Origin of the sequence: Bacteroides muris (ex Fokt et al. 2023) (assembly GCF_024704895.1) — a bacterium.
GTDB classification, from domain to species: Bacteria; Bacteroidota; Bacteroidia; order Bacteroidales; family Bacteroidaceae; genus Bacteroides; species Bacteroides muris.
This window is the reverse complement of sequence record NZ_JAMZEE010000026.1, coordinates 1-57,671: the sequence shown is the minus strand read 5'-3', so window position 1 is coordinate 57,671 and position 57,671 is coordinate 1. Positions and strand designations below refer to the sequence as shown.

Below are 57,671 nucleotides of genomic sequence, written 5' to 3'. Positions count from 1 at the left end.
GTTGGAGCAATGTCTGCTCCTGCATTTCTGACTGCTTCGGCCAGAAGGTGCAATGAAGATAGTGGTTCCATCGGATTTGGTAATTTATAATTAGTAATTTGTTGTCGGTGATTTGCAATGACTCATAATTCGAAGTTCACAACTTTTCTGAGCAGTGCTTTTGGGTCATGGCAGAGGAAACAGGCACGTACGAGGTCTTTCCCCGAAGTGTCCACTCCTTTTCCGGGTTGTGTATTTTCGGTGTCATACATGCAGTGGACGTAATTCATGGCCCAGCGCACCGCCTCCGTGCTGTCTTTTCCGATAGGGCAGGGTACAAAAGCCTTTACACCTCGTCCGGTAGGGCTGATGAACACCAGTACCGGTGCGAGGTAAGGGTCTTTGAACAGTAGTTGCTTTAGGCGTCCGGCTTCGTCAGGCGAGTCGAGATGGTCTACGTCCACCACCACCAGTCCGGAGGGTAGCTTCAGGCAGTCGCTCCGTCGTCGGGTGAATACACCGCAGGGGGTGATGTAGGGTAAGGTTTGCTGTTTCAGCATCCGGCAGTTGTTATCATCGCCTTGTAGGGCAGCTTCGCGGATGGCTTGTGTTAGGGTGATCAGCCGTTTGTTGGCTGTGATGAGTTGGTAAACTTCGTTCAGTTCTAAAGTACGCAGGGGGGTAAGCGTGGCGCTTTTCACGGTTTTCCCGGTCGCTCCGTCCTTCATCGGCGAGATGGGTGGCATGAAAAGCGACATATTAAAAGATTTTGGCATATTATATGTTTAAATGGTTGGCTCAAAGGTATTCATTCTCTTTCGTTGAATCTTTCCCACATGTAAGAAAGATTTTAAAGGAACAAAGTAAATAATAACAATATATAACATAGTATTCTATCTAATTACTTAAAATTTATCTAAATGGGCAAAAATTTTATTCACCCTTCATTGGGCTTTTTTATCGAGCGAACGAGAAAACAGAGTGGAGTCACTATTGAAACTCTTTGCAAGGATTTGCATATTTCTCCATCCACGTACATAGACTTAAAAAAAAGGGTGTAACGCCCCACTTAGTACATACGAAACTCTTCTGCGATACTATATCGATGAACTGGAGGAACTGGATGATGACGAAATCAGGAAATTGGCTGGGGAATGGGTGGAGAAATGGCTGGAGGCTAGGAAGAAGGGGGAGTGATGATTGGATTGGTTGATTATTACTGATAATTAAAGGAATCTATATAAATGATTAATTTTACAGTAGGTCCGGTGCAATCTTCTGATGCTGTACGGGCCATAGGTGCCGAACAGGTGCCATATTTTAGAACAGCAGAGTTCTCAGAAATGATGCTTGAGAATGAGCGTCTTGTTAAGAAGTTTGCTAATGCGACTAAAGATAGTAAGGTTGTTTTCATGACATGTTCTGGCTCTGGTGGTATGGAGGCTGCCATCATAAATTGCCTTACGCCACAGGATAAGGCTCTTGTAATCAATGGTGGTAGCTTTGGTGAGCGTTTTGTGGAATTGCTTACCCTTCATAAAATTCCCTTTACGGAAATTAAGCTTAAGTATGGTAGAGCTTTGAAGCCTGAACATCTTGCTGAATATGAGAGCAAGGGTTACACTACTTTCCTTATGCAGAAGCACGAAACTTCTACGGGGGTACATTACGATATCAATCTTGTTTCTGATTTTTGCAAACGTAATAATTGTTTCTTGATTGTTGATACAATCTCTACCTTCCTTTGCGATTCATTTGATATGGCGGCAATGGATGCAGGGGTGATGATTACTGGAAGTCAGAAGGCTCTTGCTTGCGCTCCGGGTATTGCAGTTATGATTCTTGCTCCTTCGGCTATTAAACGTATAGAAAAGGTCCAATGTTGCTGTCAGTATCTTGATTTGAAGCTTGCTCTTAAAAATATGGAGAGAGGGCAGACTCCTTGGACTCCTGCTGTTGGTATCCTTCGTCAAATTAATGTCCGTTTAAAAGAAATTGAATCTGCAGGTGGTGCGGAGGTGGAGATTGCGCGTTGTGCAGAATTGGCTAAGTATTTTCGTGATAAGCTTGTTGAGAATAATCTTCCTTTTGAAATTGTCAGTGAAAGCCTTAGTAATGCTGTCACTCCGCTCCATCCCATAACTCAATCTGCTTTTAAAATTTTCCTTAAGATGAAGGATGAGTATGGAATGTGGATATGTCCTAATGGTGGAAATATGAAGGATACAATTTTTCGTATAGGTCATATTGGTCATCTTCAGAAGGAGGATTACGACAAACTGATTGCTGCATTTATTGATTTAAGAGAAAAGCGATTTATCTAAGGTTATGAAGAAGGTTATTACTTACGGAACATACGATTTGTTTCATCAGGGGCATTATAACCTCTTAAAACGTGCGAAAGCTTTAGGTGATTACCTCATTGTGGGTGTTACCACAGATAGTTTCGACTTGGAGAGAGGCAAGATGAACACGTGCAATAACGTGATGGAACGTATTGAAGCGGTTAAATCCACAGGTCTTGCAGATCAGATTGTGATAGAAGAATATCGTGGGCAGAAGATTGATGATATACAGAAATATGGAGTGGATATTTTTGCAATCGGTTCAGATTGGGAAGGCTATTTTGACTATCTCAACGAGTTCTGTAAAGTGATTTATCTTCCTCGTACTCAAGGGATATCATCTACTTTGCTTCGCCAGAAATATCCTATTGTCAATATTGGCATTATTGGTACTGGCAGTATTGCTTCACGTTTTGTTCCAGAGTCGAAAAATGTGAATAGTGCGTCCGTTTCTGTTGCATACAATCCTAATCAAGAAGAATGTGTTTCGTTCTGTGAAAAATTCTTGATTCCTATAGTTGCTCGTGATTTAGAAGAGTTGTATGAAAATTGCGATGCCGTTTATATTGCATCTCCACACTATACTCATTATGAATATGCAAAGTCTGCTTTGAACGCGGGAAAGCCTGTTCTTTGTGAAACTCCATTTGTATTTAGTAAGAAGCAGGCAGAAGAACTCTACTCGATTGCAGAGAAAAAAGGTTTATTGCTTCAGATTGCACTCAAAACTGCTTATTGTCCTGCTTTCGGGCACTTATTCTCTCTGCTCAAATCCGGTGTGATTGGTGAGATCGTTGAGGTAAATGCTTCTGTAACCACTCTTACAGACGAAAATTCAGCAAAGCTTGACAGTAAACATTTTGGCGGTAGTATGAGCGAGAATGCTTGTTTTCCTCTGCTGCCTATCTTTAAGTTTTTGGGGACAAAGTTCCGAAACATTAATTTTTATTCAAAGATGAAGAATGATGTGGATATGTTCACTAAGGCTGTTTTTCGTTATGATCATGCTGTTGCTTCATTTCAAGTAGGCTTGGGCGTTAAGACAGAAGGTTCTTTGACTATTGCAGGAACCAAGGGGTATGTGTATGTACCAGCTCCATGGTGGAAGACTGATTACTTTGAGGTTCGTTATGAAGACCAAAATTATAATAAGAAGTATTTTTATCCATATGTAGGTGAAGGTTTACGTTATGAAATAAAAGACTTTGTAGTCGCAATCTTAACGGATGGTTATTACTTTAGTAAGGTGTCGAAGGAAGAGAACCTTATGATGGCAGAGGTTCAGGAAATATACATATTGGGGAAGAACGTGTACAAGTTGTAGTATTGTTATTGACAAGTTAGGGCAGTTAATTTGTAATCAAGTAAATGGGGATTTATTATTTTTTATTGTGGATAGGTGTTATAGGAACATTTCTGAGTCAGGATAGCAGATTGAAGAGAACGGGGTTTTATATTATTTTCATATATATTCTTGCACTTTTCGTAATGGTAGTATTTAGGTATGACGTAGGAACTGATTACTTGGAATATACGGATTATTATTATCGAATTCATTCTTTGTTTGAATTGACGAGTGAAGATTTTTTTGTGGAACCTGGTTATGTGCTGTTATCCTCCTTGTTGCGTTCTATTGGTGCTCCATTTGAACTCCTTTCATTTATTCTTTTTTTGATAATAGTTTGTAATCTAAAAAGAGCCATTGCTTTTTTTTCAGATAATATACCTTTGTCAGTCGTATTATATGTATTTCTATTCTTTTTATCTTTCCATTTTAACTTGATTCGTCATGGGGTGATGGTGAGCTTTGTTTGGAAAGGGTATTCCTGGTGGTTTGTCGGTAAAAAGAAAAGAGCATTTATTTCTCTTGTTTGTGGTGCCATGTTTCATGCGTTAAGTCTTTGCTTCTTATCATTATTGTTTATCCATTTAAGAAAATATCCCATCTATATATATGCAGGTGTTTTGGTGTTTTCTTTTATTATATCTGCTCATCCCGATTGGCTCCTTTCTCTATTTGATACGTTGCTTTCTTCTATAATAGGTACTGACAATAGATTGTTTTTTTATTTAAATGGGGGACATTCAGGAGTTTTGAATGAGACAGGGGTTACGATAGGAATGTTCTTTAATCTCACTCTTTTTTGTGTTTCTTATTTTCTACTTATAGACAAAAAAAGTATATTTCTCTATAATATCTTATTTATAGGTATTACTTTTTTTTTATTATTCAATTCTTTTGGTGCTATTTCAGAACGTATAGCAAGCACATGTTATGTAGCAAATATTTTTATTCTCCCATCTGTTTTAAATCTGATGTATGTTAATAAATGGCGTTTTTTGTGTTTAGCTGTTATTCTTTTGTATGGAATTTTAATGTTCAACAAAGAAGTGTCAAAGGAATCAGCTAATTATATACCTTTTACTACGATTTTTTCAATGTAACCTAATTGAAGGATTTTGCAAAATGTTTCGTTCTTACTTTTCACGAGTGCTTAAAGAATCATTCCTTTTATTGTCACTCTATAACACTTATTATCGCCTGAGAAACAAGAAACGGTTTTGGAAAGAGATTAACCGTCGTCAGGCATTGAGCATGTTTGATTATAAGGAATTAGTAAAACCTATACCTTATTATCCAATAGAGGCTATTAAGGATTCTAATTTTTATGGTCAGGCTTATGCTTTGAAACAATACTCAGGTGTAAATAAGTTTGGATGGTCAATAGAACATGGACTTTATGTAGATGATTATGTGCCTATGGCCGCGTGGTGTAAAACGACCAAACGTATCATGACTTTCAGCAACATACGAGTGAAGGGGCTTGGAAGTTTACATAAACCCGTGATTGCTATTGGCCCTTACATACATTATGCTGAATGTATGTTGAATAGTGAAGAGATGAATTCCTTGAAAAAGGAATTAGGCAAAACTCTTCTTTTCTTTCCTACACATACATGCTGTGAGGGTGGCTTAGAATATGAAATACATTGTATGATTGATGAATTGCTAGAACTTAAAGAGAAGCTTGGATTTGATACTGTAATTGTGAATATGTATTATTTAGATGAAAATAAAAACGGTTTTGGTGATTTATATAATAAAGCTGGATTTAAAGTGACCACTGCTGGTCATCAGTTGGATATAAACTTCTTGAATCGTCTGAAAACGATTATCTTATTATCTGATTATACTTGTTCAAATAGTATTGGTACTCATACAGGATATTGCGTATATCTCGGCAAACCTCATCTTGTAATTAATCCTGTACAAACCTTGGAAGAAGTGAATCCTTTATGGCGTGATTTATGGGAAACTTTTGAAAAAGATTCATCACAAGCACAAGTGGATAAACGACTTCTTGCCTCCAAATATTGGGGATTTGATTGTGTTAAAAGTAGGGAAGAAATGAGGGCTCTATTAATAAATAATGGATGTTGAATATCTTAAATAGGTAAAGTTGAAACGGATAATAATAGATAAAATATTATCAAATAAAATCTTGGTAAAGAACTATTTTTTTGTTTCTATACTTAATGTATTAGCTTTGTTTTTACCATTAATTACTTATCCTTACATTATTAGTAAACTGGGTGATGAATTATATGGCTACATTGTATTTTCGTTTACGGTAATTACATATATTGAAATGGTGGCTGCGTGGGGATTTGATATCTCTGCGGTGAAAGATGTAGCCCAATATCAACATGTCAAGCACAGATTGAATGAGATTGTATCATCGGTGCTTTACATTCGCTTTATATTTTGTATGTTTTTGCTGTTGCTATTAGTGGGAGCATTAATGTTATTTGATGTAAAGATGAAAATGCTTTATATCCTTTTTTCAGGACATTGCATAGCTTCTGTATTATTCCCGGGTTGGTTTTTTCAAGGAATACAAGAACTGAAGTATGTTACCTATTTTCAGTTGATTTGTAAACTTGTTTTTGTGATATTGATGGTTGTATTCATTCATTCGAAAGCCGACTATCTGTATTATCCTATTTTGTTCAGTCTTGGTAGCTTGTTTGGCACTGCTTATGGATTGTATGTGATGTTTGAGAAATATAAGGTTAGGCTGATAGGGGTAAAAATGCGCAATGTGGTGTATCGTTTCAAACGCTCTACTTCCATTTTTTATTCACGTATTGCTGATATGATAATAGAACGAAGCAATGCTATTTTGCTTGGTAATTTTATTGGTATGCAGGAAGTGGCATATTATGACTTAGCTAATAAGATAGTTCGTTTAGGTTCTTTTCCTATAATGATTCTTAATCAAGTTCTCTATCCTAAAGTGGCATCTGAACGTAATTTTCGATTAATGCGTAAGGTTATGGCAATATCTTTTTGGGTTGCTATACTGATATGGGGGCTGTGTGTGCTGCTGGCACCTTGGGGAGTTGAACTTCTGGGCAAAGGGTTGATGGAACCCTCTGTTGAAATAGTATATATTCTTTCTCCGCTGATAGTTACCAATTCTATCATTTATTTGCAAGGTAGTCCCATCTTGGTTGCAGCTGGCTATTTTAAAGCATTTAACATAACCATGTGGTGCTCTTTGGGGGTTTACGTTGCATGCATGTTATTTGTATTTATTTTCAACTTGCATACCAATCTTTTATCAATTTTGATTATACAGCTTATAACTAATATTTCATTATTAGTGGCAAGAGCATATTACATTAGAAAATTTAAAATATTAAGATAATGCTGAAAGATGACCGTGAAAAAGGTAAGAATGTGAATGAGCAAGCCAGGCTTGTTATGCTTAAATTACTTAGAGAGTTAGATCGCATTTGTACAAAATATGATATTCCTTATTGGCTTGATGGAGGAACTTTGTTAGGAGCTATTCGCCATGGTGGATTTATTCCTTGGGACGATGATATTGATGTAGCGATGTTGCGTAATGATTATTATCGTTTTTTAGAAGTTGCAAAAACTGAATTACGCGATGATATCTACCTGCAAACCAGAGAAACAGATTCTGATTATCCCATGTTTTTTGCGAAATTACGTGATAAATACAGTACTTTTCATGAGCCAATGTATGAACGATTGAAATGTCATAAAGGTATATTTTTAGATATTTTCCCTTTTGATTATGTAAAACATTCATGGTGGCAATCGCATCTGAAATTATTTCTTCACGATACCAATTATTCAGTAGTAAGACATGGAGCTTTTTTGCAACGTACAGTGGGGTATTTGATGAAACGTTTTATTAGATATTCACATATTCCTCTTTATAATTGGCTCAATGACTTTTTCCATGCTGAAACAATGGAGGAAGCCGATAGCTTGGCTTGGGCCATGGAAATAAATGAGTATAAGCTTTTATCCAAAGATGTTCTTTTCCCTTTGAAACGTCACGAGTTTGAAGGAGAGATGTTTAATATCCCATGTAATTATGATACTTATTTGCGCGAATATTTTGGCGATTATATGCAATTGCCTCCTCTTAACAAACGAGTCAGTCATAATAATGGAATAGAACCTTTTACACGCTGTAATCACAAAGAAAGTTTAGAATGGAATGAATGAAAATAGGAGTATAATGAAAAAAGTAACGATTATTTTCCCCGGATGGATAAAAGCACCTAATGGGGCTGCACAGTTTGTCTTTGGGTTAAGAAGTTGCATCAATGATTTTGCGAATCAGGGAATCGGACTATCAACTTTCACACTTGACGATGTACATGGTGAAGTAAGAAATTTTTCTAACAATGATAAAATCAAGAGGAAAGCGTCACTAAAAAACAAGTTAATGAGATATGCTAAATATAGCCATCTCATGACGTATGCTATGATTTATTTTTCTGGATTACGATATTCCAAACGGATAGTAGAAGCCTTCGATGAAATACCCAATGATGAATTGCCGGATATTATTCATTTCCAAGACTTGTTTGCTTGTTATTACTATTTGAAGCGTAAAAGAAAAAACAAAAAATCTGTGTATTTGACACTGCATAGTAATGGCTCTTTATGGTCAATGTATGAAGAGTATTACCCTTTGTTTCGTTCTTGTTTTTTTGGTATTATGAAACGTAGGATAGAGGATGTTGTACTGAATAGAGTGGATAAAGTAAATTTTGTAGCCGATTTCCCACGTTGGAATTTTTGTCATCTTTACCCCCACATATCTTCGCAAAAGACTTCATTTGTCTATAATGGCATCCCTGATATTGAAGGTGGAAGTAAGTGTATATCTTCAACCAATCAGACTAGGTTAGTATGCGTAGGAACATTGTGTAATCGTAAAAATCAAATAGGCATACTTCATGCATTATCTAAATTGACCTCTGAACAACAAAAATCTTTTTCCATGACTTTTGTCGGAGATGGTCCTTCGCGTAATATTTTGGAAAAAGTAGCAGCTACACTTTCTGCTGATATTTATTTTGTGGGCAACTCAAACCAAGTAAATGACTATTTGACTAACTCGGATGCTTTTATTTTGTTTTCTAAAGACGAAGGATTGCCAATATCAATTATTGAAGCTATGCGTTGTGGTTTGCCCATTATATCTACTCGTATAGCAGGTATTCCAGAAATGATTGTTGAAGGTATTTCAGGCTATTTGGTAGATGTAGATGAACAACAACTCTCTGAGTTGTTTGAAAAGATATTGATTGACAGACCTGATTTTGTAAAAATGGGGAAAAAGTCAAGAATTATTTATGAAGAAAAATTTTCTCAAAAGGCTATGATATTATCTTATGCGAAATTATGGCAGAAGGCTTGAGAATAGCTATGGATTCTTAAATAATTCATCTTATATAAATGTCACCTAACTATTCTGTATTGATTTCGGTCTATTATAAAGAAAGGCCGATTTATTTGAAGTCTGCACTTGATAGTGTACTGAACCAAACGCTTCCTCCTTCTGAAATCATATTGATTAAGGATGGACCTCTCACTGTTGAATTAGAAAAAGTTCTATCTTCTTACGATACTAATTTGCTTAAAATTATTCCTTTGCCTAATAATTTAGGATTAAGCAAGGCACTTAATATAGGCTTAAAGCATTGTAGCTATGAGTTTGTGGCTCGTATGGATACAGATGATATTTGCTATCCATCTCGTTTTGAGAAACAAGTTCTTTTTTTGCAATCACATCCTACGATAGATATTGTGGGGGCCTATGCGACTAAAATTGACGAATGTGGAAATAATCTTGAAGAGGTTATAAAGGTTCCTGTTTCGCATGAGGATATTGTTCGTCTGGTCTGGACTTGTCCCTTGAATCATCCTACTGTGATGTATCGAAAAAATGCAATCTTATCAGTAGGTGGGTATAAACCTGATGCCGGTCCGCGTCAGGATGATTATGATTTATGGTTCAGGTGTGCAGAAAAAGGATTGCATTTTGCCAATATTTCGGAACCATTGTTGCATTATCGCTTCTTTGCTGACAGTGTGAGAAAAAACAGTATAGAAGTAGGGTGGCATAGAATGAAAATAGGTTTACGTGGCTGTAGAAGACTTCATTTGTCTTTCATTGCATATATTGGAGTTTGTATACCCTTTGTCCGTTCTTTATTGCCATATCCTTTAAATGTTTATTTTCAAGGGCTGATGAATCGCATGAATCCCCGTAAAATGAGAGAGTAAATAGGAATATCTTATATGCTATTTCTGGCAAGTAATAAATGACCTACCTTTGTCCTCGGTAAAGGCTTTGTCCCTAACTGGTAATCACGTTTCTGGTCAGTATATTTTATAGAATAATTCCATGAACATATTAATCACTGGAATCCACGGCTTTGTGGGCTCCAATCTTGTTGTTGCCCTAAAGGAACGTCATAGCCTTTACGGGCTGGATATTGTCGCTCCTGAAAAGGAGGGGGTGGTAAAGACTTTTTTCTGGAAGGATATTGAACCGGCTTCTTTTCCGATGCGGAATCTTCCTGAATTCGATGCCATTATTCATCTGGCTGGTAAAGCCCATGATACGAAAAACCGGTCCGCAGCCCAATCCTATTTTGATATTAATACGGGATTGACCCAAAAGATATTTGATTTTTTTCTGGAATCGTCTGCGAAGAAGTTCGTATTCTTCAGTTCTGTGAAAGCCGCTGCCGACAGTGTGGTGGGTGATATGCTGACCGAAGATGTGGTGCCTGCTCCGGTAGGGCCTTATGGGGAAAGTAAGATAGCTGCCGAGAATTACATCCTTAGCAAGTTGAAAGTTGAAAATGGAGAATTGAAAGCTAATCTGTATGATGACAAAAAGGTCTATATCCTGCGTCCTTGCATGATTCATGGTCCCGGCAACAAAGGCAATCTGAATCTTCTTTATAATGTGGTGAGGAAAGGCATTCCCTGGCCTTTAGGGGCTTTTGAGAACAGAAGGTCTTTTACTTCAATAGACAATCTCTGCTACGTGGTGGAAGGTCTTTTGACCAAGGAGGTGGCGAGTGGTATCTACCACATGGGAGATGACGAGGCCTTGTCCACAAATGAACTGATAACTTTGATGTGTCGGGCTTTGGAGCGTAAGCCGCATATCTGGAAGATAAACAGAGGACTGATGGAATTCTGTGCCCGGCTTGGGACTCTGCTCCATTTGCCTTTGAATGCAGAGCGTCTGCGCAAGTTGACAGAGAATTATGTGGTGAGCAATGCGAAGATAAAGGCTGCCCTGGGAATTGACAGAATGCCGGTGAGGGCAGAGGAGGGGATAGTGAGAACGATAAAATCGTTCTCAAATATAAAAGTAAACAATTAAAAATTAAAGAGGAAAATACTGCTATGTATTATCTGCTAATATTGGTTCTGCTGTTTTTGGCAGAACTTTTTTATTTTAGGATAGCTGATAAATGCAATATCATCGACAAGCCCAATGAGCGGAGTTCTCATACGAAAGTGACTTTACGCGGTGGTGGGATTATATTCTATTTCGGTGCGTTGGCCTGTTTCCTGACGAGTGGCTTTGAATATCCCTGGTTCCTGCTTGCCTTGACACTGGTGACGTTCATCAGCTTTGTGGACGATATAAAATCCACCGGACAGATGACAAGACTGCTTTTTCATTTCTCTGCCATGACCTTGATGTTTTATCAGTGGGGGCTGTTTTCCTTGTCTTGGTGGTGGATAGTCATTGCCTTGATAGTCTGTACGGGCATCATCAATGCCTACAACTTTATGGATGGCATTAACGGTATAACCGGTGGTTATTCTCTGGTTATTCTTGCTGCGTTGGCCTATATCAATAAAGAGGTAGTGACTTTTGTGGAAGCGGATTTTATCTATACCGTTATCTGTTCTGTTCTTGTCTTCTGCTTCTTTAATTTTCGTAAGAAAGCCAAGTGCTTTGCCGGTGATGTGGGTTCCGTGAGTATTGCTTTTATCCTTCTTTTCCTGATAGGCAGGCTTATCATTGAAACAGAAGATTTCAGCTGGATAGTCCTTTTGTCCGTTTACGGTGTAGACAGTGTTCTGACTATCATCCACCGTCTGATGCTTCATGAGAATGTCGGCTTGCCGCATCGCAAACATCTGTATCAGATAATGGCGAATGAACTGAAAGTTCCTCATGTAATGGTTTCTTCTTTTTACATGGCAGTGCAGGCAATCATCATCGTAGGATATATAATGTGTTTAGGTTACGGTTATTGGTATTTGGCAGGTATAATTCTTTTGCTTTGTTTTCTTTATATCTGTTTTATGAAGAAGTATTTCGGATTGCACCAGTCTACGTGAGTAATGCTGAAATGATGATTAGTAAAATAATGAAAGGCGATGGAGACTAAAATCTCCATCGCCTTTCGTCTTATTTTTGAAATATAAATCGTACCTTTGTCATACACCAATCAGGTTATAATAATAACATGGAACAGATACGTAAGCTGCCGATAGGCATACAGGCTTTTGATAAACTACGTGAAGGCGGTTTTCTTTATGTAGATAAAACTGCTATGATTTATCAAATAGCATCTACTTCTACTCCTTATTTCCTAAGCCGTCCCCGTCGGTTTGGCAAGAGTCTGCTCATTTCCACTTTCGAAGCTTACTTTCAAGGACGCAAAGACTTGTTTCAGGGCTTGGCCATCGAACAGTTGGAAACGAAGTGGGAACAGTATCCTGTTCTACATCTTGACTTGAATGCCCGGAAATATGAAACTGCTGCTGACCTGACGGCTATGCTTAATCAGTATCTGGAGAAATGGGAGCTGCTCTATGGTCAGGAGAAGAAAGACCGTAGTCCGGAAGAGCGTTTTGCTTACGTGATAGAGCGGGCATGCACTCAGACAGGAAAGCAGGTTGCTGTGCTGATTGATGAGTATGACAAGCCATTGCTTCAAGCGGTCTTGGATGAGAACTTGCTGGATGAGTATCGGAAAATATTGAAAGCGTTCTACGGTGTCTTGAAGAGCGCTGACCGTTATCTTCGTTTTGTTTTCCTGACCGGAGTGACCAAGTTTGCGCAAGTAAGTGTGTTCAGTGACTTGAACCAGCTGAATGATATAAGCATGGATAGAGCATACAATGCTTTGTGCGGCATTACACAAGATGAACTTATAAAAACATTTGGCCCGGAAATACAACGGTTAAGTGAGAATGAAGAACTGACTTTGGAGGAAACGATTTTTCGTTTGGCAAAGAAATATGACGGCTATCATTTTTGTGAAGATACTTCGGTGGGGCTTTTTAACCCTTTCAGCCTTCTGAATGTATTCCAGAAATTGAAGTTCGGCAACTTCTGGTTTCAGACGGGTACACCTACTTATTTGGTGGATTTATTAAAAAAGAGTGACTATGATCTTCGCCTTTTGCTGAATGGCGTAGAGGTTACTGCCTCTGCCTTCTCTGAATATCGTGCAGAAGCTAATAATCCTCTGCCTATGATTTATCAGAGCGGTTACTTGACTATAAAAGCTTATGATAAGGAGGTTTGCCTTTATACGCTTCAATTTCCGAATGATGAAGTATGTTATGGTTTCCTCAATTTTCTGGTTCCTTTTTATACTAAAGTTACTGATGATGAGACTGGTTTCCACATCGCTAAATTCATGCGTGAATTGAAGAGTGGAGATGTGGAGGCGTTTATGGAGCGTCTTAAGATATTCTTCTCCGGTATTCCGTACGAGTTGAGTGATGATACGGAACGCCATTATCAGGTTATTTTTCATGTAGTGTTTACTTTGCTGGGACAGTTCATCCGGTCCGAGGTTCGCAGCAGCCGCGGCCGTGCGGATGCAGTAGTTCATACCCCTACCGCTATTTATGTTTTTGAGTTCAAACTGGACGGTACAGCCGACGCAGCTCTGAAACAAATAGATGAGAAGGGGTATCTGATTCCTTACACATTGGATGGCAGGAAATTAGTGAAAGTAGGTGTGAACTTCAGTAAAGAAACACGGAATATTGATGAATATATTGTCGTGGAGGAATAAAATCGTACCTTTGTCATACACCAATCAGGTTATAATAACATGGAACAGATACGTAAACTGCCGATAGGCATACAGACTTTTGATAAACTACGTGAAGGCGGTTTTCTTTATGTAGATAAGACGGCTATGATTTATCAAATAGCATCTACTTCTACTCCTTATTTCCTGAGCCGTCCCCGTCGTTTTGGCAAGAGCCTGCTTCTTTCTACCTTTGAAGCCTACTTTCAAGGACGCAAGAATCTGTTTCAAGGTTTGGCCATTGAACAGCTGGAAAAGGAATGGGAAGAATATCCGGTTTTGCACTTGGATCTGAATGCCCGGAAATATGAAACTGCTGCTGACCTGACGGCTATGCTTAATCAGTATCTGGAGAAATGGGAGCTGCTCTATGGTCAGGAGAAGAAAGACCGTAGTCCGGAAGAGCGTTTTGCTTACGTGATAGAGCGGGCATGCACGCTGACGGGAAAGCTGATTGTTGTGCTGATTGATGAGTATGACAAGCCATTGCTTCAAGCGGTCTTGGATGAGAACTTGCTGGATGAGTATCGGAAAATATTGAAAGCGTTCTACGGTGTCTTGAAGAGCGCTGACCGTTATCTTCGTTTTGTTTTCCTGACCGGAGTGACCAAGTTTGCGCAAGTAAGTGTGTTCAGTGACTTGAATCAGCTGAATGATATCAGCATGAAGTCTCCTTACGCTGCTTTGTGTGGTATTACCAAAGAGGAGTTGGTGAAAACCTTTCTGCCGGAACTTGAGAGACTGGCTAAACGAAGAGGGATATCCTTACAAGAAGTGATTGATTTGATGGAACGTCAATATGATGGTTACCATTTTCATCCGGAAGGTGTAGGAATGTTCAATCCGTTCAGTGTATTGAATGCTTTTGATGCAGAAGAGATGGGGCACTATTGGTTTCAGACCGGCACACCTACTTACTTGGTTGACTTGCTGAAGCAGAGTGATTACGATATACGTCTATTGATAGATGGAGTGGAAGTGCTGGCTTCCGCTTTCTCTGAATATCGTGCGGAAACAAATAATCCTCTTCCGATGATTTATCAAAGTGGTTATTTGACCATAAAAGGGTATGATGATGATGTGAAGCTATACACTTTAGGCTTTCCGAATGATGAGGTACGTTACGGCTTTCTGAATTTTCTGGTACCCTATTATACCAATGTATCCAATGATGAGACTGGTTTCCACATCGCTAAATTCATGCGTGAATTGAAGAGTGGGGATGTGGAGGCGTTTATGGAGCGTCTTAAGATATTCTTCTCCGGTATTCCGTACGAGTTGAGTGATGATACGGAACGTCATTATCAAGTTATTTTTCATGTAGTGTTTACTTTGCTGGGACAGTTCATCCGGTCCGAGGTTCGCAGCAGCCGTGGTCGTGCGGACGCAGTAGTTCATACCCCTACCGCTATTTATATTTTTGAGTTCAAACTGGACGGTACAGCCGACGCAGCTCTGAAACAAATAGATGAGAAGGGGTATCTGATTCCTTATACCTTGGATGGCAGGAAATTAGTGAAAGTAGGTGTGAACTTCAGTAAAGAAACACGGAATATTGATGAATATATTGTCGTGGAGGAATAGGAACGAACAATCATATATATGGAAAAGGCGATGAAGATTTGATTCTCCATCGCCTTTTCCATATTATAGAATTTCACCTTATTTCTTCATTCTCAGCACCCGTATTCCCGTCCACTTATTATTGTCTTTCAGCATTTGGGACAAGGAGACTTTGGAGGCCACCACTTTCTTGTCGGTAGAGGAAGCGTGTACCAACAGGAGTTTGCTGTCTGCATAGAAAGCGATTCCCATGTGGGCTACATCCAGCCCCGGAGTGTTGGTGGTGATGGCTATGATATCGCCGTCTTTAATCCACGGGAGGCCATCGGCGGGAAGTTTGGCTTTGGGAAGATAGTGAACTTCCTTGCCGGACAAGGATTGCTCTATCTTCTTCATTTTGGCTATGTTATCCGGAGAATTTGCCAGCTGCTTGTAGAGTTGGGGGTGGGAAGACATGTAGGAGATTGATAACTGTTCGGTGTCGGGACTCATGGCGCCCGTTACATCCTGAAGGAAGCCGTTGCGTACGCCATTGTTTATCCAGTCGGCAATATAATGCAGGCGGGAAGTGTACCCGTCGATTTTACCGTCACGGTAACGGATTTTCTGCAGGTTATCGGCGAAAGCGCTTTCCGAAATGTCTCCGTCGGCCAATTTGGGGGTGAGTGTCTCTGCCAGCACATATTCCACCAGCGTGGTGCAGTCTACCTCATCGCAGTTGATGACGAGTTCCTCGGGACCATCTGCCTCCAGCGTATGGGCCACGTATGGCACATCCAGATACTTTATTCCATTGCTCAACATATCTTTCCCTCCCTGGGCAGAAACGGAAGTTACCAGAGTTGCCGCACAGAGGGCGCTGAACATAAATTTAGTCATTGTTTTCATTTTTCTTTCTTTTGATTATTACTGTTCTTAAACGTAAAAAGGATGCAGCAAATTTACTACATCCTTTTTATAAAAGCTTAATACGGGGGAATTAAATTCAATACTGCCGGATTAAATATTTATAAATTCTTTTGAGGCAGATTCAGAGGCCGGGGAATACGAGCCCTTCACGCAGCCACTTCTCCAGTTCTTCGGTCCATTGACGCTTGTAGGGGAAGTTGTCACGGAATCCCCAGCCATGTCCGCCGGTAGGGTAGGCATGCAGGCTGGCAGGTACTTTATGGTCGCGCAGGGCGAGGAAATAGCCGATGCCATTGATGGGTGGCACCGCATCGTCATCCGAAGAAAGCATGATGAAAGCTTGGGGGGTGCGTGCCGATACCTGTCTTTCGAGTGAGTATTTCTGTTCCAGTTCCTGAGACGGGTTTTCTCCGAGGAGATTGGTGCGTGAGCCTCCATGAGTGATGCCCGGTTGCATGGAGATGACCGGATAGAACAGTATCTGAAAATCGGGACGGGTTTTGTCACTGCTGTAGAGAGTGGCTAGCGAAGCGGCCAGATGTCCGCCTGCAGAGGCTCCCATGATGCCTACGCGCTGAGGGTTGACGCCCCATTCGGCAGCATGTTCGCGTATGAGGCGAATGGCTTGTTCGGCATCAGAAAGGGGGATTTCATTGTGGCCGTTGGGCATGCGGTACTTCAGTACTGCGTACGTAATGCCTTGTGCATTGAGCCAGGAGGCCATGTCAAGTCCTTCGTGGCGCATGGCAAGACCGCTGTAAGCGCCTCCCGGACACATGATGATGGCCATACCGTTGGGCTGGGAAGCCGGGAAGATGGTGAGGGTAGGGACGGTAATGTTGGTTACCCATTCATTGTTATAGTTCTGTTCTGTTTCGGACGGTCTGCTGTTGTTGGGGGCTTTGTCGGGCCATAAAGGCAATTCGACGGGATTTTGTGCAAATAATAGGGCCGTTGTAAATAAAGAAAAGAATAATAGAATCTTTTTCATGTTTCTTATATTTAAAGTTATTTGGTCTGAAAGGAATAAGGGGACTTTCCGTCCCCCTTATTCCTTTCACATGTTGAGCTTGTGAGATTTCAACTATTTGGTTTTCATGGAAGCTTTGATGAGATAGCATATCAGCAGGACGTATGCACCTAGTGCCAGTACTTCAGACCAGGTATTCTGTAACCATGCATCGTTCACGAGGTTGATTCCTCCGAAACGCATGGCGGCGCTTGCCACACCCATCAGTGCACCGCCGGCAATGAAACCGGAGGCCAGCAGTGTGCCTTTCTCTCCGCGTTCGGCATTGAGAGCGGCATTCTTGCTGCGGCTGGTCACGTACCAGTTGATGGCACCGCCCACTACCAACGGAACATTCAGTTCCAACGGGATGAACATGCCCAGTGCAAACGCCAGTGCGGGAATCTTGCAGAAGTTGAGGATGACGGCCAGCACTGCACCTATACCGTAGAGCAGCCAGGGCGCACCCACGCCATTCATCAGAGGTTCGATAACGGCTGCCATGGCATTGGCCTGTGGAGCGGCCAATTGTCCGCTGGTGAAACCGTACGTCTTGTTCAGGATAATCATTACACCACCTACGGTAGCGGCGGAAACGAGGGTTCCGAGGAACTTCCAGGTCTCCTGTTTGGCGGGTGTGCTGCCCAGCCAGTAACCGATTTTCAAGTCTGTGATGAAGCCTCCTGCCATGGACAGTGCCGTACATACAACACCGCCCATCACCAGTGCGGCAACCATTCCTTCGGGACCTTTCAGCCCTACGGCTACCATGACCACGGATGCCAGGATCAATGTCATCAACGTCATTCCGGATACGGGGTTTGTGCCCACAATCGCAATGGCATTGGCGGCCACAGTGGTAAATAGGAAAGCGATGCCTGCCACAAGCAGGATGGCTACAATGGTATGTGCCAGGTTGCCCTGCATCACATCGAAGTAGAAGAAGAGAACAACCAGCAGCAGTGTGATGGTGGAACCGATGGCGATAATCTTCATGGAGATGTCCCGTTGCGTGCGTTTTACGCCGGCCTCTACATTGGATTTACCACCCATTTCCTTGGCAGCCAGCCCTACGGCACTCTTGATGATGCCCCAGGACTTGATAATGCCGATGATGCCTGCCATGGCAATGCCACCGATACCGATGCTCTTGGCATAATATTTGAAGATTTCTTCCGGAGTCATGGCGCCTACGGTTGCCGTAATCTCGGGGTTCCATTGGTTCAGTACGGAGTCTCCCCAAATCATGGACATGCCGGGGATAATAATCCACCATACGGCCAGTGAGCCGGCACAGATGATGGACGCGTATTTCAGCCCTACGATATAGCCCAGACCAAGCACGGCAGCACCCGTGTTAACCTTGAACACCAGCTTGGCTTTCTCGGCCAGCATTTCGCCGAAGCCGCATACGCGGGTGGTGAAATTCTCGTTCCACCAGCCGAAGGTTGCTACGATGAAGTCATATAGACCGCCGATGATACCTGCCGTGAGCAGCGGCTTTGCCTGGCTGCCGCCCTTTTCGCCGGAGACGAGCACTTGCGTGGTGGCTGTTGCCTCGGGGAAGGGATACTTGCCGTGCATGTCGCTCACGAAATATTTGCGGAAGGGAATCAGGAAGAGAATACCCAGCACACCTCCCAGCAGGGAGCTGATAAAGACCTGTGCGAAGGTGACGGTGATTTCTTTCGGATAGGTTTCCTGAAGGATATAAAGTGCCGGAAGGGTGAAGATGGCGCCTGCCACGATGACGCCCGAGCTGGCGCCGATGGACTGGATAATGACGTTTTCGGCCAGTGCATTCTTGCGTTTGGCGGCACCCGATACGCCGACGGCAATGATGGCGATGGGGATGGCTGCTTCGAATACTTGCCCCACCTTCAGCCCCAGATAGGCTGCTGCGGCCGAAAAGAGGATGGCCATCAGAATACCCCACGTCACCGACCAGGCATTTACTTCTGAATACTTCTTGTCCGGGCTCATCAAAGGGTTGTACACTTCTCCCGGTTTCAATTCACGGAACGCATTTTCTGCTAGTCCGGTGATAGGTTCTTCTTCTTGTTTCATAGGTTTTGTAGTTTTATGTTTTTCGTTATGGAGTTCAAAGAAAGCAAAAAAAAAGGAGATTTAAAAAAATCTCCTTAATTCTGTATGGTAAAATGCTTATTTGGCATCTTTTGCCGTCATATCTCCTTCGATAAACAATCGCATTATTTCCGTTTTGGCATTGGTGCGCAGGGTAATGGATTTCTTGAAGTGGCCGGGGTATCTTCCGGTTCCATTATAGGTTACTTTCACTGTGCCCGTCTTTCCAGGCGCTATCGGTTCCTGTGAGTATTCGGGAACGGTACATCCGCAGGAAGCCACGGCCTGATGGATGACAAGCGGAGCATCGCCTACGTTTGTGAACTTAAAGGTGTAGCTGACCACCGGGCTGTTCTCGGAGAATGTGCCGAAGTTGTGGGTGGTCTGTTCGAATTTGATGTCTGCCTTTCCTTGGGCATAGGCACAACCGATGCTCATAACCAGCATCAGCATATAAAAAGCGACTTTCTTCATGTTCTTATCTTTTTTATATTTCAACGGTGCAAAGGTAACTCATTTTCATTAAAATAATGTCTATGGCGTGCGAAATTGTATTAAATCGGACTCAAAAGGCCTTTGTACGAATGATAAGCGGGGAAAAATAGGGGAAGCGGATGGCTGCTGTCCGGTTGTCGTCATTGATATGCTGCTCTTCCGGAGTGTGCCTAAAGGGTGGCAAAAGTGGGGAAATAGTCAGTAGCAAACAAGATATGGAGATTGTTTCGGCACGATGTCCGTCAATTTGCGGTAAGAGCATTTGCGTATCTCCCCAAAAATGACGAATATTGTGTCCGAATTCTATAAACCCCAATAATCATGTCTCTACAGCATCATCTTCCGAAACGAGTCTTTTCAGCGGGAGGAAAGAGCTTTCTTGCCGGACTGTTCCGTTGGAACTGCCGCGCGCCCCGGGCATTGACGGCATGGGGCATCAGTTCGGGGGGAGCCGGTTGGGGAGTGGCTTGTGGGGGTGTTGCTGTATAGAACACGGAAAGGAGAATCGAATGAATAAGGAAACCATACATATAGAGAATCTTTCCATCGGCTATCCCGGTAAGGGCGATGTGAAAGCGGTGGCAGACGGCATTTGCGCCGGAATCAACAGTGGTGAGCTCACTTGTCTGTTGGGAGCCAATGGAGTGGGGAAGTCTACATTGCTCCGTACGTTGTCCGCCTTCCAGCCGAAACTTGGCGGAAACATATTTATTGAAGGAAAAGAGATAGGGGAGTATACCGACAAGCAGCTTTCGCGCGTCATCAGCGTGGTGCTGACGGAGAAGTGCGACATACGGAATATGTCTGTCGTAGAACTGATAGGTCTGGGCCGCAGCCCCTATACCGGTTTCTGGGGAACCCTTTCGAAAGAGGACAAGGCTGTGGTGGACAAATCCATCGCTCTGGTAGGCATTCCCCATCTGGCACACCGCATGGTGCATACGCTGAGTGATGGCGAACGGCAGAAGGTGATGATAGCCAAGGCGCTCGCCCAGGAAACTCCCGTCATCTATCTGGACGAACCGACAGCTTTCCTCGACTTTCCCAGTAAAGTAGAGATGATGCAGCTGCTTCACCAGCTTAGCCGGCAGACGGACAAGACGATTTTCCTTTCTACCCACGACCTGGAACTGGCCCTGCAGATAGCGGACAAGATATGGCTGATGGACAAGGCGAACGGAGTGACCGTCGGCACGCCCGAAGACCTCTCGCTGAACGGCAGCTTGAGCAACTTCTTTGCCCGTAAGGGTATTGCCTTCGATTTGGAAACGGGACTGTTCAGGGTAGCCAATGAATATACCTCCCGGATACGCTTGGCGGGCCACGGGCAGAAGTATGCCATGGTGCGCAAGGCACTCCAGAGAAACGGCATTCTGGCAAACCGGAATGTTGAGTCGGAGATTTACATCGAAACCGGAGATTTGAGGGAAGGGGCCGACGGCTTCGTGTTCCGCCGGCCGGGCAAGGAGCCGGTAACGGTGTACTCCATTGAGGAATTGCTGCACATAGTCTTGTCAATCCATTCCCTGTGATACATCGTTCGTATCCGTACGCTTTTATTCAATGCTTACGGGAACTATCGGTTGCCGCTTCACTTTGTCGAGGGGAGCGGCATGATACGTGATGTGCTTGAAGTCTATCTGTTTCAAGTCGATGCTTCTGATTGTACTGTCGTACATGGTGCGATAGTAGATGATACCGTTTGTCATGTCTGTGGCCGATGTCCATTGGGTGGCACTGGGAATATGGGCAGGAATCTGGCCGGGAGGAAACTCGATGCCTATGGGGATATCAAAGTTATTCAATATCTGAAAACATTGGAGAACGGTTTCCTGCGCGGTATTCTGTGGCGGCGTGGAGGTCTGGTAGAAAGCGGCACGGACAAAACGGGAAGGGGGAGTCACATCTCCCGGAATTCCTAAGAAGCCGCTTCCCGAACCGAAAGGGGCCACGGTTGCATTGCCCAGCGATTTGCTTTCGGCACTGCCCGGGTATAGGTTCACGTAATTATTCAGGTTGGTCATCTGCCAGTCAAACCCGGGGGAGTTTGTCAATACTCCCAGCTTGTTTTCATAGAAACGGGGCTGTCCGTCGATGAACTCCAATACCAGTTGGCGGCCGGTCTTGTCTGCAATCCGCCAATGCACGGTGGAAGCACGCGGGTCAATGGCTATGACCGCCACCTTTTCAACGGCTTCCTTTACCTCGTCTACGGTAGAGAAGCTTCCCAACAGCCATGATACCAGCTGTAAGTCGGCTATGCTCGACGCTTTTCGCGCTGAGTCGTACTCCTCGTATTTGCCATATCCGGGAAAGTAGAAGAGACCGGCGGAGAGTCCCGCTTCATTCAGTCCCTCGGCCACGAACTCTTTTTGTTCCACTGCCAGGCCTACGTAGCCATAGCGTGAGGTGAACTCCATGCCAGACAGAGTGCCTCCGGGTGTCAGTGATTGTTGCGAATAACCGCGCGGTACGATGACGTATTGGCTGTTCAGCTCACTGCCTCCCCATTCGATGGTGCGGGCTACGACGTGCGCATTGTCTTTGGCCGTCAGGGTAATACCGGTACATGCCTCGGCTGCTTGAGGGGCGAAAGTGAGGGCTGCCATTGCTGCCAGCAGGATAGAAATTCTTTTTGCCATATTATTCAGTTTATATTGTTGGGTATCTGTTTGTATACTAAAACAACTCTGTATGGCAAAATGTTCTCTTACCGGAACCGGTACCCCAGCGTGAAGAATGCTGCGAAGTTCTTGGGGAAATATCCTCCTCCTTCTTCCGAATGACTTATCATCTGGTTTATCTGCTCATTGACTTTTACCAGTCCCACCTGCGTCTCTGCACCGATGATGAACCTTTTGTATTCGAAAGTAAGTCCCACGGCAATGCCTGCATCAAAACGGTGGTTGCCCATCTTCCCGTCTGCCATGCTGCCGAAAGTGCCTGTCTTGAACCGGTATCCTTCCTGCACGCTGCTGCTATGATTGTAAGTCTCGCCTGAAGTCTTGCCTGCCACGCCTATGGCCGCATAAGGGCCCACACTCAGCGAGGCATGATAATCCTTGCCCAGATGGAGGCGGGCCGCTGTCATGAGGGGGATTTGCAGGTACAGTTCATGCATTCTGGCATTGCCGACGTGGCCTATCTCGTCTTTACCGCCGATGGACACAAACTCCAATGCGGATTGCAGCACCCAGGTTTTGTTGAGGACATATTCTGCACCGATACCGGCCTTGTAAGCCATTTGGGTGTCACTGCCGGAGTGTTTTCCATGAAAATGGGAGGTACCGATGCCTGCTTTTGCATGAAAGGACAGCGGGCTCTGCGCCAAACCGGTCAGTGCGGCCATTGCCATACAGACGGTAATGATTATCTTCTTCTTCATGAGTAAAGTTTTGTGGCGTTTCCTGCGCTATATGTTCTATCGGCACACAAAGATAGAACTTATATTTGACGAAACCGAAAAAGCTCTGCGCCAATCGGCGTAATCCGTGGTGAATCTTTATTGTTCTAAATCTGCAAGTGCCGGTATTCGCCCGGAGTATAGCCTACGTTTTTCTTGAACACGCGGTTGAAGTGCTGCGAATACTGGTACCCCAGTTCATAGGCAATCTGGCTGACCGTCTTTCCGCTTCCTATGATCATTTCTTTGGCCAGGTCGATGATTTTGTTCTGGATATATTCCTGCGCTGTCTTTCCGGTTTCCTTCTTCACCAAATCTCCGAAATAGTTGGAGGAGAGGAACACTTTGTCTGCGAAGTATTTCACGGAAGGCAGTCCTTCGGTTTGCGGTCTGTCGCTCTGGAAATAGTCGTCTATCAATGCCTCGAATTTCATCAGGATGTCCTTGTTGGCCGCCGAGCGGGTGATGAACTGGCGTTCGTAGAAACGCATGCAGTAGTCCAGCAGTAGCTCGATGTTGCGTGCAATCAGCCCCCTGCTGTGCTTGTCGACGGGGCGTTGGATTTCCATCTTTATCTTCTTCAGGCAGTCGAGGAAGATTTCTTTCTCTTCTTCGGACAAATGCAGCGCCTCGGTAGAGGAATAGGAAAAGAAGGAGTACTGCTTTATTCCTTGTCCCAGCAAGGTGCCTTTTATCAGGTCGGGGTGGAACAGCAGGCCGGAGGCGCTGGGCTGCATGCCTTCCGGCATGTTGACCTCGGTCACCTGGCCAGGGGCGAAGCTGGTTACCGTGCCTTCCTGGTAGTCGTAAAACTGCTTGCCGTAGCGTATGTCTCCGCATTTGGTATTTTTGAGGAAAAGGGCATATACGCCATAGTTCAGCGTGAAATGTCTGGGAAAACCGGTTGCTTCGGACAAGTCGACTACGCTGACCAGCGGGTGCAGGGAGTCGAGACCGAACATCTTGTTGTATTGGTCTACTGCGTTGAGCTTGATAACTTCTTCCATAAACGTTCCTGTTAGTGCTGTACAAATGTAGAAAATAATCAGGAAAGTTCCACATCGCAGGAGGAGGAATTCGTAATATGGCTACAAATGTCCGTAATCTGTGTACAATCCATGAATCATTCGTAAAGGAGAGAGCCGGCAAGTAATGTCATGCTGTTTTACATTACTTGTTAACTCTCTTTACATTACTTGTTAGCTCTCTTTACATTACTTGTTATTTTTGTTTGTAGTATTCCTCCGCTAGTGCCAGTGTCTCCGGTTTGCCGACGTCGAACCAGCGGAATCCTTGCAGCGGATAGCCTTGTATGTGCGTCTTTGTGCAGGCGGACAGGTAGAAAGGTATGATGGAGAACTTGCCGTTCCACGGTTCGTCGCCCATCAGGCGGAAGAGGGAGGGAGAGATGACATGAATCCCTCCGAAGGCAAGTTCCCGGTACTTCGTTTCCCGGTAGTCGAAGCCTGCCGGTTTCACCTCTCCAGTAGACTTGTTTATCCAGCCGTGCAGGTGGTAGTTGTCGTCGAAAAGGAGATAGCGGGAAGTCTTGCGCTCGCTCACGAGCAGGGTAGACTCCGCATCGCCCTTCAGATGGTGGCGGTAGAGGCCTGCAAGGTCGATGTCCGTCAAGATATCCGCATTGTGCACAAGGAAAGGTTCCTGCCCGTCCAGAAAGGGACGTGCCTTTTTGATGCCTCCTCCGGTGTCGAGCAGCATGCCGCGTTCATCGCTGAGGTGAATCTCCGTGCCGAAGTTGTCGCGGGCACGGAGGAAGTCGATAATCTGCTCCCCGAAGTGGTGGATGTTGACCGTTATCTCGTTAAATCCTGCTTCCTTCAACCGCAGTATCACCCGCTCCAGCATGGGCTTTCCTGCCACGGGAACGAGGGCTTTGGGCATATGGTCTGTCAAGGGGCGCAACCGGGTGCCCAGACCGGCGGCGAAAATCATAGCTTTCATATTGGCATATTCTCACATTAGCACATTAAACTTTGGCCTTAAACGTCTGTTCAATATTCTGTTCTCTATGTATCAGATTCACTTGCACACCGAACTTCTTGTGTAGATGTTCCGCCAGGTGTTGTGCCGAGTAGACGGAGCGGTGCTGCCCGCCGGTGCAGCCGAAGCAGACAGACAGGTTGGTAAAGCCACGTTCCATGTAGCGCTTCACGGAAGCGTCGACAAGGGCGTAGACATGCTCCAGGAATACGGCTATCTCGCCGTCGTCTTCCAGAAAGCGGATAACGGGTTCGTCCAGTCCCGTGAAGGGCTTGTAGCGCTCGTACTTGCCGGGATTGTTCACGGCGCGGCAGTCAAAGACGAAACCTCCTCCGTTGCCCGTGGAATCTTCGGGAATGCCCTTTTTGTAGGCAAAGCTGGTGACTTTCACCACGAGGCGGCGCTTTTGCAGGTCGTCCGTAAACTGTTTCAGCTCGGTGAGCTGGCGCAGAATCCGACAGAGGTAGGGATATTCGGGGTAAGGCTCCTGGAGCAGCTGGCGCAGGTTCTCGATGGCGAAGGGGACACTTTGTATGAAGTGGGGCTTCTTCTCGAAGTAGCCGCGGAAGCCGTAGGCGCCCAGCACCTGCATGGTGCGGAATAACACGAAGTGGCGGAGCTGGGCATGGAAATATGCCTCGTCCACGGGCTGGTACTTGCGCAGGGCGTCGATGTATTCCTTCAGCAGCTCTTGGCGCAGGCTGTCGGGATAGTTGGCTTTGGCCTGCCATAGAAAGGAGGCTACGTCATAGTAGACCGGACCTTTGCGACCGCCCTGAAAGTCGATGAGCCAGGGCTCGCCGTCCTTTATCATGACGTTGCGGCTCTGGAAGTCGCGGTACATGAAGGTGGCGGAGCTGCTGCGGAGCAACACGTCCGCCATCTTCTGGAAGTCGTCCTCCAGGCGGTCTTCCTGAAAGTCCATCCCTGTTGCCTTGAGGAAGCAGTACTTAAAGTAGTTCAGGTCCCACAGTATGCTGCGACTGTTGAACTCCGCCTGCGGGTAGCAGTAGGAGAAGTCCATGCCGTCGGCCCCGGCAAACTGCACGGCGGGCAGCAGGCGGAGGGTCTTGCGCAGCAACTGCTTTTCATCCTCGCCGAATACGCTGGTCTTGCGTCCCTTCTCTATGGCATTGAACAGAAGCGAGTCGCCCAGGTCTTCTTGCAGGTAGTAGATGTCATCTTCGGAGCGGATGAACACTTGCGGTACGGGCAGTCCTTTCTGGCGGAAATGTTCTGCCATATAGAGGAAGGCGCGGTTCTCCTCCACGGACTCTCCGCTGACACCGATAAGTGTAGGGTTTCCGCTGAGGCGGAAGTAGCGCCGGTTGGAGCCGGAGGAGGGAAGTTCGTCAATCTGTTCCGGTTCGTGTCCGGTATGTGCGATGTAGAGTTTCTTAAGTTCTTCGGTTATCATGGTGATATGTTTTATTTTCGCAGCTAAGATAAAACTTTTGTCGGAGATATGTTTACCTTTGCAGGAGGAAAATGTGCTAATGTGTCAATTATGTCCAATCCTCTTCCCACTGCTCGATGGCAAGACCTCTGAAGAGTTCGCGTTTACCGTCAAAGTAGACGTGCAGGGTGGAGAGGAGCTGGCTCTTGCCGAAACGGCGCGGACAGCTCAGAAAATAATAACTTCCGGTCTTTACCAAACGGTGAATGACAGCTGTCTTGTCGATATGGACATATCCGTCTTTACGGATTTTCTCGAAGTTCTCTATTCCGATGGAGTAGATTCTTTGGTACATGTTCCTTGTTTTTTTTGAATACAACGTTTATACGAATAGTTTCCGAAGATATGGCTTATGAATGGGAGAGATATTCGGATTTGCGCTATCTTTGCATTCGCTAAAAGGAAATTTATGGAGAAACTTCATCCGATTATGTTTGCCGGGACGGGCAGTGACGTGGGAAAGAGCATCACTGCTGCCGCCTTCTGCCGCATCTTCAAGCAGGACGGCTATCAGCCCGCACCTTTCAAGGTACAAAATATGGCGCTCAATTCATTTGCCACTCCCGAAGGGCTGGAGATAGGCCGTGCCCAGGCTGTGCAGGCGGAAGCTGCCGGAGTGCCTTGCCACACGGACATGAATCCGTTGCTGCTGAAACCACAGTCGGACCACACCTCGCAGGTTGTCCTCGACGGGCGTCCTATCGGCAACCGCAATGCTTATGAGTATTTCTGCAAGGAAGGACGCGACGAGCTGCGCCGGGAGGTTTGTGCTGCCTACGACCGCCTTGCCGCCCGCTATAATCCCGTCGTGCTGGAAGGTGCGGGAAGCATCTCCGAAATCAATCCCGTTGTTGGGGTAGTGCCTTACTACCGTGACATTTATATCGAAGAAGAAGACTCCGTGGCGCTTGCCACAAAGTCTGTCCGTGCCGAGAAGGGAAAGGTGAACATCGCCGTCATTCTGCTGCCCGGCTCCAAGAGCACGCTTGACGATCTTTACGAATTGCGCCGTAACGGTGTGGCGGCTGCCATCATCCGTGCCCACCGTGAAGGTGCCACTGTGATGGGCATCTGCGGCGGCTATCAGATGATGGGGCAGGAGGTGCTCGACCCTGAGCATGTGGAGGGAGACATCGAACGCCTGCCCGGGCTGGGGCTGTTGCCCATCAGTACCCGCATGTCGGGAGAGAAGGTGACCCGTCAGGTGAAGTTCGGTCTGTGCAATCCCCATTCTCCATCTTCCACTCTCCATTCTCCATTAATGCAGGGCTATGAAATCCATATGGGAGTGACCCCCCCCGTGGAAGGAGCTCCCGATTCTCCCCTGAATCTTCTGGAGAACGGCTTTACCGATGGTTACTACGTGGACTCCACCTGCATGGGGACCTATATTCATGGCATTCTCGACAATCCGGAATTCATAGATTTTCTGCTTGTGCCTTTTGCAGACAAATTGTCCGAGAATGCCGGCGCTTTCGATTATCATACATTCAAAGAAGAACAATACGATAGGCTTGCCGAGCACGTGCGCCGCCCGTCAACCTGCCGCTTATCTACCAAATATTGACAAAGAACCATGATTGAAGGACACGGAGACGATTCCTATAAATACAGCCGTCCGATTACGGCCAATTTCAGCTCGAACGTTTACAGCAGGGTGAATCTCTCTGCCTTGAAGGCGCATCTGTGTGCCCGGATTGACAGCATCGGCAACTATCCCGAACCGGAGCCTTACACGCTTGAGGCCTGCCTTGCCCGCCACCACCACCTTCCTGCCGAGGCAGTGTGCGTGACGAACGGAGCTACCGAAGCCATCTATCTCACAGCACAGACTTTCCGCGGGACAAACACCGTCATTGTGCAACCCACTTTCAGTGAATATGCCGATGCCTGCCGCATGCACGGTCATCGGGTCACTTCCCTCTACCGACTTCCCATGGAGAGCGAGGGGTATCGCTTGCCGGAAGAGGTGCGTATGCTGTGGCTGTGCAATCCCAATAACCCTACCGGAACGGTCGTGGAGAAGGAATATCTGGTAACACTTATCGGTCATAATCCGCAGGTATGTTTCGTCATTGACCAGTCCTACGAGTTTTTCACCTTGCGTCCACTTTTCTCTGCTGCCGAGGCGGTGGAGTTTCCCAACGTCTTGCTGCTGCACTCCATGACCAAGCGTTATGCCGTTCCCGGTCTGCGACTGGGATATGTCACCGGCGCCCCTCACCTGCTGCACCGCCTGCGTACTAACCGTATGCCCTGGTCGGTCAACCAACTTGCCATTGAGGCAGGGCTCCATCTGCTGGAACATGATGTTCCCAATCCGCTGGATGTGGCGTCTTACTTGCAAGAGGCTGCCCGCCTGCGCAGTGCGCTCGAGGCATTGGGAGGACTGGAAGTGTGGACCACCGAAACCCATTTCATGCTGGTGTGCCTCCGTATGGGCAAGGCTTCTGCCTTGAAAGACTATCTGGCCGGGGAGCATGGTATCCTGATTCGGGACGCCTCCAACTTCGACGGGCTGAATGAGCACTTTTTCCGCATAGCCGCCCAGAGCCGGAAGGAGAATGACAGGCTTGTAAAAGCAGTAGGACAATGGCTTGAGGAGGAATAACCGATGGAAGAAGATGTGCTTATACTTTTGGGTGTCGCCTTCAACTTGAACCTGCCGCTTCTCACAGCCTGGCTGCTCGATTACTGGCTGGGCGACCCGTCATGGCTACCCCATCCGGTTGTGGCTTTCGGCAAGGCCATCTCTTTCTGTGAGCACCGGTTGAACCGAGGCGATTCGCGTTTTCTGAAAGGAGCGCTTATGACGGTGCTCCTCGTGGCTGGTGTGTATTTCGTCACGCTTCTGCTGCTCCGTTTGGCGGCACTCTTTTCTCCGGGCATGCTGCTGACGGTGCAGATACTGCTGATGTTCTATTGCTTGGCAGGTACTACACTGGTTCGTGAAGTGCGCATGGTATTCAAGGCGGTAGACCGTTCTTTGGAGGAAGGCCGAAAACAAGTGGCGCGCATCGTGGGCCGTGATACATCTGCGCTCTCGGCGCAGGAGGTACGCACTGCTGCATTGGAGACATTGGCGGAGAATCTGAGTGATGGGGTGGTTGCTCCCTTGTTCTGGTATCTGCTGTTGGGAGTTCCGGGCATGCTTGCCTATAAGATGGTGAACACGCTGGATTCCATGGTCGGCTACAAGAACGAGCGCTATTGTCGGTTCGGCTGTTTCGCCGCCCGCCTGGACGACGCTGCCAATTACATTCCCGCCCGTCTGACAGCCTTTCTGATGGTGCTGGTTTCCGGTCGTCTTTCCTTGTTTGCTTTTGTGGGCAGATATGGCAGCCAGCATGCCAGTCCCAATTCCGGTTATCCGGAAGCCGCTCTTGCCGGTATTCTGGACTGCCGTTTCGGAGGTCCGCACAACTATTTCGGCGAGGAGGTATGGAAACCTTATATCGGTTCTAATGAACGGCCTCTGAAGACGGAAGATATGCGTGTGGCTGTCCACATCAACCGGCGTGTGGAGTGGTGGATGGTGGTTGCCGTAATCGTGACATCGACCTTAGCTTCCTTTTGTTTTTAAAATGTTGTTATTTTAACTGATTCTTTGTCCGTTCCAAAAAGATATAATATCTTTACAAGACCGCATTGCATTAAAAATGTAACTTTTAAAGCAGGTAAAGTGTTATAAATGAGGATAAAGCAACTGTATATTCCTTTTCTTTATTTGGTTTGGGAGCACAATAATTGCATCGGCAACAGATAAAGCGGATTCTTGGACTAAAGAAAACCTTTTCCGTGGAGAAATCCGTATGGCCATTGCCCAGAGCGACCTTAAAAGCTGCCAGCCATAGTCTGGCACAGATAGACCAGCTTGAAATGCAGCTGATTCTGGAGATACAGCAATACCTTCTGGTTATAGATGCCCGTTATCTGATGGCCACCGGAGAGCATGAGGCAGCCTTGACCGCCTACAATGTGCCAAGCCCGATGAGTATGACAGAAGCATCGCATTGATAGACGAGGTGCCCCCTACGGTACTGAACAATTACGTCTTCACCTTTGCCACTTTGATAAACTACAAGGCGAGTACGCAATATGACAAGGGGACATTGACATGGGGCCATCGAGACCCGGCACTACCTGATACGCGAGCAGGATTCGTTGAGCAATGCCTTCTCGGCCAACCAGTTGAAGGAGGTGAAGGAGATTTATCACATTGACGAGCTGCTGTTGGAGAAGCAGAAGATTTAGGACATGAATTGCCGCATAGGATTTATACTCCTGGGCGTCTGTCTGCTGCTGATGCTGCTTTTCTATCTGAGAATAAAACGAACTTGATTCGCCATGAAATCAATGCCCATTTTATTCATTATTTGGGAGGTATCTACAAAGTACAAACCGAAGCGGAGGAAGGCCCTACTATTTCGTTCATTATTCCTTGTCGAGATGGATGCGGACGATGCCACCATAGGGCGTCAATGCGTCGAAGGCTTCTTCGGCTTTGAGGATGCCGACATAGAGTTGCGCGCAGATTAATACGCCTCCGTGTGCGAAGATGGCAACGCGTGCATAGGGCTTCTTTCTCAACTCGTCCAGAAACTGGCCGACACGCCGGTATTGCATGGTAAAAGATTCTCCGCCGGTAGCTGCCACGTTCATGTAGTCGGCATACCATTCCTGCAGGCGCGGGTCTTCATTCTGCTCGAACGGCTTCATCTCCCAGTCGCCAAAATTGATTTCCATAATTCGTTCTTCCCGTTCCGCATCGGGATAGCCGCAATAGGCGGCGAGACGTACGCAACGGGTAAGGGGGCTGGTGTAGACGTGGTCGAACGGGAGGTATGTTTTCAGTTTTTCTGCCGTCACGGCGGCTTCCGCTTCAAACGTGGGCTTCAGGGGAACATCGGTCTGCCCATAGCATACGCCCGGAGGAACATCTACCGAAGTGTGTCGGATGAGTATTACTTCCATCTTTGATTTTCAGTTGTTAATTTATAATCAGAATAAGGCTTCCCAAGTAGAAGGATAGCTCGCAGAGCAGGAAAGTGGCCCCGCAGCAGTCACCCGTATATCCTTGCAGGCGCCGTTTCATCAGCCGGTACAGCAGGAAGAAGGTGAGCAGGGGAAAGAGGGGGGCAATCCACAGTTTTATAGGCAGCAGCAGTACGAAGGGAAGCAGACCGCAGATAAATCCGGCCAGCAACTCGTGCCGGCTCATGCGGTTGTAGACGGCCTTGTTTTTGCTCTCTTCCTCTTTCCGGGCATAGGGTAGGTAGTTGACTATCTGGGAGGCACAGAACTTGGACCAGCAGTCACCGCAGAGCACGAGGATGCAGAGAAGTTCCAATGGCAGGTGATGAAGTTGGAGCAACAGCAGGAAATAACATGTCAATCCGATGACACCGTAGCTTCCGATGTGGGAATCCTTCATGATGGCAAGAGTCCGTTCGCGGGTGGTGCCGCCGCCGAAACCGTCGAGGAAGTCCGCCAGTCCGTCTTCGTGCAGGCAACCGGTGACAAGCAGGCGTGCGATGAGGGCAAGAATCCATGCCAATGACATCGGCATAATCTGTCCGGCAAGCCACAGTACTGCCGCCATCACGCCTCCCGTCAGCCAGCCTACGAGCGGCCAATAGGGAACCACATGCTTGAAACACTCTGCCGGTACTTCCTTGATTTTCCAGAAGGGCAGTCGGGTGAGCATTATGAATGCAGCTAATACATTGTTCATGTTAGAAGTATTTGGTGATGGAGGCATGTGCAAAGTTATCCATTTCGTTGAGCATCCGCACGGCCGAGTCGATAATGGGATATGCACAGATGGCCCCTGTTCCTTCTCCCAAACGCAGTCCCAGGTTCAGCAGTGGGCGGGCATGCAGAGCGTCGAGCACCAGTCGGTGGCCATACTCGTCTCCGCAGTGCCCGAAGATGGCATAATCCGTCACTTCCGGATAGAGCCTGGCGGCGGCAAGCAGGCAGTTGGTCATGATGAATCCGTCTACAAGGATAATCATCCTCAGCTCAGCAGCTTGCAGCATGGCGCCTATGGCCATCACCATCTCCAGTCCGCCAAAGTAGCGGATGATGTCCCGGGTAGAGCCGTCACCTTTGTAGTTCTCCAAGGAGTGCTTCAACACTTCGTACTTGTGGCGGATGCCCGTGCTGTCGAGTCCGCTGCCCGCGCCTACACATTGTTCCAGAGGAATGCCGGTGAAGCAGGCCATCCATAGGGAGGATGAAGAAGTGTTTCCGATACCCATTTCACCGAAGCTGAGGACATTGCTGCCTTCTTCATGGCATTGTCTCACCACCTCGGCGCCCCGCTCTAGGCACATCTCCATTTCCTCTTCCGTCATGGCGGCCTCGTGCAGATAATTTCTGGTGCTTTTGCGCACTTTCATATTGATGATGCCTTTCTCGTAGGGGAGGTCGTAGTCTACTCCTGCATCTACTATCTTCAGGGTAAAGCCGTGCTGCCGGCAGAGGAAATTGACACCTGCCCCTCCATGGAGGAAGTTACTGATTTGCTGCCAGGTGATTTCCTTTGGAGAGAGGCTGACACCTTCTTCTACAATGCCGTGGTCGGCGGCGAAGATAATGTTTTGCGGATGTTTCAAGGCGGGGGATAATGTCTGTTGCATGAGTCCGATTTGGAGTGCCAGTTCTTCTAAAGTGCCCAACGAACCTTTGGGTTTGGTCAGGTTGTTGATTTTGTCAATCAATGCAGGACGGATTGCCTTGTCCGGACGTGTGATATGAAAAGTTTTCATCAGTCTGTTGATTTTTGATTGTTTGTAGTTTTATGGATGAGTATTTTTTACGGTAAGTGGGATGCCGGCTACCATCAGTGTCACTTCGTCGGCATGGGCGGCTACATATTGGTTCATCCAGCCTTGCATGTCCGTGAACTTTCGTTGCAGTTCGTTCTCGGAAGTTCCTCCCATGCCTATTTCATTGGTCACGAAGATGAAGGTTGCGTCTTGTGCCGTGAAGCGGTCGAACTCCGCCTTTACTGCGGCAAGTGCCCGGTCGGTATCTGAATTCAGGTCGAAGAAAAAGTTGGTACACCATAGGGTGATGCAGTCTATCAGGACAACCCGTCCCTCCAGCCGGTGGCGGCTGAGTTCTTTTTCCTCTTCGATGTTTGTCCATTCCGGTCCCCGGCATTCTTGGTGCCGGATTACCCTCTGGCGGAATTCTTCGTCCCAGATGCGTGCCGTGGCAAGATAAACGGGCGTGGGAGAGAGCTCGAGTGCTAGCTTTTCCGCATAAGTGCTTTTGCCGGAACGTGCTCCTCCGGTGATGAGTATGATTCGTTTCATTGGTATTTGGTCTGTATTTTGAAAGAATATCTTTGTTTTCCCGAGCAAAAATAAGAAATATTTGACGAAACATTTGTTTTTTTACAATACTTCGGTAAATTTTTACCGAAAATTTAAAAGTCGTAAATTTGTACGTTGGTTAATAATTCGATAATTTATAACTTTGATATAGGCATGGACGAAGACCGATTTTTAGCTGGTTCGAGAACACGAAAGAGGTCATTGAAATGTTGTCAAGAACGAATGGTTAAGCATGAATAAATGTGCTAAAAAAGATGCTAATCTGCTGACAATAAAGGTAAAAAGTATTACATAATTCATTGTTCTTTAGTAAATTATAAGTCCTTCAACTCTTCTGATTATGGCTTACGAAACACTCCTTATACAATACTAATTTTATTTCTCTACAGACGATTCGATGGATGGATGCGAAATCCTGGATTATTAAAGAACCAGGTTCCAACTGAAATCTTGTTTTAGAGATGGCAAGCAGCATGCCGGAATCACCAACTGTCAGTCAACAGACCTCAGAAAGTTGGATTTTCATTTCAATGCGTCGCTCGCAGCTGTCAACTTGGCCAAAGCGGCATGTAAGAGGCTCGGAATTACCTATTTCATATCCTCTTGCAAGTCATTCATGCACAATGCTTATATGCTTGAACGATTTATTGGCGTGTTTGGAATTAACCTAGCCCCGCAAGTTATTGACAAACTTTTCAAAGAACTCATCTTATTTACTGCCAGAGCCGCTTAGGCTTGACGAATTTTTACCGAACTATTGTTTTTTAGGAAGTAATTTATTAACTTTGCCACCGTTTTTAAGGCATGACCTTGGGAATGTTTATGCGGCAGTAGCTCAGTTGGTAGAGCATCAGCTTCCCAAGCTGAGGGTCGCGGGTTCGAGCCCCGTTTGCCGCTCTTTTGGAAATCAGATAGTTATCGAAAGATTCCTATCTGATTTTTGTTTTTAGGCGGTGCTGGTTTTGCATGAAACTATGCGATTGAAGTCAACTAAGAAGTCAACCGAAAATTTTATGAGTGCAGCAATCAACGTAGTGTGCTACAAGTGGAAAACTTTAGCAAATGGAGAATCCCGGCTCAATCCGAAATCCCGGTGCATTTGTTAAATATTCAGGCGTAGAGTTTGACCAAGCGGAAGATTTTTACTTTCGAGTTGTATACCAGAAGTGGGAAAAACGGAAGAATAGCTTGCAAATGAAGGATTGGAGGCTTTGCTTGAGTGGATGAATACAATCGGAGTAGCGACAGAAATCACATCGCTTGGTGTTACCGAGGATATGCTGGAAGGTATCGCCGATGCCACATTTATTATGAACGAAGGTTTCAAAACACTTGTGCGGGAAGATGTGCTTTCCGTTCTGCATGAAAGCTTGTAGTAAATACATGAACGGCACTATTCATCAAATAAGTGGTTCAAATCCATGAAGAATAAGGAATAGGGAAAATTTCAATAGTAAGCAAAATTCGGATAAAGAGGCAATGTCACTTCACACTTGACACTGCCTCTTTTTTATATAATCTGTAATTGGGGTTATCTTCTCTGTAATTCATCTACTGTTCAGTTCATAGTTTCAACCTAATTTTGCAATATGAAAATCAGAAGAATAATTACTTGAAACAAGAATTGTCAGATATGGAAAGAAGAACATTTTTAAGAAATAGTTTGCTGACTGCTGGCGGCGTATTGCTTGGAGGGTCGGCTATCTTCCGTTTTCTGAAAGAGAGTAAACCGGAAGAAGATTTTCGTCCCACGACAGTCGAGACAATATGCCAAGGTAACGGGAAAAATGTCCTTGTACTGATGAGTGCCGGTACGCGACAAGGCGATACAGACCATCTGACCGATGCCTATATCGAACGTCTATATGCCATTTCCGTCGAGGATAAGTATCCTGAGAAAGAGATCGTGCTGCTTACGACTGCGGGAGACAATAACGAGCATACTTTCGACCAGGCTTTGGGTTATTTTCATATCATCAGCGGCGTGTTGGGAGGAAAAGAGGTCGGAACTTATCTGGCGAGCGGTTGTACGGGATGTGAGAATATAGCCCGTCGAATATCACCTGAGCATCTTGAAAAAGTCTATAAAATGGGATTGGAATTATAAACCTTAAAATAGAACAAGATATGAACAGATGTATTATTGTCATGGTCTTGCTGCTTGTGACAGCCACATCTGCACTGACAGCTTGCAGTCCTGACGATGAACCTATAACAGAGAATCCGGTGATTCCTGTTCCTAATCCCGAAGAACCGGGAAACAACTACAATTCCGGAAACGGAAATGACGATAGCGGGAATGGCAATGAAAATAATGGAGGAGAAAACGAAATGAACAGAAACATTACAGTCCGGGCAGGCGGCCGCAGCTTCGCTGCCACCCTTGAAGACAATGCCACGGCACGTGCCTTTGCCGCTCTGCTGCCGATGACGGTAACGATGAACGAGATGAACGGCAACGAGAAATACCATTACCTGTCAGAGAATTTGCCCACAGACAGTAACCGGCCGGGAACAATCCGGAACGGGGATTTGATGCTCTACGGTTCCAATTGTCTCGTCCTTTTCTATGAAACGTTCTCTTCGTCTTACAGCTACACCCGTATAGGGCGGCTCGATAATCCGTCAGGGCTGGCTTCGGCTCTCGGGCGAGGCAATGTGACCGTAACTTTTGAAACCAGTAATAACTAAAACAATATCTCAAATGAAACTTATTAAAGATACTGAGTTCGGGGGCGAACGTCCCTTGTTCGAATCTCATGACCTCCGTCTGGAGAATGTGATTATCCGTGCCGGAGAATCGGCCATCAAAGAGTGCAGCAACATCGAAGCGTTCGAATGCCGTTTCGAGGGTAATTATCCTTTTTGGCATGTGCACGGCTTTAAAATCGACCGTTGTTATTTCGATGTCGGAGGTCGCTCGGCACTGTGGTATTGCGACCACCTGAAAATGACCGACACGATTATTGATGCGCCGAAGATGTTCCGCGAGATGGACGAGATAGACATCGAGAACGTAACGATGAACGATGCCGACGAGGTATTCTGGCGTTGCAACAACATCCGCATCAAGAACCTCAAACTGCATGGGGGCACTTATCCTTTCATGTTCAGCAACAACATTTATGTGGACGGACTGGAAAGTGACAGCAAGTATGTATTCCAGTACGTGAAGAATGTGGAAATTCATAACGCCAAGATTACGACAAAGGATGCGTTCTGGGAGGTGGAGAATGTGACCATCTATGATTCGGAACTCAACGGCGAGTATCTCGGCTAGCACTCGAAGAACCTGCGTTTGGTGAACTGCCATATTACTGGCGAACAACCGCTCTGCTATGCACACGACCTGATACTTGAAAACTGTACTTTCGGACCGGATTGTGACCGGGCATTCGAGTACAGCACCTTGCTGGCTGATATTCGCGGAGCCATCACGAATATCAAGAATCCGATGTCGGGACGCATCGTGGCCGACGAGTTCGGTTCAATAACCATAGACGAGAACATCAAGGCTCCCGCCGATTGTGAAATCCGGCTCCGGGACGAACTTACCTGTTTCACAAACTGAAGTAACAATGGCAATATATGATTTTGACAAAGTAATCTCGCGGCGAGGAACAAATTCCTATAAGTGGGACAGCAGCGAACGTGAAGCGGTGTTGCCGATGTGGGTGGCAGATATGGATTTTCCGACAGCCCCCGCTATCGTTGATGCGTTGAAAAAACGAATAGAGCATGGCATTTTCGGGTACACTCGTGTATCCGAGAGCTATTACAAGGCTGTCACGGATTGGTTTTCCCGCCGCCATAACTGGACAGTCGATCGCGAATGGATAATCTATACATCGGGGGTAGTGCCTGCCGTATCGGCCATCATCAAGGCATTGACCGTACCCAGTGATAAAGTACTGGTGCAGACTCCCGTCTATAACTGCTTCTTTTCGTCCATCCGCAACAATGGGTGCGAAATGGTGTCGTCTCCATTGTGCTATGCCGACAATACTTACACGATTGATTATGCGGATTTGGAGTGTAAAGCCGCCGACCCTAAGGTGAAGATAATGCTGCTGTGCAATCCCCACAATCCGGCTGGAAGGGTGTGGAAGCGTGAAGAACTGGTGCGCATCGGTGCAATCTGTATCCGTCACGGTGTAACGGTTGTTTCGGATGAGATTCACTGCGAGTTGGTTTTTCCGGGACACTGTTATACGCCGTTCGCTTCCATTTCGGAAGATTTCCTGCGGCATTCCGTTACTTGCCTGTCGCCCAGTAAGGCGTTCAATATTGCCGGATTGCAGATTGCGAACATTGTCTGCGCCGATGCCAACCGTCGGGCGAAAATAGACCGGGCTATCAACGACAATGAGGTATGCGATGTCAATCCGTTTGGCGTAATCGCTACTCAGGCAGCTTATAATGAAGGAGAAAAATGGTTGGACCAACTTATCGAATATCTGCACGCCAATTATCTCTATATGCGGGAGTTTTGCCGTGAGCATCTGCCGGAATTTCCTGTTACGGTATTGGAAGGTACCTATCTTGTTTGGATGGATTGCCGCAAACTGGGCCTTCCGTCTGAGGAGTTGGAACGGCAATTGATGGAACAAGGAGACTTATGGCTGAACGCCGGCATTATGTATGGAATGGAAGGAGAAGGCTTTATGAGGTGGAACATCGCTTGCCCACGTACAACGCTGATAGACGGGTTGACGCGATTTAGTAACTTTATTCATCGTTAAAATTGAATAATGTTATTTCATATATCTGATTGAAAACAACCATAAAGTGGTGGTTTGACGTTTGCTGTCGAACCACCACTTATTGTTTGGTGATTTCTCCTGCCAGGTCGGAATTCATGCGGTGGCAGATTTCGGCTTGGTTCAGTCCGTGTCCCAGAAGGAACATGAGCTTAGTGACAGCACATTCGGGGGTACTGTCATAGCCGCTGATGATACCTGCCTGAAGAAGATGAAGTCCGGTTTCGTAGCGTCCCATTTCGACGGCACCGCTCTGGCATTGGGTGATGTTGACGATGACAATGCCACGTTCGCTGGCTTCTTTCAGCTGGCGGATGAACCATTCTTTCTGGGGGGCATTGCCGGAACCGAAGGTCTTGAGGACTACGGCTTTCAGACCGGGAACATGAAGCACGGAATTGATAATGCTTTCCTGAATGCCGGGAAAGAGCGTGAGAACTACGACATTGGTGTCGAAAAGGTAGTGCGGCTTCATGGGGCGCGACGGGTCGGGGCGGCGGATGAGATGCTCGTTATAGCGGATATGGATGCCCGCCTTTGCCAGTGCGGGATAGTTGAAGGAACGGAAAGCGTTGAAATTCTCGGCATTGATTTTGGTGGTACGGTTGCCCCGCATCAGCTCGTTTTCGAAAAAAATGCACACTTCAGGGACGATAGGAGTGCCGTCCGGATGCTTGGCGGCGGCTATTTCAATAGCGGTGATTAGGTTCTCTTTCCCATCGGTGCGCAGGGTGCCGATGGGAAGCTGGGAACCTGTGAGGATGACCGGCTTGGAAAGGTTCTCGAGCATGAAGCTGAGGGCGGAGGCTGTATAAGCCATGGTGTCGGTGCCGTGCAGGATGACGAAGCCGTCGAAATTGTCGTAGTTGTAGTTGATGATTTTTACAATCTTTGCCCAGAAAGAAGGTTCCATGTCAGAAGAGTCGATGGGTGGATCGAACTGATAGGAAGAGATGCGGTAGTTGAAGCGCTTCAGTTCGGGAACATGCTGCAGCAGTTGGTCGAAGTTGAAGTTCTCAAGTGCACCGGTCTCGGGATTTTCTATCATTCCGATAGTTCCACCAGTGTAAATCAATAGTACAGAAGGGTAATCGACTTTCATAGATTTCGTATTTGAGTTCTTTTTCGGGCACAAAGATAGTAAAAAAAGTGATAACTCATCATTCATCCCACCTCTTCCTTCAACTGCCTGATGGCCTTTTCCGCATCTCCCTCCTTTTCGTTAAGCAGAGTGACGAAGCGGCTGCCGATGATGGCGCCGGATGAGTGGGCGCAGGCGGCATCGAATGTCTGCTTGTTGCTGATGCCGAAGCCTACCATGCGTGGATTGCGCAGGTTCATATCCTCTATCCTCTTGAAGTAGGCTTGTTTCCGGGTGTCGAAGTCTTTCTGGGCACCGGTAGTGGCGGCGCTGGACACCAAGTAAATGAAGCCGTCGGTGTGGGCGTCTATTTCGCGGACGCGGGCTTCGCTGGTTTCGGGGGTAATGAGCATGATGACACGGATGTCATACTTCGAGGCGATGGTTTTGTAGCTCTCTTCGTAATCGCGGAAGGGGAGGTCAGGAATGATGACGCCGTCGATGCCGCACTCCACGCACTTCCGGCAGAATGCCTCGAAGCCGAACTGCATGATGGGGTTAAGGTATCCCATGAGGATGAGGGGAATGCGGACATCGCGGCGAATGTCTTGCAATTGTTCGAAAAGCAGGCGGAGAGACATGCCGTTGTGCAGGGCGCGGGTGGCGGCATTCTGGATAACAATGCCGTCGGCCATGGGATCACTGAACGGGATACCGATTTCAATCATGCTGACTCCGTTCTTTTCGAGAGTACGGATAACGTCGGCAGTACCGTCGAGAGTGGGACAGCCTGCGCAGAAGTAAATGGACAGCAGATTCTTGGGGCTGTCCTGGAAAAGTTGGTTAATTCGGTTCATCATACTATTTACAATTTTACAATTTAGCTGCGCAATATACGCTGCCTGATACATTTTTGTATTTACGATTTATGATTTGAGTTTACAATTTAGCCGCGCAATTGTATACCGCATGGCGGATTATACATTGAACATGGTAATATTTGTCAAATCGTAAATCCATTGAGTTCTTTCAGGAAGTTTGAGATGCGTTCCACATCTTTTATTCCCGGTGCCGTCTCGAAACGGCTGTTGATGTCGATACCCGCAAAATAGGGATGGCAGAACTCCCAGAGGGCTTTTACGCTGTAGGGGTTGATACCACCGCTGAGCAGGAACGGAGTGGGACCGTTGTAGCGGTGCAGGAGGTTCCAGTCGAACTGATTGCCGGAACCGCCGTACTGCGGGGTCTTGGTGTCGAAGAGGTAGTAGTCGCATAGACCATTGTAGGCAGAGACAGCAAGCAGGTCTTTGGGGCGCGAGATGGAGAAGGCCTTGATGAGGTGCAGACCTGCATTGCGTAGGGAACGGCAATACTCGGGAGCTTCATTGCCATGCAGCTGGATGTAGTCCAGATCAAAACGGTCGGTATACATCAGGATGTTTTCCTTGGTTTCGTTGACAAAGACGCCGACGCGCTTGGCGCAGGCTGGCAGATACCCGGGCATCTGGTACAGATAACGGGGAGATTTTGGGTAGAAGATGAAGCCGATCATATCTACACCTTGCAGTTCTACATTGCGGATGTTTTCTGCTTCAGTCATTCCGCATACTTTGATGAGAGGAGACATCTTATTTACGATTTTACTATTTACAATTTACTATTTACAATTTAGCTGCGCAACGTAACGCTGTATGGGAGACTTCTGTATTTGCAATTATCAACTTTCAATTATCAATTGAAAGACTGTCTCTGATGAACTCTTTCAGGGTTTCGCCGGGGTGCCCTGTTTTCATGAAGGTTTCGCCGATGAGGAAACCGCGGAAGCCGGCAGCACGCAGGCGGCAGATGGTTTCGGGGTCGGAGATGCCGCTTTCGGAAACAAGGAGTGGGGAGACCGCTCCGTGGGTGGCTTCGCGCAGTTGCCGGGCTATCCGGAAGGAATTATCCACATCGGTGACGAAAGAGTCGAGGTTGCGGTTGTTGACACCAACCATGTCGGCTTCCTTATTTATATAGGAGAGTTCCGAAGGGCTGTGGATTTCGAGCAATACCTCCAGCCCAAGTTCGTGGGCTTGGGTGGTGAGAGTGCTGCATTGCTCCGGACTAAGGCAGGCGGCAATGAGCAATACCGCGTCGGCACCTACGATGCAGGCTTGCAGAAGCTGGTACTCGTCGATGATGAAGTCTTTGCGCAGAATGGGGATGTGGACGAGCGGACGGACTGTGCGGATGTCGCGCAGCGTACCGCCAAAGAACTTCTCATCCGTCAGGATGGAGAGGGCAGCGGCGCCGGCGGCTTCGTAGGAGGCGGGTATCTCCTCTGCCCGGGCAGCCTCGTTTATCCAGCCTTTGGAGGGTGAACGTCGTTTGAATTCGGAGATGATTCCTGTAGAAGAAGCGGCAAGGGCCTGCTTCATGCTGCGGCGATGTGCCGCATTCTCCCGGATGATGTTTCCGGCTTGTTCCCGCAACTGTTCCAGAGAGACGGTTTGTTTCTGTAGTTCAATTTCTGTTTGTTTATGGGCGATGATTTCAGACAGTATATCTTTCATTGCTTCATTTATTGATTTCGATAAATTTTTTCAGTGTCGCCAGCGCCCGTCCGCTATCCAGTGATTCGCGTGCGATGGCGATGCACTCTTCAATCTCTTTCTGCGGCTCCATCACCTGGATGGCAAAGGCGGCGTTGACAATGACGCATTGCGTTTGTGCAGGTGTGGCATGCCCCGTAAGGATATTGTCGAATATGTGGGCAGCATCTTCCTTGCATGCGCCGCCGAACAGTTCTTCAGGGCGGGCATCCTTGAAGCCGAGAGCTTGCGGACGGTAGATGTGCTCGTAGTCGCGGGTCATTACCTTGAACTCGTCTGTCAGGGAGATTTCGTCGTAGCAGTCAAGGCTGTTGACCACGGCAAAGTCAATGCCGAGCTTATAGAATACATTGGTATATAGGCGCATCTGCGAGAGGTCTGCCACGCCGAGTAGTTGGTATGCCGGACAGCATGGATTCACCAACGGGCCGAGCAGATTGAACAAGGTGCGCACTCCCAGCGTCTTGCGGACAGGGCCGACAAACTTCATCGCCGGATTGAAAAGCTGGGCATGAAGGTAAGCGATGTTACACTCTTCCATGCTGCGTTTCAGTGTGTCGGGGTTGTTGGTGAAGCGTACGCCATGCTGCTCGATGACATTGCTGGCTCCGCTCACGGAAGTGGCTCCGTAGTTGCCGTGTTTGGCAACCTTGTAGCCGGCTCCCGCCACCACGAAGCAAGCGCAGGTGGAGATGTTGAAAGTGTTTTTTCCATCGCCTCCCGTACCTACAATGTCGATGGGGCGATAGGGGGCGAAGTCGATGGGGAGGCGTGTTTCCATCAGTGCTTCGCGGAAGCCGATAAGCTCATCCACAGTGATGCTCCGCATCTGGAAGGCAGTGAGCAGGGCCGCTATCTGCGCCTCAGGATACATTTCCTTGGTGATATTGAGGAGGATTTGTTTGGTTTCCTCCGATGTGAGCTCTTCGTGATTGAAGAGACGGGTGAGTATTGCTTTCATCTTGATATTTACGATTTGATGGTTGAATTTACTCCTTTTTTGGAGTTTTGTATTTATGGGTTCTCGAAACATCTTATGTTTTCGTCCGAAACGCCTCATGTTAGCAATAGTGAAGTGTGGCATTTCAGACACTGAAGTGCCTTATTGCGAAAGCCAGTTTCTCACGATTGTTTTTCCGTCGGGTGTCAACACCGATTCAGGATGAAACTGGATGCCGTGGATGTCATATTTCCGATGTTTCAGCGCCATGATTTGTCCTTCGGGGCTGATGGCAGTAATGGCAAGTTCGTCTGGAAAGTCCTTCGTATCCACTACCCAGGAGTGATATCGTCCGACGGAAACCCTATTGGGTAAACCGCAGAAGATATAGTCTTCTTCGAGAGAAATACCTTCATAATCCTTTTCCCCTAATTCTTCATTCCTAATCCCTGATTCTTTCTCCTTTATCCTTATTTCCGTCTGTACTCCATGGAATACCTCTTCCAGATTGACCAGCTTTCCGCCGAACACTTGTCCGATGGCTTGTTCGCCCAGGCAGACACCGAGTAGGGGTTTTCGTCCGGCATAGGTGCGGATGACATCCAACAGCAGTCCGGCTTCCTCGGGTACGCCGGGACCGGGTGAGAGGATAATCTTATCGTATCGCTCCAATTCTTCGAGCAGGAATCTATCGTTGCGCAGCACGTCCGTTTCTGCGCCAAGCTCTTTCACCAGATGGGCAAGGTTGTAGGTGAATGAGTCGTAATTGTCTATGATAACTGTTTTCATTTTTTGTATTTATAAACCGTTTAATTTACTATTTATGATTTGGCTGCACAGTGTACGCACCGCATGGCAAATCGTAAATAGTGAATTCTCAAATGGTAAATGAATTCACATTTTTTCCGCCATCTCAATTGCCTTTTTTAGTGCGCCGAGCTTGTTGTTCACCTCTTGCAGTTCGTACTTGTCGTTGCTCTTGGCCACGATGCCGCCTCCTGCCTGGAACCAGAGGACACCGTTGCGGCTGACAAAAGTGCGAATCGTAATCGCCTGGTTCAGCGAGCCGTTCAGCCCGATGAAACCGATGCAGCCTCCGTAGGCTCCGCGGTTGTGCGGTTCCAGCTGGCTGATGAGCTGCATGGCGCGTACTTTTGGGGCACCGCTCAGGGTTCCGGCAGGGAAGGTGTCGATGAAGGTCTTGACAGGGTCGGCCTCTTTGCAGAGTGTTCCGCTGACGCGGCTGACAAGATGGATAACATGACTGTAATACTGCGTCTCCTTATAGAAGTCTACCTTTACATCACGGCAGTTGCGGGATAGGTCATTGCGTGCAAGGTCCACCAACATCACGTGTTCGGCATTCTCTTTTGGGTCATCGTGCAGGTATCGTGTATTGATGGCATCCTGTTCCGCATCGCCGGTGCGCTTCGTGGTTCCGGCAATGGGGTCGATATAGGCATGGCGCCCTTCGATGCGGCAATGGGTTTCGGGAGAGGAGCCGAAGATGCGGAAGCCCCCGAAGTCGAAATAGAACAGATAGGGCGAAGGGTTGATACTACGCAAGGCACGGTAGAGCTTGAAGTCATCGCCCATGAAGCGCTGTTCGAAACGGCGGGAGAGGACAATCTGGAAGACGTCGCCGCGCAGGCAGTGGGCAATGCCTTGGCAGATGTTCGCCTTGTGCTCCTCGTCTGTAAGTGGGGAGGTGGTGGAGCCGATGGCGCGGAAGTCGTAGGCGGTGTAGTTACGGTTATGGATGGCCTTCTGCACCTTGTCCAGCTCGTTGGTATCACCGGGAGCCAGCATCTCGAGGAGCAGCATCTCATTCTTGAAATCGTTGAAGACGATGAGGTACTTATATAATATGTACAACATGTCCGGCGCGTCGTTGGTGGCTTCACGGCTGTCCTTCACGGGTATATTCTCGAAGTAGCGGACTGCATTGAAGGAAGTGTATCCGTAGAGTCCGCAGTAATTGCTGTATTCGCCTTCTACGCGGAAGCGGCCAAGGAAGTCGTTCAGCGCATTTTCCACCCGATACTCTTCGGTTATGGGATGTTCTTCGCGGCTGTCGTCCGGCAGTCGGAAGATAGCCATACCATGATCTATGCTGACACTTGCCAGCGGACACAGAGCGATGAACGAACGGTTATTCTCGCTGCCATGATAGTCGGAACTCTCCATAAGTGCGCTCTGCGGAAAGATGTCGCGTACCTTCAGATAGGTGCTCACCGGCGTATGCAAGTCACCAAGCATGGTACGGCTGACTGTTTTATAGTCATATTGTTTCATTGTATCTTGTATTTTTAAATAATTCATCACTTATAGCTCATCACTCAAATAGGTATCCATATCCTTGTCTCCTCTTCCCGAGACAGTCAGCACCACTACGTCCGTCGGCTTGAAGTTCATCTTCTCCAGCGCGCCCAGTGCGTGGGCACTTTCCAATGCGGGGATGATACCTTCGAGCCGGGTCAGTTCGTAGGCGGCGCGGATGGCTTCATCGTCGTTGACGGCGAGGACGATGGCACGTTTCCGCTTGGCAAGGTTGGCGTGCATGGGGCCGATGCCCGGATAATCCAGTCCGGCAGATATGGAATAGGGCTCTTCTATCTGTCCGTCCTCGTTCTGGATGACGTAGGTGCGGGAACCGTGGATGATGCCCATCTTGCCGAGGGCGATGGTGGCGGCTGTCCTTCCCGTTTCAATGCCTTTTCCGCCGGCTTCGGCGAGGACGATTTGCACGTGCGGGTCGTTGACGTAGTGATAGATGGTGCCGGCTGCGTTGCTTCCTCCGCCTACGCAGGCGATGAGGTAGTCGGGACAGCTGCGTCCTTCATGCTCAAGGAGCTGTTTTCTGATTTCTTCGCTGATGACGGACTGCAAGCGTGCCACCATGTCGGGATATGGGTGCGGGCCGACAGTGGAACCTATCACGTAGTAGGTGTCCGACGGATGGCAGCACCAGTCGCGGATGGCTTCGTTGGTGGCGTCCTTCAACGTCATGTTGCCGCTGGTGACGGGTACGACGGTGGCGCCGAGCATCTTCATCTTCTCCACATTGACGCGTTGGCGCTCCACGTCGGTCTTGCCCATGTAGACGATACATTCCATATTCATCAATGCGCAGACGGTGGCTGTGGCTACCCCATGTTGTCCGGCTCCGGTTTCGGCGATGATGCGGCGCTTGCCCGTGCGGCGTGCCAGCAAGACCTGCCCGATGCTGTTGTTGATTTTGTGGGCGCCGGTGTGGTTCAGGTCTTCACGCTTGAGGTAAATCCGGCAACCGTACTTCTCGGACAGGCGGTGTGCCGGGTAGAGTGGGGAAGGGCGTCCCACGTAGTCGCGAAGCAACTGCTCGTATTCACGCTTGAAGTCCTCGCTTTGCAGCACCTTGAGGTAAGTATTCTGCAACTCTTCTACACACTTGTGGAGGATTTCGGGGACGTATGCCCCACCGAATTCTCCGTAATAACCTTCTTTGTCAACTAAGAAATCCATCATGTTATTTACTATTTGACTATTTACTATTTAGGGGAATCGGGAGTTGAAACTGATTCCCTTTTTTGTTATTTAATCTATTTCAGGCACCGGTTTCGTGGCTTTCAGTGTTATCAAAAACACATTGTTGCCTAAACGAAAAGAGCCCCGTCGCTTGGTGCGACAGGGCTCTTTTTGTTTTTACTATATATTACATATATACATACGAGCACTGCTCCCTTACGACTGTCGGAGTTGTAACGGGTGCCACCACCAATATGTATTTACGAACATTGTTTTCATTGACTTTTTTGATTTTATCGAAGGCAAAGACAGTGCAAACCGAATGTATAATAAAATGAACTTGCTCATTTTCTATGCTGAGGTGCAGCCTGTCTTCGTTTTCGCGACAAATATAAGCACTTTGTTTTAACCGCCAAAATAAATATGACTTTTTTTTCGGATTAAAACATTTCTCTTGGAATATTGTTTTTATAGGTATAGTAAAAATGAGTATTCATTCAAAAAAAGAAAGGAACAAACTATGAATCGAAAACATTTAGTTGCCATAGGTGTAGTTATTGCTGTACTGTTGTTGGTATACTGGCTTTTTGTGGCCGAAGATATGAATGCCTGGTTGAATGTAAACTGATTTTTCGGAATTTTCGTGCGGAGTTATTCGGATAAAGATGTATCTTCGCAAAAAAACATAGACTCATGAAAGGATTAAGTTATTCATTTTTGCGCGCAATATGTGCGCTGGTTATCGGTTTGGTGCTGGTGATGTTTCCCGACCAGGCCGGTGATTACCTGGTGATTACGATAGGTGTCGTTTTCCTGGTGCCTTCGCTTATCAGTATCATAGGCTACTTTGCACAGAGCACGGAGATGCGCAGTCGTTTCCCTGTCGAGGGGGTGGGCAGCCTGCTGTTTGGCTTGTGGCTGATTATCATGCCCGGTTTCTTTGCCGATTTGCTAACATTTGTATTGGGATTTGTTCTGCTGATGGGAGGAGTGCAACAGATTGCCTCGCTCTCCGCCGCCCGTCGCTGGATGCCGGTGCCGTATGGCTTTTACACGGTGCCTGTATTGATTCTGATTGCTGGTCTGGTTGCGTTGTTCAATCCTATGGGAGTACGTTCCACGGCATTTATCATTATCGGTATTAGTAGTCTGGTCTATGCGGCTTCGGAACTGCTGAACTGGTTTAAGTTTACGCGCTGCCGCCCAAAGACACCGGATGCTTCTGCAAAGGCGGTGGACCATATTGAGGATGCACAAATTATAGAATAAAAAAACAGACCATCTGTTGAGGTAGAACAGATGGTCTGTCTGGAGTAAACGGATGGTCTGTTCATGCCACACAGACCATCCGTTTTTTATTATTTCAACCATTCATTAATCAGCTCCATCGCTTGTTTCTTTTCTGCTTCAGGCAGAGTGCTGATGCGTGCCCGATGGCTTCCGCCGGGCTCGACGAATACATGGATGTTCTTCTTCCCTTTCAGCCAGGTCACTCCGGCAGCCGTCCATGGGTCGTTCTGTCCGTAGATGAATATCATTCTCGGGTCATTCTTTTTCAAGAATTCCGTGATTTTCTTGCTTAGGGTCTTGTCGAAGGGCATGTCTTTCAGCTCTTCGGGAAGCATGAGGCGGTGCAGGTAAGCCTTGTTCGATTGGATGGAAAGATATTTCTTGAAAGGCTTCGTATCGTAGCCGTAATAACCCAACTCGCGGGCGGCCTGCACGAAGAACGAGGCTGTCGGGCTGTCGGCAATGAAATAGTCGGGGTTGCTGATGTCGAGCAGATGGGCAAATATCTCATCGTCCGGAGCCGTGGTTGCGGGAATGCTGTTGACGGGAGACCCCCACTGCCAAAGGGCGAAAGAATACTCCAGCACACAATAGTCGTATATTTCTTCAACGGGCGCACGGAACTTGAGCCCTTTTTCATCGCAATATTTCTCAAAGCGGGGGAGCAGCGTGGCTTTCCGTTTCAACACTTCCAGCTGGAAGTCTTCAATTCGTTTGCGGTCTTGCGGAGTAGACACTTTCTTGAGAAAAGGTTCGTGGCGTCCGTCTTCCGCCGCATAACAGAGCGGAGCTACGTATGGCACGGAAATATCCACATCGTCCGGATAGAACGTGCGGTAGAGCAGGGTAGTCTGCCCGCCCTTGCTGATGCCGGTTGCAATCCATTTGCCGGGATAGATGCTTTTAAAGGCGTTGCGGACGGCATGCAGGTCGTCTGCAGAATTCTCGGCAGTGAGGTATTGCCAATCTTTTGGTTCTGGGGTGGATTCCAGAAAATAACGGTATTCCACAAAAATCATGTTGGCATCGAGCAGCTCTGAAAGTTCCTCGCGATACTTGGGATTGAGGGCATAGGCGGCTCCATAGCCTTCGGTTACAATTACCGTAGGACGGTCGAAACCGACGTGGGAGACAATCACGCGCTGTCGGAAGCTGCCCTTTTCGGGATGGTCGTGGTCCAACGGCTGGGTGAAATAGGTTATATACTTCTCGGAGAACCGGGTGGACTCCAACGGACGGGTTTCCGTAATGGCGGAAATCTGACTCAGTTTTTGCTGCAAATCGGTTTGTGCCCAGGCAGTAGCCGAAACAAACAGCAAGGCAAACAGCAGGAACGCTGCATAGCAGTTACGTAAATTCTTCATGATGACAAGATTGTTTTTATCTGACGGGCAAAGATAGGTTATTTCCTGCTTACTGCCAACAGTTGGCATGGACGAAAAAAGAGAGAGAGAACTGCCTCGCGGCACCTCTCTCCCTGCAAACTTAAAACAACCAACAAAAGAAAGCGATAAGGAACCAAGGATGAAGAGGTAAATAATGAAGGGTAAGTCCATTCTATTAATTCTTAATCTTTCATCCCTTATCCTTTATCTTATAAACAGTAACTCGCGATATTTGGGCAACGTCCACATCTGATTGTCGACGATGAGTTCCAGCTTGTCGATGTGGTAACGGATTTCTTCCATCATCGGTACGATGTTGTCGTGGTAGGCGATGGCTTTTTCACGTTCACTGTCAATTTTGTTGGCCACTTTGCGCGCCTCGATCATGGCATCCACATGCTCCTTGATGAAGGCAGTGCGGTCGGCAATCTCTTCGATGAGTTCCAGATTCTTGGCAGATAGTTTTGCGGCCTTCTCTGCGGGGAACAGGTCTTTCATCTTGTAGACGTTGTCCACCAAATCGGTCTGGTATTGTGTAGCTACGGGGATGATGTGGTTCATGGCCAAGTCTCCGAGCACGCGGGCTTCGATTTGGATTTTCTTGGTATACATTTCCCATTTCACTTCATTGCGGGCTTCCAGTTCTTTCTTCGTCATGACTCCGATGGATTCGAACATCCGGATGCTCTCCGGTTTCAGGTAGTTGTCGAAGATGACGGGAACATTTGTCTCGCAATCCAGACCGCGGCGGGCTGCTTCGGCTTTCCATTCGTCGCTGTAGCCGTTGCCGTCAAAGTGGATAGGCTTGCAGACTTTGATGTACCGGCGGATGATTTCGAGGATGGCGGAAATTTTCGGTTCACCCTTTTCAATCAGTTCGTCCACATCTTTCTTGAATTCCACCAACTGCTCGGCAAGGGCAGAGTTCAGTGCAATCATGGCACTGGCACAGTTGGCTTCGGAACCCACGGCGCGGAACTCGAAGCGGTTGCCGGTGAAAGCGAACGGGCTGGTACGGTTGCGGTCGGTATTGTCTATCATCAGTTCCGGAATCTGCGGGATGTCCAGCTTCATGCCTTGCTTGCCGCTGAGGCTGACGAGGTCGTCCTTTGTACTCTCTTCGATGTGCTCCAGCACCTGGCTCAACTGCTTGCCCAGGAAGGAAGAGATGATGGCCGGAGGAGCTTCGTTGGCACCCAGACGATGGGCGTTCGTGGCGCTGGAGATGGAGGCCTTCAGCAATCCGTTGTGGCGGTATACGGCCATCAGCGTATTCACTACGAAGGTGATGAAACGCAGGTTCTCTTCGGGCAGTTTGCCGGGGGCGTGGAGCAGGACACCAGTGTCCGTACCCAGCGACCAGTTATTATGCTTGCCGCTACCGTTGACACCCTTGAAAGGCTTTTCGTGCAGCAGTACGCGGAAGCCGTGGTTACGTGCCACTTTACGCATCAAAGCCATGATGAGCATGTTGTGGTCTACCGCCAGGTTGCATTCCTCGAAGACGGGAGCCAGCTCGAACTGGTTGGGAGCCACTTCGTTGTGACGGGTCTTGACGGGGATGCCGAGTTTCAGCGCTTCGATTTCCAGTTCCTTCATGAAAGCGGCCACACGGCTGGGGATGGCCCCGAAGTAATGATCTTCCAGCTGCTGGTTCTTGGCGCTGTCATGGCCCATCAGCGTGCGTCCGGTCATCAGCAGGTCGGGACGGGCGGCGTACAACCCTTCGTCAACCAGAAAATATTCCTGCTCCCAGCCCAGATAGGCAACCACTTTCTTTACTTCCGGATTGAAATAGTGGCATACGTCGACGGCAGCCTTGTCTACGGCACGCAGGGCTTTCAGCAACGGTGCCTTGTAGTCCAGAGACTCACCGGTATAGGCGATGAAAATAGTCGGGATGCAGAGCGTGTCGTCTACGATGAATGCCGGGGAAGAGGGGTCCCATGCCGAGTAGCCACGTGCCTCGAACGTATTGCGGATACCGCCGTTCGGGAAACTGGAAGCGTCCGGTTCCTGCTGTACGAGCAGCTTACCGGAGAATTCCTCCATTACGCCGCCTTTGCCGTCGTGTTCCACAAAGGCATCGTGCTTTTCGGCAGTACCTTCGGTCAGCGGATGAAACCAGTGAGTATAGTGGGTCGCCCCCATTTCAACCGCCCATTTCTTCATACCTGCGGCAACCTCGTCGGCTATGCTGCGGTCTAGCGGGGCTCCGTTGTCAATCACATCCGTCAGTTTGGCATACACCTTGCTTGGCAGATAGCGGAACATCTTCTCCTTGTTGAATACATACTTGGCAAAATACTCTGACGGACGTTCCGCCGGGACTGCCACTGCAACGGGTTTCTTCTTGAACGCCGTCTCTACTACTCTGAATCTCAATTTTGACATAATACCTTAGAGTTGTAATTGTTGGTTTAATAAAACTATGTTAGAGTGAAAAAAACTTCTTTTCATTGCTTTCTCATCTTAGAAACTTAGTCCGACTATGAAATAGGCACCTTCAGACTTCGGATTCCAAGTTGCTTTGGCAAACAACGGGAGGGAGAAGGAATCGGTGATTTTGATGTCTTTTGATACTCCCAGGCTGACGTCGCATACGGCAAAGCCGTTGGCTTCATAGAAGTCCGTGGCCCAAGGGGTAGCGCCTATCTCGGCTGTCCAGTCCAGTCCGCCCAATGCGAAGGGGGCTGCTACGGAGATGTAGGATGAATAAGCACGGTCACCGTCTTTGTCAACGCCGTCGTCGCCTGCAAAGTTGGTGTACCAGTTTACGGCTACGGGGCCGAAATCATAACCGATTTGCGCCTCGAACAGATGTGAGTTGGCTGCATTGTGTGCTCCATACCGGAAGTATTTGGCCGTCGCTCCATCTCCGGTCACATTGTACCAGTAGTCCGTCACCGATACGCTGAAGCCTCCGGTCGAATATCCCAGTATGAGGTCGAACTCTTTCGTGTCCGAACTCTCGATGCCTACGGAGCCCCAAGCCCCCAGAGAGAAACCTTTGTAGGCAATGGATGCACTTGGCTGAAGGCTTACACCCCCCAAATCCTGGCCACGCCAGACGTAGCCGCTTACGAGGTCGACGCCTACCGATGCTTCCACTTTATCCTGAGCCTTTGCCGTGAAAGGCATTGCCATTGATAAGAGTATCATTGCCATTATCCCCCGTTTTATACTTCTTGTTTTCATACCTTTTTTACTTTTAAGTTTAGTTTTCTTATTTCAGCCACTTCCGGATGCGCTTCATGGCTTCCACGCAATCTTCGTGTTTTCCGAAGGCCGTCAGCCGGATATAACCCTCGCCGCTGGGACCGAAGCCCACGCCCGGTGTGCCCACTACATTGGCCTCATACAGCATTTGTTCAAAGAATCGCCAGGAGCCCGTTCCGTCAGGCGTTTTCAGCCAGATGTAAGGAGCGTTCACACCACCGTAGACCTTCAGTCCGGCCGCTTCAAGGCCCTGCTTCATGGTGCGGGCGTTGTTCATATAGTAATCTGTCGTTTCCTTTATCTGCCGCTGTCCTTCCGGTGTATAGATGGCTTCCGCTGCCCGTTGGGTGATGTAGCTGGTGCCGTTGAACTTGGTGCATTGGCGGCGGTTCCAGAGCTTGTTCAGCGGGATGCGTTCGCCTTCCAGCGTGGCGGCAGTGAGTTCTTTCGGCACAACGGTGTAGCCGCAGCGTACTCCCGTGAATCCGGCAGTTTTCGAGAAGCTGCGGAACTCGATGGCGCATTTCTTTGCTCCTTTTATCTCGTAGATGGAGTGGGGCACATCATCTTCGCGGATGAAGGCTTCGTAGGCGGCATCGAACAGAATCAGCGTGTCGTTGGCGAGCGCATAATCTACCCATTTCTTCAGCTCGGACTTGGTCAGGGTGGTTCCCGTCGGGTTGTTGGGATAGCAGAGGTAGACAATGTCGATGCGCTTGTCCGGAATCTCCGGGATGAAGTTGTTTTCGGCGGTACAAGGCATGTAGGTGACGTTGCTCCACTGGCCGTTTTCCTCCAATACTCCGGCACGTCCGCACATCACGTTGCTGTCTATATAGACCGGATAAATCGGGTCGGTCACTCCCACGCTGTTGTCGTGGCGGAGAATGTCGCCGATGTTTCCCGTGTCGCTCTTTGCTCCGTCGTTTACGAAGATTTCCGTAGGACTGAAATGGATGCCTCGCGGAAGGTAATCGTGCTTGATGATGGCTTCTATCAGGAAGTCGTATCCCTGTTCGGGACCGTATCCACGGAATGTCTGCGCATCAGCCATCTCTTCCACCGCCTTGTGCATCGCTTCGATGCAGACCGGCGGCAGTGGCCGGGTAACGTCTCCGATACCCAGACGGATGACTTCCTGCTTTGGGTGTGTTATCCTGAAAGTATTTACCTTCTTGGCTATGTCTGAAAACAAATAACTGCCCGGTAGTTTTAAAAAATGTTCGTTAACTAATGCCATAATCTTTTCTTGGTTGATAGTTGGTGGTTAGTCAATTAATTCAATTTCTCCGTCGAATACTTTGGTGGCTTCCCCCGTCATCAGGACATGTCTGGTAGCGATGTCCCATCGGATGTTGAGTGAGCCTCCGTCCATGATGACGGTAGAATCTCTTCCCGCGCGTCCGGTGAGGAAGGCTGCCACGGCGGTGGCACAAGCTCCGGTTCCGCAGGCTTGGGTGATGCCCGAGCCTCGTTCCCAGACACGCATCCTTATTTTTCCTTCTTCCAATATCTGGGCAAATTCTACGTTGATGCGTTCGGGGAAAAGGGGATGGTTTTCCAGTTTGGGGCCGATTACCGGAAGGTCGACGTCCTCTATGTCATTGACGAAGATGACCAGGTGCGGGTTTCCCATGGATACGGTGGTACCTGCATATCGTTCTCCGTCCACTTCGATGGGTTGTTCTTTCATCGGTTTGGCACCTTTGCCGTCGTAATCTGCCGGTTCGTCGGCAGGTATGCCCATGTCTACGGTTACAGAGTTGACCTTTCCGTCTGCCAAGTGCAGGTTTAGCACCTTTATACCTGACAGTGTGTCGAGCATGATTTTCGTTTTAGAGGTCAGTCCGTAGTCAAAAAGATATTTTCCGATGCAACGGCTTGCATTGCCGCACATCCGGGCTTCCGAGCCGTCGGCATTGAATATCCGCATGCTGAAATCGGCTTTGTCCGAAGTGCCTATAAGTACCAGACCGTCACTTCCAATTCCCGTATGTGGTGCACTCCATATCTTTGAAAGTTCTTCCGGATGTTCGATGGGAAATCGGGTTGTATCTACATAAATGTAGTCGTTTCCGGCACCATGCATCTTGGTGAATTTTATTGTTCTTGTCATTTTGTCCTTTGTTGGTTGATTAATACGTCCTTTTGTTTTATTTCGATGCAAATATACGACGTTTTGTTTTATGATTAAATGAAAAGTATATCCATTTTCTATTTATTTGCGGTTAAACTTTCATTCAATGATAATATGTGTAGCGGAGCTTTCAATCTGAAAGCATATAACTTTGTTTTTTGTATAAATTGTAATCAATATAAAAGCGTGGCATGATTCGGAATAAGAAAAAAGATTGCTTATATGAATAAATGCTACCTTTTTGAAAACAGTAAACCGCTTCATTGTTGACATGATGAAGCGGTTTGCTTGGCTTTTATTTCTAAATGTATAAGGAACGGCTATTTTTTCTTTAAAATTGCTTTCAATGTTACCGGCTCATTGGTTGTGACGAAATCTACTCCTTGGCTGATGAGCCATTCCATGTCTTTGGCTTTGTTTACAGTCCAGGCGTTTACTTTCATGCCGAGCTCGTGGCATTCCTTTATCCATTCAGGATGTTTTTGGAAGACACTGAAGTGGTAGTCGGGACCGGCACAACCCCATGCTTTCAACTCCTTGGGGGTAAGGTCACCGGTCAGGTAGTAGACGGGGGTGCCTTTGGGTGCCAGACGGATAAACTCCTTGGTGGCATGTTTGGAGAAGGTGATGTATTCGGTACGGCTTTCCAGCCCCATATTCCTAATCATCTTAACGATGCCCTCTACGGCACGTGTCTCTTGTTCGGGAGTTTTATGGGCTTTCAGTTCGAGGATAAGGCGGGTTTTCAGGCTTTTTGCCTTGTCCAGATACTGTTGCAGGGTAGGGAGTTGTTCGCCGTTGTCCAGTTGTACGGCGGTGCATACCTTGGCTGTGGCATCTTGCATAGTCACGCCTTTAAAGGTGGCGTCATGATTGACAACCAGCTGATTGTCTGTGGTGAGCCAAACGTCGAACTCGGAGCCGTAGCAGTGGATGGAATCGGCCTTTACAAGTGCGGCAAGGGAGTTCTGGGCCGAACCGCTTATTGTCCAGAAACCACGGTGGGCAATGACTTCCTGGGCCTGGATAGTGCCGCACGCAGCAAAGAGCAGGGCAGAAACAAAAAATAGTTTTTTCAGATTCATAATGATTAGGGTGTTTTGTTATGGACACAAAGATAAGTATTATATTTCTTTTATTAAATCTAACCCCTGAGTAATTTCAGTATGTACTTTCCGGGCATCACGATGCGGGCTTTCATTTCATTGTACAGACTCCATGCTCAATGTCGTGTTTTCCGTAATCCGTTTTTCCCATAGCTTTTTTGCTTTTTCTGTTTTGGATACAAATTGCTCCTCAAATTCAGTTTTTTCTTTTCCCATTTTTCATGTTTTTATGGTTAGTAAATGTATGATAATCAGCAATGAAAAAGGGCTACTCCTTTCAGTACGGATGGCTACGCCCTTGCCTTGTTGAGGCTACACCATCCGACGAGAAAGGTGTAGCCCTTCTGTCGGGTTGCTGACGGCGGCAAAATTACTGCCTTTCCAGGTACTGAACTATCAGTGATTTATCCTTACATCATATCCGTATGGGTCAATCAGTGTGGTGTCTTCCCGTTTTATGATGGCCCATACCTTCTCCAATTCGGTGATTATCGTACTGTAAGTCAAAGGTTTTTGCTCTCCTCTGGCTCTCTTTGTGAAGTTTTCGGATGCTACGAGCAGTTTGGCTATATCCGTTATTTTCCTGATTTTTGTGCCTTCAAAATAGCCTGATTTAAAGGCTCTTAAGTAACCTACATAAACATGGGTCTGGATTCCGTAGTAAACCCGTTCTGCCAATAGCTTTTCATCCACTATGGAGCAGTGTTCTTTTACTTTCGTTGTTCTTGGTTTCTGTGTATCAGATTGATACGACATGCTTCTCTGCTCGTTACTGTTGAGATGCTTCTTTTTTTGAGTTCTTTCATTTGTGTAATTCTTCGTCCGTTTAACTGTTTTTTAATCTGGTTAAAAAATGCGAAAGTATAAAAAGTAGGAGAGAAATAGGGGGACTTGGAGAAAAATGTGTGGGAATTAATTTTAAGTGGTTGATATATAGGATGATATGCTGTTCATTAAACGTACGTTTAATGAACACCTATTTCAAGCCTTTACAAAGCACATTCGGAAAGCTAAAAACAAGAAAAATTTAACTGATTATACATGTTTCATATACTACTGATATTCAACGCAATGCGACTATTGCCATTCCTCGTCAGGAACATTTTTCTATCAAACATTTTGTCATTACAAAAAACGTATCTATCTTTGCGTTCATTAAACGTACGATTAAAAAACGCTTTTTTGTTTCTAATGCGTTCGTTTATAGTCTCTTACCAAAAGGTAGTGAACAACCGCAGAGAATCTGTTGACAAGAAGAGCATATTGCTTGTCAAACTTTCCATAAAATGCTCGCAAGTGATTGAACTACAGTTCTGTAATGGTAGTTCAAAGCCCCCAAGGAATACCTTTTTCTAAGTAAAATCAGCAAGAATAGAAATGGATAAAGAGACCGAAGTTTGGTTTGCCATGCGTGCCACATACCGCAGGGAGCTTGAAGCTATGCATCTTCTCGAAAAGGCAAATCTTGGCTGTTTCATTCCCATGCAATATAAGATAAGTATCCGTAGGGGCAGGAAAGTCCGTGCTTTGGTTCCCGTCATCCGTAACCTGGTTTTTGTCCATGCACGTCCTTCCGAAGTGCAGCGATTTAAGTCTCAAATTACTTATTTGCAATATATTACTGATACCCGTAGCGGTCA

General features: G+C 47.1%; 52 protein-coding genes, 1 tRNA gene and 5 pseudogenes (1 of these 58 running past the window's edge). 27 read left to right on the top strand and 31 right to left on the bottom strand.

The features are described 5' to 3' along the window. Positions 1-71, bottom strand: the 5' portion of a protein-coding gene (locus M1B78_RS11625) for a DUF3987 domain-containing protein (RefSeq protein ID WP_257940739.1). The gene continues 1,705 nt to the left of window position 1, outside the view; only the first 71 of its 1,776 coding nucleotides appear in the window; it begins with the start codon at positions 69-71; the stop codon falls past the left edge of the window. A 51-nt stretch (positions 72-122) separates the two neighbouring features. After that, positions 123-755 (bottom strand): BT4734/BF3469 family protein, encoded by a 633-nt coding sequence (locus M1B78_RS11620; protein WP_257940738.1) that lies wholly within the window; start codon positions 753-755, stop codon positions 123-125. Positions 756-1,223: 468 nt separating this feature from the next. On the opposite strand from M1B78_RS11620, the gene M1B78_RS11615 reads away from it, so the two are divergent. The 12 genes from M1B78_RS11615 (at position 1,224) to M1B78_RS11560 (ending at position 15,332) form a co-directional block, all read left to right on the top strand. Next, complete coding sequence (locus tag M1B78_RS11615) at positions 1,224-2,303, top strand: pyridoxal-phosphate-dependent aminotransferase family protein (protein ID WP_022400688.1); 1,080 nt, start codon at positions 1,224-1,226, stop codon at positions 2,301-2,303. A gap of 4 nt (positions 2,304-2,307) precedes the next feature. Then, positions 2,308-3,648, top strand: a complete 1,341-nt coding sequence (locus tag M1B78_RS11610) for a Gfo/Idh/MocA family oxidoreductase (RefSeq protein WP_257931703.1) — start codon at positions 2,308-2,310, stop codon at positions 3,646-3,648. A 44-nt stretch (positions 3,649-3,692) separates the two neighbouring features. Then, positions 3,693-4,769, top strand: coding sequence for an EpsG family protein (locus M1B78_RS11605; RefSeq protein WP_005829445.1), 1,077 nt, complete (start codon positions 3,693-3,695; stop codon positions 4,767-4,769). Between the two features lie 22 nt (positions 4,770-4,791). Further along, a complete protein-coding gene (locus M1B78_RS11600) occupies positions 4,792-5,766 on the top strand; it encodes a hypothetical protein (RefSeq protein WP_193712574.1) in 975 nt (324 codons plus the stop codon). Positions 5,767-5,785: 19 nt separating this feature from the next. After that, positions 5,786-7,036, top strand: a complete 1,251-nt coding sequence (locus tag M1B78_RS11595; RefSeq protein ID WP_034529821.1) for an oligosaccharide flippase family protein — start codon at positions 5,786-5,788, stop codon at positions 7,034-7,036. Next, the gene (locus tag M1B78_RS11590; RefSeq protein WP_009038569.1) at positions 7,036-7,872 is read left to right on the top strand and encodes a LicD family protein; all 837 of its coding nucleotides are present in this window, start codon (positions 7,036-7,038) and stop codon (positions 7,870-7,872) included. The genes M1B78_RS11595 and M1B78_RS11590 overlap by 1 nt, the downstream gene beginning before the upstream one ends. A 13-nt stretch (positions 7,873-7,885) precedes the next feature. Beyond that, the gene (locus tag M1B78_RS11585; RefSeq protein WP_009038568.1) at positions 7,886-9,076 is read left to right on the top strand and encodes a glycosyltransferase family 4 protein; all 1,191 of its coding nucleotides are present in this window, start codon (positions 7,886-7,888) and stop codon (positions 9,074-9,076) included. A gap of 38 nt (positions 9,077-9,114) precedes the next feature. Further along, on the top strand, positions 9,115-9,945 hold the full coding sequence (locus M1B78_RS11580) for a glycosyltransferase (RefSeq protein WP_022400683.1): 831 nt from the start codon (positions 9,115-9,117) through the stop codon (positions 9,943-9,945). 121 nt (positions 9,946-10,066) lie between these two features. Further along, positions 10,067-11,062 (top strand): NAD-dependent epimerase/dehydratase family protein, encoded by a 996-nt coding sequence (locus M1B78_RS11575; protein ID WP_257940737.1) that lies wholly within the window; start codon positions 10,067-10,069, stop codon positions 11,060-11,062. Between the two features lie 23 nt (positions 11,063-11,085). Beyond that, positions 11,086-12,036 carry an MraY family glycosyltransferase gene (locus M1B78_RS11570; protein WP_257940736.1) on the top strand — a complete coding sequence of 317 codons (951 nt, stop codon included), beginning with the start codon at positions 11,086-11,088 and terminating at the stop codon, positions 12,034-12,036. Between the two features lie 128 nt (positions 12,037-12,164). Further along, the gene (locus M1B78_RS11565) at positions 12,165-13,730 is read left to right on the top strand and encodes an ATP-binding protein (protein WP_257940735.1); all 1,566 of its coding nucleotides are present in this window, start codon (positions 12,165-12,167) and stop codon (positions 13,728-13,730) included. 39 nt (positions 13,731-13,769) lie between these two features. Beyond that, entirely contained in the window at positions 13,770-15,332 is a 1,563-nt protein-coding gene (locus M1B78_RS11560; protein WP_257940734.1) for an ATP-binding protein, read from the top strand. 78 nt (positions 15,333-15,410) lie between these two features. On the opposite strand, the gene M1B78_RS11555 is transcribed toward M1B78_RS11560, so the two are convergent. From M1B78_RS11555 to M1B78_RS11540, 4 genes are all read right to left on the bottom strand, one after another. Further along, the gene (locus M1B78_RS11555) at positions 15,411-16,199 is read right to left on the bottom strand and encodes a DUF1460 domain-containing protein (RefSeq protein WP_257931944.1); all 789 of its coding nucleotides are present in this window, start codon (positions 16,197-16,199) and stop codon (positions 15,411-15,413) included. A 142-nt stretch (positions 16,200-16,341) separates the two neighbouring features. Next, the gene (locus tag M1B78_RS11550; protein ID WP_257940733.1) at positions 16,342-17,211 is read right to left on the bottom strand and encodes an alpha/beta hydrolase; all 870 of its coding nucleotides are present in this window, start codon (positions 17,209-17,211) and stop codon (positions 16,342-16,344) included. Positions 17,212-17,304: 93 nt separating this feature from the next. Continuing rightward, positions 17,305-19,296 carry an OPT family oligopeptide transporter gene (locus tag M1B78_RS11545; protein ID WP_257931946.1) on the bottom strand — a complete coding sequence of 664 codons (1,992 nt, stop codon included), beginning with the start codon at positions 19,294-19,296 and terminating at the stop codon, positions 17,305-17,307. Positions 19,297-19,392: 96 nt separating this feature from the next. After that, on the bottom strand, positions 19,393-19,788 hold the full coding sequence (locus tag M1B78_RS11540; RefSeq protein WP_136010891.1) for a DUF1573 domain-containing protein: 396 nt from the start codon (positions 19,786-19,788) through the stop codon (positions 19,393-19,395). 530 nt (positions 19,789-20,318) lie between these two features. Between M1B78_RS11540 and M1B78_RS11535 the strand changes: the two genes are divergently transcribed. Then, entirely contained in the window at positions 20,319-21,341 is a 1,023-nt protein-coding gene (locus tag M1B78_RS11535) for an ATP-binding cassette domain-containing protein (protein ID WP_257940742.1), read from the top strand. A gap of 24 nt (positions 21,342-21,365) precedes the next feature. Here M1B78_RS11535 and M1B78_RS11530 read toward each other — a convergent pair whose 3' ends face one another. The 6 genes and pseudogenes from M1B78_RS11530 to M1B78_RS11505 all read right to left on the bottom strand — a co-directional run. Beyond that, a complete protein-coding gene (locus M1B78_RS11530) occupies positions 21,366-22,451 on the bottom strand; it encodes a choloylglycine hydrolase family protein (RefSeq protein WP_257931947.1) in 1,086 nt (361 codons plus the stop codon). 68 nt (positions 22,452-22,519) lie between these two features. Next, positions 22,520-23,194 (bottom strand): PorT family protein, encoded by a 675-nt coding sequence (locus M1B78_RS11525; protein WP_257940732.1) that lies wholly within the window; start codon positions 23,192-23,194, stop codon positions 22,520-22,522. A gap of 125 nt (positions 23,195-23,319) precedes the next feature. Continuing rightward, complete coding sequence (locus M1B78_RS11520) at positions 23,320-24,219, bottom strand: helix-turn-helix domain-containing protein (protein WP_257940731.1); 900 nt, start codon at positions 24,217-24,219, stop codon at positions 23,320-23,322. A 214-nt stretch (positions 24,220-24,433) separates the two neighbouring features. Beyond that, positions 24,434-25,174, bottom strand: a complete 741-nt coding sequence (locus M1B78_RS11515) for a nucleotidyltransferase family protein (RefSeq protein WP_257940730.1) — start codon at positions 25,172-25,174, stop codon at positions 24,434-24,436. A 25-nt stretch (positions 25,175-25,199) separates the two neighbouring features. Beyond that, positions 25,200-26,630 carry a RapZ C-terminal domain-containing protein gene (locus M1B78_RS11510; RefSeq protein WP_257931951.1) on the bottom strand — a complete coding sequence of 477 codons (1,431 nt, stop codon included), beginning with the start codon at positions 26,628-26,630 and terminating at the stop codon, positions 25,200-25,202. A gap of 91 nt (positions 26,631-26,721) precedes the next feature. Further along, a pseudogene (locus tag M1B78_RS11505) lies at positions 26,722-26,964 on the bottom strand (AAA family ATPase); the annotation flags it as partial. A gap of 114 nt (positions 26,965-27,078) precedes the next feature. Here M1B78_RS11505 and M1B78_RS11500 point away from each other — a divergent pair. From M1B78_RS11500 to M1B78_RS18890, 5 genes and pseudogenes are all read left to right on the top strand, one after another. After that, positions 27,079-28,253, top strand: a pseudogene (locus M1B78_RS11500) (hypothetical protein). Continuing rightward, complete coding sequence (locus M1B78_RS11495; protein ID WP_257940729.1) at positions 28,246-29,280, top strand: threonine-phosphate decarboxylase; 1,035 nt, start codon at positions 28,246-28,248, stop codon at positions 29,278-29,280. The pseudogene M1B78_RS11500 and the gene M1B78_RS11495 overlap by 8 nt, the downstream one beginning before the upstream one ends. 3 nt (positions 29,281-29,283) lie before the next feature. Next, the gene (gene cbiB, locus M1B78_RS11490; protein ID WP_136009645.1) at positions 29,284-30,252 is read left to right on the top strand and encodes an adenosylcobinamide-phosphate synthase CbiB; all 969 of its coding nucleotides are present in this window, start codon (positions 29,284-29,286) and stop codon (positions 30,250-30,252) included. A gap of 215 nt (positions 30,253-30,467) precedes the next feature. Next, positions 30,468-30,686, top strand: a complete 219-nt coding sequence (locus tag M1B78_RS11485; RefSeq protein ID WP_257940728.1) for a hypothetical protein — start codon at positions 30,468-30,470, stop codon at positions 30,684-30,686. Continuing rightward, positions 30,650-30,992 (top strand): annotated as a pseudogene (locus M1B78_RS18890) (sensor histidine kinase); the annotation flags it as partial. The gene M1B78_RS11485 and the pseudogene M1B78_RS18890, both read left to right, overlap by 37 nt. A gap of 111 nt (positions 30,993-31,103) precedes the next feature. Here the strand turns inward: M1B78_RS18890 and cobC are convergent. The 4 genes from cobC to cobU are packed head-to-tail and all read right to left on the bottom strand — an operon-like array spanning position 31,104 to position 33,994. After that, complete coding sequence (gene cobC / locus M1B78_RS11480) at positions 31,104-31,643, bottom strand: alpha-ribazole phosphatase (RefSeq protein WP_257940727.1); 540 nt, start codon at positions 31,641-31,643, stop codon at positions 31,104-31,106. Positions 31,644-31,659: 16 nt separating this feature from the next. Continuing rightward, complete coding sequence (gene cobS, locus M1B78_RS11475; protein WP_257940726.1) at positions 31,660-32,403, bottom strand: adenosylcobinamide-GDP ribazoletransferase; 744 nt, start codon at positions 32,401-32,403, stop codon at positions 31,660-31,662. Between the two features lies 1 nt (position 32,404). Then, the gene (cobT, locus tag M1B78_RS11470; RefSeq protein ID WP_257931957.1) at positions 32,405-33,442 is read right to left on the bottom strand and encodes a nicotinate-nucleotide--dimethylbenzimidazole phosphoribosyltransferase; all 1,038 of its coding nucleotides are present in this window, start codon (positions 33,440-33,442) and stop codon (positions 32,405-32,407) included. A 30-nt stretch (positions 33,443-33,472) separates the two neighbouring features. Further along, a complete protein-coding gene (gene cobU / locus M1B78_RS11465) occupies positions 33,473-33,994 on the bottom strand; it encodes a bifunctional adenosylcobinamide kinase/adenosylcobinamide-phosphate guanylyltransferase (RefSeq protein ID WP_257940725.1) in 522 nt (173 codons plus the stop codon). Positions 33,995-34,391: 397 nt separating this feature from the next. On the opposite strand from cobU, the pseudogene M1B78_RS11460 reads away from it, so the two are divergent. From M1B78_RS11460 to M1B78_RS11430, 7 genes and pseudogenes are all read left to right on the top strand, one after another. Beyond that, positions 34,392-34,748: pseudogene (locus M1B78_RS11460) on the top strand (transposase); the annotation flags it as partial. 91 nt (positions 34,749-34,839) lie between these two features. Continuing rightward, positions 34,840-34,912 (top strand) — tRNA-Gly (locus M1B78_RS11455). Between the two features lie 326 nt (positions 34,913-35,238). After that, the gene (locus M1B78_RS11450; RefSeq protein ID WP_257940724.1) at positions 35,239-35,391 is read left to right on the top strand and encodes a hypothetical protein; all 153 of its coding nucleotides are present in this window, start codon (positions 35,239-35,241) and stop codon (positions 35,389-35,391) included. A gap of 257 nt (positions 35,392-35,648) precedes the next feature. Beyond that, on the top strand, positions 35,649-36,122 hold the full coding sequence (locus tag M1B78_RS11445; RefSeq protein ID WP_257940723.1) for a hypothetical protein: 474 nt from the start codon (positions 35,649-35,651) through the stop codon (positions 36,120-36,122). Positions 36,123-36,142: 20 nt separating this feature from the next. Beyond that, a complete protein-coding gene (locus M1B78_RS11440) occupies positions 36,143-36,706 on the top strand; it encodes a cyclophilin-like fold protein (protein ID WP_257940722.1) in 564 nt (187 codons plus the stop codon). 13 nt (positions 36,707-36,719) lie between these two features. Further along, a pseudogene (locus M1B78_RS11435) lies at positions 36,720-37,586 on the top strand (DUF3737 family protein). Between the two features lie 7 nt (positions 37,587-37,593). Next, on the top strand, positions 37,594-38,757 hold the full coding sequence (locus tag M1B78_RS11430) for a MalY/PatB family protein (RefSeq protein ID WP_257940721.1): 1,164 nt from the start codon (positions 37,594-37,596) through the stop codon (positions 38,755-38,757). 79 nt (positions 38,758-38,836) lie between these two features. Here the strand turns inward: M1B78_RS11430 and M1B78_RS11425 are convergent, their stop codons facing one another. The 8 genes from M1B78_RS11425 to trpB all read right to left on the bottom strand — a co-directional run bounded on the left by M1B78_RS11425 (position 38,837) and on the right by trpB (position 46,891). Beyond that, the gene (locus M1B78_RS11425; protein WP_136009635.1) at positions 38,837-39,877 is read right to left on the bottom strand and encodes an asparaginase; all 1,041 of its coding nucleotides are present in this window, start codon (positions 39,875-39,877) and stop codon (positions 38,837-38,839) included. Between the two features lie 62 nt (positions 39,878-39,939). After that, positions 39,940-40,713 (bottom strand): tryptophan synthase subunit alpha, encoded by a 774-nt coding sequence (gene trpA, locus M1B78_RS11420; RefSeq protein ID WP_257940741.1) that lies wholly within the window; start codon positions 40,711-40,713, stop codon positions 39,940-39,942. A gap of 146 nt (positions 40,714-40,859) precedes the next feature. Then, positions 40,860-41,483 (bottom strand): phosphoribosylanthranilate isomerase, encoded by a 624-nt coding sequence (locus tag M1B78_RS11415; protein WP_257940720.1) that lies wholly within the window; start codon positions 41,481-41,483, stop codon positions 40,860-40,862. 97 nt (positions 41,484-41,580) lie between these two features. Further along, positions 41,581-42,408, bottom strand: a complete 828-nt coding sequence (trpC, locus tag M1B78_RS11410) for an indole-3-glycerol phosphate synthase TrpC (RefSeq protein WP_257940719.1) — start codon at positions 42,406-42,408, stop codon at positions 41,581-41,583. 4 nt (positions 42,409-42,412) lie between these two features. Continuing rightward, positions 42,413-43,408, bottom strand: coding sequence for an anthranilate phosphoribosyltransferase (trpD, locus tag M1B78_RS11405; RefSeq protein WP_257940718.1), 996 nt, complete (start codon positions 43,406-43,408; stop codon positions 42,413-42,415). A 141-nt stretch (positions 43,409-43,549) separates the two neighbouring features. After that, positions 43,550-44,176, bottom strand: a complete 627-nt coding sequence (locus M1B78_RS11400) for an anthranilate synthase component II (protein WP_176468987.1) — start codon at positions 44,174-44,176, stop codon at positions 43,550-43,552. A 105-nt stretch (positions 44,177-44,281) separates the two neighbouring features. After that, entirely contained in the window at positions 44,282-45,682 is a 1,401-nt protein-coding gene (locus M1B78_RS11395; RefSeq protein WP_257940717.1) for an anthranilate synthase component I family protein, read from the bottom strand. Between the two features lie 30 nt (positions 45,683-45,712). Continuing rightward, positions 45,713-46,891 (bottom strand): tryptophan synthase subunit beta, encoded by a 1,179-nt coding sequence (gene trpB / locus M1B78_RS11390; protein WP_176468995.1) that lies wholly within the window; start codon positions 46,889-46,891, stop codon positions 45,713-45,715. Positions 46,892-47,587: 696 nt separating this feature from the next. Between trpB and M1B78_RS11385 the strand changes: the two genes are divergently transcribed. Then, on the top strand, positions 47,588-48,163 hold the full coding sequence (locus tag M1B78_RS11385; RefSeq protein ID WP_257931966.1) for an HdeD family acid-resistance protein: 576 nt from the start codon (positions 47,588-47,590) through the stop codon (positions 48,161-48,163). Positions 48,164-48,252: 89 nt separating this feature from the next. On the opposite strand, the gene M1B78_RS11380 is transcribed toward M1B78_RS11385, so the two are convergent. The 7 genes from M1B78_RS11380 to M1B78_RS11350 form a co-directional block, all read right to left on the bottom strand. Then, complete coding sequence (locus M1B78_RS11380) at positions 48,253-49,548, bottom strand: S28 family serine protease (protein WP_257940716.1); 1,296 nt, start codon at positions 49,546-49,548, stop codon at positions 48,253-48,255. Between the two features lie 225 nt (positions 49,549-49,773). Next, positions 49,774-51,963, bottom strand: a complete 2,190-nt coding sequence (locus tag M1B78_RS11375; RefSeq protein WP_257940715.1) for a glutamine synthetase III — start codon at positions 51,961-51,963, stop codon at positions 49,774-49,776. 78 nt (positions 51,964-52,041) lie between these two features. Further along, positions 52,042-52,767, bottom strand: a complete 726-nt coding sequence (locus tag M1B78_RS11370; RefSeq protein WP_257940714.1) for a hypothetical protein — start codon at positions 52,765-52,767, stop codon at positions 52,042-52,044. A 28-nt stretch (positions 52,768-52,795) separates the two neighbouring features. Continuing rightward, the gene (locus M1B78_RS11365; RefSeq protein ID WP_136009622.1) at positions 52,796-54,028 is read right to left on the bottom strand and encodes an LL-diaminopimelate aminotransferase; all 1,233 of its coding nucleotides are present in this window, start codon (positions 54,026-54,028) and stop codon (positions 52,796-52,798) included. Between the two features lie 27 nt (positions 54,029-54,055). After that, a complete protein-coding gene (dapF, locus tag M1B78_RS11360) occupies positions 54,056-54,904 on the bottom strand; it encodes a diaminopimelate epimerase (protein ID WP_257940713.1) in 849 nt (282 codons plus the stop codon). Positions 54,905-55,245: 341 nt separating this feature from the next. Then, a complete protein-coding gene (locus M1B78_RS11355) occupies positions 55,246-56,010 on the bottom strand; it encodes a glycerophosphodiester phosphodiesterase family protein (RefSeq protein ID WP_257940712.1) in 765 nt (254 codons plus the stop codon). Between the two features lie 417 nt (positions 56,011-56,427). Beyond that, positions 56,428-56,787, bottom strand: a complete 360-nt coding sequence (locus tag M1B78_RS11350; protein ID WP_257932231.1) for a hypothetical protein — start codon at positions 56,785-56,787, stop codon at positions 56,428-56,430. A 621-nt stretch (positions 56,788-57,408) separates the two neighbouring features. Between M1B78_RS11350 and M1B78_RS11345 the strand changes: the two genes are divergently transcribed. Beyond that, a partial coding sequence (locus M1B78_RS11345) for a transcription termination/antitermination NusG family protein (protein WP_276019026.1) occupies positions 57,409-57,671 on the top strand: 263 nt, incomplete at its 3' end.

Excerpts from the sequence above, each read along its gene's own strand:
- M1B78_RS11620 (WP_257940738.1), bottom strand. The coding sequence starts at position 755 with ATGCCAAAATCTTTTAATATGTCGCTTTTCATGCCACCCATCTCGCCG.
- M1B78_RS11615 (WP_022400688.1), top strand. The coding sequence starts at position 1,224 with ATGATTAATTTTACAGTAGGTCCGGTGCAATCTTCTGATGCTGTACGG.
- M1B78_RS11610 (WP_257931703.1), top strand. The coding sequence starts at position 2,308 with ATGAAGAAGGTTATTACTTACGGAACATACGATTTGTTTCATCAGGGG.
- M1B78_RS11605 (WP_005829445.1), top strand. The coding sequence starts at position 3,693 with ATGGGGATTTATTATTTTTTATTGTGGATAGGTGTTATAGGAACATTT.
- M1B78_RS11600 (WP_193712574.1), top strand. The coding sequence starts at position 4,792 with ATGTTTCGTTCTTACTTTTCACGAGTGCTTAAAGAATCATTCCTTTTA.
- M1B78_RS11590 (WP_009038569.1), top strand. The coding sequence starts at position 7,036 with ATGCTGAAAGATGACCGTGAAAAAGGTAAGAATGTGAATGAGCAAGCC.
- M1B78_RS11585 (WP_009038568.1), top strand. The coding sequence starts at position 7,886 with ATGAAAAAAGTAACGATTATTTTCCCCGGATGGATAAAAGCACCTAAT.
- M1B78_RS11580 (WP_022400683.1), top strand. The coding sequence starts at position 9,115 with ATGTCACCTAACTATTCTGTATTGATTTCGGTCTATTATAAAGAAAGG.
- M1B78_RS11575 (WP_257940737.1), top strand. The coding sequence starts at position 10,067 with ATGAACATATTAATCACTGGAATCCACGGCTTTGTGGGCTCCAATCTT.
- M1B78_RS11570 (WP_257940736.1), top strand. The coding sequence starts at position 11,086 with ATGTATTATCTGCTAATATTGGTTCTGCTGTTTTTGGCAGAACTTTTT.
- M1B78_RS11565 (WP_257940735.1), top strand. The coding sequence starts at position 12,165 with ATGGAACAGATACGTAAGCTGCCGATAGGCATACAGGCTTTTGATAAA.
- M1B78_RS11560 (WP_257940734.1), top strand. The coding sequence starts at position 13,770 with ATGGAACAGATACGTAAACTGCCGATAGGCATACAGACTTTTGATAAA.
- M1B78_RS11555 (WP_257931944.1), bottom strand. The coding sequence starts at position 16,199 with ATGAAAACAATGACTAAATTTATGTTCAGCGCCCTCTGTGCGGCAACT.
- M1B78_RS11550 (WP_257940733.1), bottom strand. The coding sequence starts at position 17,211 with ATGAAAAAGATTCTATTATTCTTTTCTTTATTTACAACGGCCCTATTA.
- M1B78_RS11545 (WP_257931946.1), bottom strand. The coding sequence starts at position 19,296 with ATGAAACAAGAAGAAGAACCTATCACCGGACTAGCAGAAAATGCGTTC.
- M1B78_RS11540 (WP_136010891.1), bottom strand. The coding sequence starts at position 19,788 with ATGAAGAAAGTCGCTTTTTATATGCTGATGCTGGTTATGAGCATCGGT.
- M1B78_RS11535 (WP_257940742.1), top strand. The coding sequence starts at position 20,319 with ATGAATAAGGAAACCATACATATAGAGAATCTTTCCATCGGCTATCCC.
- M1B78_RS11530 (WP_257931947.1), bottom strand. The coding sequence starts at position 22,451 with ATGGCAAAAAGAATTTCTATCCTGCTGGCAGCAATGGCAGCCCTCACT.
- M1B78_RS11525 (WP_257940732.1), bottom strand. The coding sequence starts at position 23,194 with ATGAAGAAGAAGATAATCATTACCGTCTGTATGGCAATGGCCGCACTG.
- M1B78_RS11520 (WP_257940731.1), bottom strand. The coding sequence starts at position 24,219 with ATGGAAGAAGTTATCAAGCTCAACGCAGTAGACCAATACAACAAGATG.
- M1B78_RS11515 (WP_257940730.1), bottom strand. The coding sequence starts at position 25,174 with ATGAAAGCTATGATTTTCGCCGCCGGTCTGGGCACCCGGTTGCGCCCC.
- M1B78_RS11510 (WP_257931951.1), bottom strand. The coding sequence starts at position 26,630 with ATGATAACCGAAGAACTTAAGAAACTCTACATCGCACATACCGGACAC.
- M1B78_RS11495 (WP_257940729.1), top strand. The coding sequence starts at position 28,246 with ATGATTGAAGGACACGGAGACGATTCCTATAAATACAGCCGTCCGATT.
- cbiB (WP_136009645.1), top strand. The coding sequence starts at position 29,284 with ATGGAAGAAGATGTGCTTATACTTTTGGGTGTCGCCTTCAACTTGAAC.
- cobC (WP_257940727.1), bottom strand. The coding sequence starts at position 31,643 with ATGGAAGTAATACTCATCCGACACACTTCGGTAGATGTTCCTCCGGGC.
- cobS (WP_257940726.1), bottom strand. The coding sequence starts at position 32,403 with ATGAACAATGTATTAGCTGCATTCATAATGCTCACCCGACTGCCCTTC.
- cobT (WP_257931957.1), bottom strand. The coding sequence starts at position 33,442 with ATGAAAACTTTTCATATCACACGTCCGGACAAGGCAATCCGTCCTGCA.
- cobU (WP_257940725.1), bottom strand. The coding sequence starts at position 33,994 with ATGAAACGAATCATACTCATCACCGGAGGAGCACGTTCCGGCAAAAGC.
- M1B78_RS11450 (WP_257940724.1), top strand. The coding sequence starts at position 35,239 with ATGAATACAATCGGAGTAGCGACAGAAATCACATCGCTTGGTGTTACC.
- M1B78_RS11445 (WP_257940723.1), top strand. The coding sequence starts at position 35,649 with ATGGAAAGAAGAACATTTTTAAGAAATAGTTTGCTGACTGCTGGCGGC.
- M1B78_RS11440 (WP_257940722.1), top strand. The coding sequence starts at position 36,143 with ATGAACAGATGTATTATTGTCATGGTCTTGCTGCTTGTGACAGCCACA.
- M1B78_RS11430 (WP_257940721.1), top strand. The coding sequence starts at position 37,594 with ATGGCAATATATGATTTTGACAAAGTAATCTCGCGGCGAGGAACAAAT.
- M1B78_RS11425 (WP_136009635.1), bottom strand. The coding sequence starts at position 39,877 with ATGAAAGTCGATTACCCTTCTGTACTATTGATTTACACTGGTGGAACT.
- trpA (WP_257940741.1), bottom strand. The coding sequence starts at position 40,713 with ATGAACCGAATTAACCAACTTTTCCAGGACAGCCCCAAGAATCTGCTG.
- M1B78_RS11415 (WP_257940720.1), bottom strand. The coding sequence starts at position 41,483 with ATGTCTCCTCTCATCAAAGTATGCGGAATGACTGAAGCAGAAAACATC.
- trpC (WP_257940719.1), bottom strand. The coding sequence starts at position 42,408 with ATGAAAGATATACTGTCTGAAATCATCGCCCATAAACAAACAGAAATT.
- trpD (WP_257940718.1), bottom strand. The coding sequence starts at position 43,408 with ATGAAAGCAATACTCACCCGTCTCTTCAATCACGAAGAGCTCACATCG.
- M1B78_RS11400 (WP_176468987.1), bottom strand. The coding sequence starts at position 44,176 with ATGAAAACAGTTATCATAGACAATTACGACTCATTCACCTACAACCTT.
- M1B78_RS11395 (WP_257940717.1), bottom strand. The coding sequence starts at position 45,682 with ATGAAACAATATGACTATAAAACAGTCAGCCGTACCATGCTTGGTGAC.
- trpB (WP_176468995.1), bottom strand. The coding sequence starts at position 46,891 with ATGGATTTCTTAGTTGACAAAGAAGGTTATTACGGAGAATTCGGTGGG.
- M1B78_RS11385 (WP_257931966.1), top strand. The coding sequence starts at position 47,588 with ATGAAAGGATTAAGTTATTCATTTTTGCGCGCAATATGTGCGCTGGTT.
- M1B78_RS11380 (WP_257940716.1), bottom strand. The coding sequence starts at position 49,548 with ATGAAGAATTTACGTAACTGCTATGCAGCGTTCCTGCTGTTTGCCTTG.
- M1B78_RS11375 (WP_257940715.1), bottom strand. The coding sequence starts at position 51,963 with ATGTCAAAATTGAGATTCAGAGTAGTAGAGACGGCGTTCAAGAAGAAA.
- M1B78_RS11370 (WP_257940714.1), bottom strand. The coding sequence starts at position 52,767 with ATGAAAACAAGAAGTATAAAACGGGGGATAATGGCAATGATACTCTTA.
- M1B78_RS11365 (WP_136009622.1), bottom strand. The coding sequence starts at position 54,028 with ATGGCATTAGTTAACGAACATTTTTTAAAACTACCGGGCAGTTATTTG.
- dapF (WP_257940713.1), bottom strand. The coding sequence starts at position 54,904 with ATGACAAGAACAATAAAATTCACCAAGATGCATGGTGCCGGAAACGAC.
- M1B78_RS11355 (WP_257940712.1), bottom strand. The coding sequence starts at position 56,010 with ATGAATCTGAAAAAACTATTTTTTGTTTCTGCCCTGCTCTTTGCTGCG.
- M1B78_RS11350 (WP_257932231.1), bottom strand. The coding sequence starts at position 56,787 with ATGTCGTATCAATCTGATACACAGAAACCAAGAACAACGAAAGTAAAA.